The organism is Nocardia sp. NPDC020380 (genome assembly GCF_044386975.1).
GTDB lineage: Bacteria > Actinomycetota > Actinomycetes > Mycobacteriales > Mycobacteriaceae > Nocardia.
Genome location: NZ_JBIRVQ010000008.1, coordinates 228,048 through 285,718 on the forward strand (window position 1 = coordinate 228,048; position 57,671 = coordinate 285,718).

The following is a 57,671-nucleotide window of genomic DNA, read 5'->3' on the forward strand; positions in this document are numbered from 1 at the left end:
CATGGACGGGCTCGCCGCCATGACCCTGCTGGCCCGGATCGGCGAGCTGTACAGCTCCGCCCTCGAGGACCGCAAACCCGCGCCGGCCAAGAACCAAGGCCTGGCCGAACTCGTCGCCGCCGACGAGGAGTACCGGTCCTCCGCACGTTTCGAGGCCGACCGCGAGTTCTGGCAGCGGCAACTGGCCGGGCTGCCCGCTCCGGTCAGCCTCGCCGGGAAGAGCGGCCAGGCCGACGCGCACCCGATCTCCGTGCGCGGCGCGCTCGCCGCCGAATCCGTCCGCAGGCTCGACGATCTCGTCAAATCCACCTCGACGAATCCCGCCGTCCTCATCCTGGCGGGCTTCGGGGTGTTCCTGGGCCGCATGACCGACTGCGACGACATCGTGCTCAGCCTGCCGGTGTCGGCCCGCGTCACCACCGCCGCCCTGCGCTCCGGCGGCATGCTGGCCAACACGGTCCCGTTCCGGATCGCCACGAATCCGCGTGGCACCGTGGGCGAACTGATCCAGGGCACCCAGCGGCAACTGATCGAGGTGCTCCGCCGGCAGCGCTATCGGCAGGAGGACATGTTCCGCGATATCGGTCGGCTGACCCCGCAGACGCAGGTCTTCGGGCCGTACATGGACATGATGCTGTTCGCCACCGAGGTGGTGCTCGGCCCGATCGTCGGACACCTGGAGGTGCTGACCCCCGGACTGGTCTCGGACCTGTCGGTGAGCGTGTATTCCGGTGCGGGCGGGGCCATGTGCGTGGACTTCGTCGCCAACCACGACCTGTACACGCCCGCGGACCTCACCCGCCATCACGGCCGCTTCCTGCGCTGGTTCGACGAATTCCTGCGGGTGCTCGGCACCGATCCCGATACTCCCGTGCGCGATGTGGACCTGCTCGAGTCCGACGAGCGGGCCCTCGTGCTGCAGCAGTGGAACGACACCGCCACACCGATCGACCGGACCGGCACGCTCATGGGCATGTTCCGGCGGCAGGCCGCGGCGACCCCCGATGCGATCGCCGTCGTCTCCGGTTCGCGACGGGTCACCTACGCGCAACTCGATGCGGAGGCGGGACGCCTGGCGGCCGCCCTCGCCGCGCGCGGGGCGGGCCCGGAACGCATTGTGGCAGTGGCGCTTCCCAAGGGCATCGAGCTGATCACCACCATGCTCGCGGTCCTCCGCACCGGCGCCACGTACCTGCCGCTGGACCCGACCTCGCCGGCCGAGCGCATCACCTACATCCTCACGGACGCCGCCCCCACGCTCGTCATCGTCGACGACACCACCGCCGAACTGGTCGCCGCGGTGGATGTCCCCCGGCTGCACGTCGGCGAAATCCCTGATGCGCCAGTCGATCTCGACGTGCCGGATACCGGTGTGCTGCGGCCGGGCAATACCGCCTACATCATCTACACCTCCGGAACCACCGGAAACCCCAAGGGCGTGGCCATCGCCCATGCGAACGCGGTATCGCTGTTCGAGAGCACCGAGTCCTGGTGCGGATTCGGCACGGAGGACATCTGGGCCTGGTGCCATTCGCAGGCCTTCGACTTCTCCGTCTGGGAGATCTGGGGCGCGCTGCTCTACGGCGGCCGGGTGGTCGTGGTGCCGCGCGAGACGGCGTACGCGCCCGCGGAACTCTGGGACCTGGTCGTGGACCAGGGCGTGACGATCCTCAGCCAGACGCCCTCCGCCTTCTACGCGCTGCTGGAATCCCGCCGGGCGGTCGCGGCCGATTCCGCGTTGCGCATGGTGGTCTTCGGCGGTGAAGCCCTGGACCCCAGCCGTTTACAGCGCTGGCAGTCCGCCGACGACGCGGCCGGTCCGATGCTGGTGAACATGTACGGGATCACCGAGACCACCGTGCACGTCACCCAGCAGGTACTCACCCAGGAGCACCGGAACGGTGATCTCGGGCTGAGCCCCATCGGAGTGCCCCTGTCGAATCTGCGTGTGTACGTGCTGGATTCATGGTTGCGACCCGTACCGGTCGGCGTGGCCGGTGAACTGTATGTGGCCGGAAACCAGGTCGGGCGGGGCTATCACGCGCGTGCGGGCCTCACGGCCGCGCGGTTCGTGGCCGATCCGTTCGACCCGGCCGGCAGCGGCGGACGGCTGTACCGCAGTGGTGACGTGGTCCGGTGGACCGCGGCGGGCGTCCTGGAATACCTCGGTCGTGCGGACGAACAGGTCAAGATCCGTGGCTTCCGTATCGAACTCGGCGAGATCGAAGCCGTGCTCGCCGCCGAGCCGGCGGTGGCCCAGGCCGTCGTCACGACCCATATCGCCGCGCCCCTCACCCCCGATGCGGCGCCTTCCACCCAGTTGGTCGCCTACCTGGTCCCCGACGCGCGTTTCGCGCCCGCGGCGGCCAAATGCCTGGAGCTGCAACGCGACGGCGTGCTCGAACCCGACCGCCTGCACGAGATGGCCAATGGCATGCCGGTGGTGGGCCGCAACCGCTCGAATATCGAATTCCTCTACGAGGAGATCTTCGAACGCGAGGAGTACCACCAGGGCGGCCTGACCATCCCGGAGTCGGGCTACATCGTCGACGTGGGCGCCCACGTCGGCATGTTCTCCATCTACGCCAAGCGGAAATCGCCCGCGGTCAAGATCTTCGCGGTCGAGCCGATGCCCGAACTCCGCAGCATGTACGAGGCGAACTCGGCCATCCACGGTCTCGACGCGACCCTGGTGCCGTGCGGTATCGGCGCGGAGTCCACCACCGACACCTTCACCTACTACCCGGAGATGTCGGTGCTCTCCGGCCGCGGCACCGACAGCACGGTGCAGCACGAGATCCTCGAATCCTTCATCCACCACGAATATCAGGAGGAGAGCCGGGATCTGGGGGACAGCTATGTCGATCAGCTGATCGAGGACCGGCTGGAATTCGTGCGGGTCGAGGTCCCCATCCGGACCCTGTCGCACATCATCGGCGAGTACGGCATCCCACACATCGACCTGCTGAAGATCGATGTGGAAGGCAGCGAACTCGACGCCCTGCGCGGCATCGAGCCCGAGCATTGGCCGCTCATCGACCGCATGGCCATCGAGGTCCACGATGTCGACGACCGCCTGGCCTGCATCGAAAAGCTGTTGCGCGAGCACGGATTCGAGGTCGACGCCCGCGTCTCGCCGAATGTGATCGGCACGGATCTGCACATCGTCTACGCCGTCCGCCGCGCCTTCCTGGCCGATACCGAGGCGAGCGACGAGGCCGCCCGGCTGGCCCTGCTGGCCCGCGACGCGCAATGGGCCGGACCCGCCTTCCTCGGCACGCTGCTGCGGGAACGCCTCGGCGCGCGCCTGCCCGGCTACATGGTGCCGGATGTGGTGATGGCGCTGGATGCCCTGCCGCTCACGGTGAACGGCAAGGTGGACAAGGCGGCCCTGCCGGAGCCGGTACTCGCGCGCGCCTGCTATCGCGCGCCCTCGACGCCGGTCGAGGAGATCGTGGCCGGGGTGTTCGCCGAGGTGCTCGGCGTGGAACAGGTGGGCGTCGACGACGACTTCTTCGCGCTCGGCGGCAATTCGCTGTCGGCGACCCGATTGTCCGCGCGGCTCTCCGACACCGTGGCCGTCGCCGTGGCGGTGCGGGACGTCTTCGAGGCGCCGACGGTGGGGGAGCTGGCCGGACTGCTCGCCACCCGGGTATCCGAGACTCCCGTCGGGACCGCGGGTGTGCGGCTGAGTGCGTGGGAGCGGCCCGAGCAGGTGCCGTTGTCCTTTGCGCAGCAGCGCATGTGGTTCGTGAACCGGTTCGCGCCGGAGTCGGTGGCGTACAGCATTCCCATGATCCTGCGCTTGTCAGGCGCGGTGGATGTGGCCGCGTTGGCGGGCGCGGTGTGGGATCTGCTGGGCCGGCACGAGGTGCTGCGGACCAGGTATCCGGATGCGGACGGCGTGCCGTTCCAGGTGGTGGCGCCGGTGGCGGAGCTGCCCGGTCTGGTGGATGTGGAGCTCGCGCCGCGGCAGGTGGACAAGGCCGGGCTCGACGCGGCGATCGCCGCCGTCGTGGCCGTCGGTTTCGATGTGGCAGCACGGGTTCCGGTCCGGGCGCGGCTGCTGCAGGCGGGCACGGATGAGTTCGTCCTGGTGCTCGTGGTGCATCACATCGGCGCGGACGGGTTTTCGATGGCTCCGCTCGCGCGCGATCTGGGCGCGGCGTATGTGGCCAGGTGCACGGGGCGGCAACCGGAGTGGCCCGCGCTGCCCGTGCAGTACGCGGATTACGCACTGTGGCAACGGGAACTGCTCGGCTCGGTCGAAGACCCGGAGTCGATGCTGTCGCGGCAGCTCGGCTATTGGACCGGGCAATTGCGGGAACTGCCCGAGGTTTTGACCTTGCCGACCGATCGGACGCGGCCGGCTGTCGCCTCGCATCGGGGCGCGAAGCATTGCTTCGTGGTGGAACCCCGCGTGGTCGACGGATTGCAGGCGCTGGCGCAGGCGCGCGGCGTGACGGTGTTCATGCTGTTCCACGCGGCGCTGGCCGTCGTGTTGTCGCGGCTGTCGGGCAGCGCCGATATCGCGGTGGGCTCACCGGTGTCGGGTCGTGGCGTGGCCGAATTGGACGAACTGGTTGGGATGTTCGTCAATACGGTGGTACTGCGGACCCGGGTGGACGAGTCGGTGCCCTTCGCCGAGCTGCTGGCGCAGGTGCGCGGGGTGGATCTGGATGCCTTCGCGCATGCGGAGGTGCCGTTCGAGCAGGTCGTGGAGGTGCTCGATCCGCCGCGCAGTCAGGCGCACCATCCGCTGTTCCAGGTGATGCTCGCCTTCCACAATCTCGATCAGGCCACCCTCGCCCTGCCCGATGTCGCGGTGACCGCCGCCGGCGCCGAAACCGGTATCGAGCGTTTCGATCTGACCTTCACCCTGACCGACAGCCCGGACATCAGCGGTGCGATCCCGGTCGAACTCGGCTATGCCACAGACCTTTTCGACCCCGGCACGATCGCCGTCTTCGTCGAACGCCTGCAACGGGTGCTGCGGACGATCACCGCCGATCCGGCAATCCTGGTGCGCGACATCGATATCCTTTCGGAGCCCGAACGGCAGCTGCTCGTACACGAGTGGGGTCTCGCCGGTCTCGCGGCAACCGAAGGCGTCACGCTGCCGGACCTGCTGGACAGCGCGGTGGCGGGCAATCCGGACGGTCACGCGGTCGTCGACGGGCAGCGGTCCGTCACCTATCGGGAGCTCGACGAGCGTTCGAACCGGCTGGCGCGCCACCTCATCGAGCGCGGCATCGGCGCCGAATCTGTTGTCGCGGTGGGAGTTCCGCGCTCGCTCGAATGGGTGCTGGCGGTCTGGGCGATCGCCAGGACGGGCGCCGCGTTCGTCTCGGTGGATCCGGTGCATCCGTCCGAGAGGAATCGGTTCGTCTGCGCCGATTCCGGTGCGCAAGTCGGCATTACGACTGCCGAATACGCGGCGGCACTGCCACAGGAGAGCCTGTCGTGGCTGGTGCTGGACGACCCGGCCGAAGCCGAACGGATCGCGCAGCGACCGGGCTACCCGGTGACCGATGCGGACCGGTGGGGCAGGCCGCGCCTCGGCAGCACCGCCTACGTCGTCTACACGTCCGGCTCGACCGGGCGTCCGAAGGGCGTCGAGGTCGCTCACGCGGGCCTGGCGGCCCTGGTGGCCGACCACCTCCGGCGATGCGCCGTCGATGCCGATGCCCGCGTCCTCGCCGTCGCGGCGCGGACGTTCGACGCGGCGATCCTGGAACTGCTGCTGGCGCTCTCGGGCAGCGCGACCCTGGTGCTCGCCCCGCCAGATGTGTACGGCGGGCAGCCGTTGCAGGACCTGCTGCGCGATGAACGGATCAGCCACGCGTTCATGACACCGTCGGTGGCGCTGTCCCTGGACCCGGACGGTCTGGACACCCTGCGCGTGGTGCTGACCGGTGGCGATCGGTGTGGGCCGCAGCTGGTTTCGCGCTGGTCGGGTACCGACACCGCGGGCCTGCGCCGGGTACACAACCTGTACGGGCCCGCGGAGGCGACCATCTGGGTGACCGGCGCCGAACTGGCCGCCGGACGTCCGGTGGGCATCGGCGGACCTATTCCGGGTGTGGGCGTCGTGGTGCTGGACAGCGGGCTGCGGCCCGCTCCCGTGGGAGTCGTGGGCGAGCTCTGTGTCTCGGGTTCCGGTGTGGCACGCGGATACCGGGGCCGGGCGGGCCTGACGGCCACCCAGTTCGTGGCCGATCCGTTCGGTGCGCCGGGCGGCCGGTTGTATCGCACCGGCGACCTGGTGCGATGGGTTGCCGATGAGTCCGGGTCCGGCGTGCTGTCGTTCGTGGGACGGTCCGATCTGCAGGTGAAGGTGCGCGGTCAGCGCCTCGAACTGGGTGAGGTCGAGGCGGCGCTGGCCGGCCTCGACGGTATCGATCAGGCCGTGGTCGTCGTGCACTCGCACGGTGAGAGCGCCGGTCTGGCCGGGTACGTGGTGCCCCGTCCGGGATGCGTGCCGGATGCCGAAGAGGTGCGCCTGGCGGTGGCCGAGCGGCTGCCCGGATTCATGGTGCCGGACGTGGTGATGGTGGTCGGCGAACTGCCGCTGACCGTGAGCGGCAAGGTGGATCGGCGGGCACTGCCGGAACCGGTGTTCCCGGCCCGGGCGTTCCGCGCGCCGTCCACGGCCATCGAGCAGACCATCGCCGAATCCTTCGCCGCCGTACTGGGAGTGGAACAGGTCGGCGCCGACGACGACTTCTTCGCGCTCGGCGGCGATTCGATCGTGTCCATCCAGGTGGTGGCCAAGGCGCGGGCCCGGGGTGTCGTCTTCGGACCGCGCGATGTCTTCGAACAGCGGACCGCGGCGCGACTGGCGGTCCGCGCGTCGATCATCGCGGAGGGAGAATCCGCTACCGATCTGACAGAGCTCGCGGGCGGCGGTGTCGGGGAGATGCCGCTGCTGCCGGTGGCGCAGTGGATGGTGGAGTGGGGCAAGGGATTCGAGCACTTCGAACAGCATGTGGTGCTGCGCCTGCCCGCCGGTGTGCACGAGGCGGATCTGCTCGCGGCGGTGCAGGCGGTGCTGGATAGCCACGACATGCTGCGCTCCCGGCTGCGGCACCGCGACTCCGGTGAATGGGCCCTGGTGGTCGACCCTGCGGGCAGCGTCGATGCGGCGGCCGTAGTTCGCCGGTGCGCGGTCGAAGCCGGCGCCGACCGCGCGGCAGTGACGGCCGCGGAAGTGAACGAGGCGGTACGACGCCTGGATCCCTCCGCCGGGGTGATGGTGCAGTTCGTGCGGCTCGATGTCGCCGATCCCATGGACGCCGATGCGCCGGGCCGGCTGGCAGTGGTCGCGCATCACCTGGCGATCGACGGTGTCTCCTGGCGAATCCTGGTGCCGGACTTGCTGTCCGCGCTGGAACAAGCGCAATCCGGAACAGTGCCCATGCTCGATCCGGTGGGGACATCCGTGCGCCGCTGGGCGCACGGCCTCACGAACGCCGCCACGGAACCGATGCGGATGCGCGAGCTCGACCTGTGGCAGCGCATGGTGGCGGGCGCCGATCCGGTATGGGGCGGAAGGGAATTGGATCCGGCGATCGATACCGCCGCGACACTCGACCGGGTCACCGTGCAACTGCCCGAATCGGTGACACGGTCGCTGTTGTCCCGGGTTCCGGCGGCCTTCCACGGCGGCGTCGATGACGCGCTGCTGGCGGGTCTCGCGGTGGCGGTGCGGATCTGGCGGGCACGGCGCGGGCTCGACGAGACCTCGCTGCTGGTGCGCCTGGAGGGTCACGGCCGTGAGGAACAGGTGGTGCCGGGGGCGGACCTGTCGCGGACGGTGGGCTGGTTCACCTCGATGTTCCCGGTGCGGTTCGACCTGACCGGAATAGACGTCGACGCGGTGGCGGCAGCGGTGCTTTCGGTGAAGGAGACGCTGCGGTCCATCCCGGACAAGGGCATCGGATACGGCATGCTGCGATATCTCGCCGCCGAGACCACCGGGGCGCTGCCGGATCGAATGCCAGGACGCATCGGGTTCAACTACCTCGGGCAGCTGGGCGCCGCCGAGGCCGCCGCGAGCGAGGTATTCGACGAATCGGTGCTCGCGGATCCCGATATGCCGGTCACCCTTGCGGTGGATATCAGCGCGATCGTGATCGAGGACCGGCTGCGGGCGGGCTTCCGCTTCCCGCGCACCTTGCTTGACGCGGCCGAGGTGGAAGAGCTCGCCGGACTGTGGACCGATGCACTGACCACGATCGCCGAGCATGCCGAGACACCCGGCGCGGGCGGACATTCGCCGTCCGACTTCGGTTTGGTGGCCCTGCCGCAAAGCGATGTGAATGCACTAGAACTGGCGTATCCCGCACTGACCGACGTGTGGCCGCTGACCCCGCTGCAGGCCGGAATGCTCTTCCACGCCGGGCTGGCCGGAGCCGCCGAGGCGGATGCCTATGTGGCGCAACTGGTCTTGCGCTTGCAGGGCGAGCCGGATGCCGATCGTCTCCGGCGGGCCGCGGTCGCGCTACTGGACCGGCACCCCGCGCTGCGGACCGCGTTCACCGCCACCGGTAGTGGCGTGAGCGTGGCCGTGGTCTGTGGCGACATCGAACTGCCCTGGCAGACTGTCGATCTCACGAACGACCCGCACCCCGAGGCCGCGCTCGCGGCACTCGCCGCGGCGGAGAAGGCGCGCCGTTTCGATCCAGCTACTCCGCCGCTGCTGCGATTCACCCTGGCCGAGCTGGGTCCGGACAGTTGGGCGCTCATCCTCACCAACCATCACGTCATCCTCGACGGCTGGTCCTTCCCGCTGCTGATCACGGAGCTGTTCACCCACTACGCCGGTGGCGAGATCGGTGCGGCGGACGGCTCGTACCGGGACTTCCTGGCGTGGCTGGCATCCCGCGATCAGGACGCGGCGCTGGCGGCCTGGTCCGCAGCCCTCGACGGCGCGGAACCCACCTTGATCGGCGGCGCTCCGGCCACCGGACCGGGTGTCGTGGCCGAGGAGTGGATCACCGTCGACGAGTCCGGCGCCCGCGAGCTGGCGGCCGCGGCCGCCACCGGCGGGGTGACGGTGAATACCGTGCTGCAGTCGGCCTGGGCCATGCTGGTGGCACAGGCGAGCGGCCGGACCGATGTGGTGTTCGGCGCCGCGGTATCGGGCCGCCCCGCCGAATTGCCCGGCGCCGACCGCACTCTCGGACTGTTCGTCAATACGGTTCCGACCCGGGTGCGACTGGAACCGGCCGAGACCGTTGTCCAGCTGTGGGCCCGCATGCACGGCGAGCAAGCCGCCCTGCTCGAGCACCACCATGTCGGGCTGACCGATATCCACGTGCGCACCGGCAATGACAGCCTGTTCGACACCGTCATGGTGCTCGAGTCGTATCCCCTTGACGCACAGCACATCCGGCAAGTTACTGGTCGAGGCGAGCTGGAGGTCACCGGCTTCAGCGCCGACGACTCCACCCACTACCCCCTGACGTGCAGCGTCACCGTGCAGGACGGGCTGCGGATTCGACTGCAGTACCGGCCCGAGGTGTTCGACGCGGAGACGATCACGGTATTGAGCGAACGCCTGCAGCGGATTCTGCGGGCGATCACCGCCGATCCGGCCATTGCGGTGCGCGATATCGAGGCGCTGCACGCGGGTGAACGACAGCGGCTGCGTCAATGGGGCCACGGTGTCGCCGCGGACGCCCTGCCCGGCGAGGTGACATTGCCCGCCCTGCTGGCGGACGCGGTGGCGACGAATCCGGAGGGAATCGCGGTCGTCGACGGAGACCGGAGGGTCACCTACCGTGAGCTCGATGAGCGCTCGAATCGGGTGGCGCGGTACCTGATCGAGCGCGGCGTCGGTGCGGAATCGGTGGTCGCGGTGGGCGTGCCACGATCCCTGGAGTGGGTGCTGGCGGTCTGGGCGATCGCCAAGACCGGTGCGGGATTCCTGTCGCTGGATCCGGCGCATCCGCTGGACCGCAATCGGTTCATGTGCACGGATTCGGCTGTGCGGCTGGGTATTACGCTGAGCCGCTACGCCGCCGCGTTGCCGCAGGAGGGCGCGTCATGGCTGGCGCTCGATGATCCTGCTCCGGCGTCGCTGATCGACCGGAATGCCTCCGTACCGGTTACGGCCGCGGATCGGCATGCGCCGCTGCACCCCGGCGGAACCGCTTACGTCGTTTACACATCCGGTTCGACGGGACGTCCGAAGGGTGTCGAGGTCACACACACCGGTCTGGCCGGTGTCTGTGCCGGGCAGCGCGAGCGTTTCGGGCTGAGCCGGGATTCACGGGTCCTGAGCGTGGCCGCACGGACCTTCGACGCGGCGGTTTTCGAACTGCTGCTGGCGATTTCGGGCGCCTCGGCCCTCGTGTTCGCGCCGCCGGAGGTCTACGGCGGGCAACCACTGGCCGACCTCATGCGGGACGAGTCCGTCAGTCACGCGGTCCTCACCCCCAGCGTGGCGGGCGTGCTGAACCCCGAAGGACTCGACGCCCTCGAAGTACTGATCGCGGCGGGTGAGGCCTGCCCGCCCGCACTGGTGTCACGCTGGTCGCGCACCGATACCGCGGCCCGGCGCCGCGTCCACAACCTGTACGGCCCGGCAGAAGCCACCATCTGGGTGACCGGCAGCGCCGAGCTGCGTGCGGGTGACCCGGTGACCATGGGTTCGGTGGTCCCGGGTCTGGATGTGGCGGTACTGGATCCGTGGCTGCGTCCGGTCCCGGTGGGTCTGGCGGGTGAGCTGTACGTATCAGGCGCGGGTGTGGCGCGGGGATACCGGGGCCGCCCGGATCTGACCGCGTCGCGATTCGTGGCCGATCCGTTCGGCGGTGCGGGACAGCGGATGTACCGGACCGGTGACCTGGTGCGCTGGCTGGCCGATGAGTCCGATGCGGGCACCGGGGTGCTGGTCTTCGTCGGGCGCGCCGACTTCCAGGTGAAGGTGCGCGGCCAGCGACTGGAACTGGGCGAGGTCGAGGCCGCACTCTGCGAGCTGCCGGGCATCGAGCAGGCAGCCGTCATCGTGCATCGGCAGGACACCGGCGATGTGCGGCTGGTGGGCTATGTGATGGCCGAGCCGGAGTGTGCCTTGGATCCGGTCCAGGTGCGCCGGTCGCTCGGCAAACGCCTGCCGGGCTTCATGATTCCGGATGTGGTGATGGTGCTCGACGCACTGCCATTGACGGTGAACGGCAAGATCGACAAGACCGCACTGCCCGAGCCCGCTGCGGTGCGCGCCCACTACCGGGCGCCGTCGACGCCGCTCGAACGGGCCGTGGCCGAGGTGTTCGCCGAGGTGCTCGGGACCGACCGGGTGGGTGCGGACGACGACTTCTTCGTGCTGGGCGGAAACTCGTTGTCGGCCATGCGATTGTCGGCGCGGCTCGCCGAGCGCGCGGGCGTCCCGGTGACGGTGCGGGAGGTGTTCGAGGCCTCGTCGGTCGCCGAACTGGCCGGGCTGCTGGCCGCGGGCACGGCGCGCCCGGAGGGTCCGCGCCTGGGTGCGCGGGTGCGTCCGGAACGGGTGCCGTTGTCCTTCGCGCAGCAGCGCATGTGGTTCGTGAACCGCTTCGCGCCGGAGTCGGCGGCCTACAGCATTCCCATGGTGCTGGGCCTGCGTGGTGCGCTGAACGTCCCGGCTCTGACCGCCGCCGTATGGGATGTGCTGGCGCGGCACGAGGTATTGCGCACCAGGTATCCGGACGAGGACGGCGTGCCGTTCCAGGTGGTGGTGCCGGTCGCGGAGCTGGCCGGGGCGGTGGATGTCGACCTCGCGCCGCAGCAGGTGGAACCGCGCCGATCGGCCGGCGAGGTGGCCGCGCTGGTGTCGGCCGGTTTCGATGTGGCCGAGCGGGTTCCCCTGCGGGCCCGGTTGTTGTCCTCGGGCACGGATGAGTTCGTGCTCGTGATGGTGGTGCATCACATCGGCGCCGATGGATTCTCGATGGGCCCGCTCGCGCGTGATCTGGCCGCGGCGTATGCGGCGCATTGCGCGGGGCAGCAACCGGATTGGGCGCCCCTGCCGGTCCAGTACGCGGATTACGCCCTGTGGCAGCGCGAACTGCTGGGCTCGGCGGATGATCCGGAATCGCTGCTGGCTCAGCAGGTTCGCTACTGGTCCGCGCAACTGCGGGATATTCCCGAGGTTCTGGAGCTGCCCGCCGATCGGCCGCGTCCGGCGATCGCCTCGCATCGCGGATCGACCCACGGCTTCAGTGTGGAGCCCGAAGTCGTTGCCGGGCTGCAGGAGCTGGCGCAGCGCCATGGCGTGACCGTCTTCATGGTGTTCCACGCGGCCTTGGCGGTCGTATTGTCACGGTTGTCCGGCAGTGACGATATCGCCGTCGGAACGCCGGTGGCCGGGCGCGGTGCGGCCGAGCTGGACGAAGTCGTCGGCATGTTCGTCAATACCGTCGTACTGCGTGCACGCGTGGACGAGTCGGTGTCGTTCGCCGAGCTGCTGGCCCAGGTGCGCGGCGTGGATCTGGATGCCTTCGCGCAGGCGGAGATCCCGTTCGAGCAGGTCGTCGAGGCCCTGGATCCGCCGCGCAGTCAGGCACATCACCCGCTGTTCCAGGTGATGCTCGCCTTCCACAACCTCGACCCCGAGAGCATCACCCTCCCCGGTATCGAGGTGTCACCGGCGGGCGCCGAGACCGGTGTCGAACGCTTCGACCTGACCCTGACCCTGACCGACACTCCCGACGAGCACGGGGCGATCCCGGTCGACCTGAGCTACGCCACCGATCTTTTCGACCCGGACACCATCGCGGGCCTCGCCGAACGCCTGAGTCTGGTGCTGCGCACGGCTGTCGCCGATCCGGCAATCCTGGTGCGTGACATCGGCATTCTCTCGGAAGCCGAGGACCTGTTGCTCCGGGAATGGAGTGCCGAGGGCGCTCCCGATATCGCGGGCATGACCCTGCCGGTCCTGCTGGCCGCCGCCGTGGCCGTCAACCCGGCCGGCGACGCCGTGGTGGACGGTGACCGCCGCATCTCCTACCGCGAGCTCGACGAGCAGTCGAATCAACTGGCGCGCTTCCTGATCGGCTGCGGTGTCGGCCCGGAATCGGTGCTCGCCATAGCGCTCCCGCGCTCCCTGGAATGGGTGCTCGCGGTCTGGGCGATCACCAAGACCGGCGCGGGATTCCTGTCCCTGGACCCGAACCATCCGGTGGACCGCAACACCTTCATGTGCGCTGATTCCGGTGCGCGAGTGGGGATCACGGCCGATCGGTATGTGGCGGCGCTGCCGCAGCAGGACATGTCCTGGCTGGTCATCGACGATCGAGCGCTCGCCGGTCGTATTCGCCAGTTCCCGGACAACCATGTGACCGTGGGGGATCGGCGCGGGACCTTGCGGGCCGCCAATACCGCCTATGTCGTGTACACCTCGGGCTCGACCGGACGCCCCAAGGGCGTCGAGGTCACTCATGCCGGACTCGCCGCCGTCGCGGCCGCACATCACAGCCGGTATGCGATCGAGCCCGATTCCCGGGTATTGGCCGTGGCCGCACGCACTTTCGACGCGGCCATGCTGGAAATCCTGATGGCCGTCCCGGCCGGCGCCGCCCTCGTCATGGCGCCCGACGACGTCTACGGCGGTCAGCCGCTGACCGATCTGATGCGCGATCAGCGCATTACGCACGCCTTCCTCACCCCTTCGGTGGTGTCCTCCATGGACCCGGAGGGACTCGACCGGCTGCGGGTCGTGACGGTCGGCGGGGAACGCTATTCGCCACAACTGCTGGCGCGCTGGTCCCGCACCGATGCGGCGGCCGAGCGCCGGTTCTTCAATACCTACGGACCGACCGAGACCACGATCATCGCCATGATCAGCCGTGAGCTGCGCGCCGGCGAGACCCTCACCCTGGGTGCGGGTATCGACGGCATGGGCGTGCTGGTGCTGGATGGCCGGCTGCGCCCGGTGCCGGTCGGCGTGGTGGGTGAGTTGTATCTGTCGGGCGCCGGTGTGGCGCGCGGGTATCGCGGGCGGGCGGAGCTGAGCGCCGCCCGATTCGTCGCGAATCCGCTGGGTACCGCCGGGAGCCGGTTGTATCGGACCGGGGACCTGGTCCGGTGGGTGTTCGACGAATCCGGTTCGGGCGCGGGGACGCTGGAATTCGTGGGCCGCGCGGACTTCCAGGTGAAGGTGCGCGGCCAGCGCCTGGAACCGGGTGAGGTCGAGGCCGCCCTGTGCGAAATGGACGGCATAACACAGGCCGCGGTGATCACCCACGGCTCGGGCGAGAGTGCCGGTGCCGGTGTGCGATTGGTGGCCTACGTCCTCGCCGCCGCCGGGTGGTCCGTCGATCCGGCGCAGGTCAGGCGTTCGCTCGCGGACCGGCTGCCGGGATACATGGTGCCGGATGTGGTGATGGTGCTCGACGAACTGCCCTTGACCAGCAGCGGCAAGGTGGACCGGCGGGCGCTGCCGGAACCGGTGTTCGCGGCCCAGGAATACCGGGCGCCGGTGACGCCGATGGAGGAGACGGTCGCCGCGGTGTTCGCCGAGGTGCTCGGGCTCGACCGGGTCGGCGCCGACGACGACTTCTTCGCGCTCGGCGGCGATTCGATCGTGTCCATCCAGGTGGTGGCCAAGGCGCGGGCGCGGGGTGTGGCCTTCGGCCCGCGCGACGTTTTCGAACAGCGCACCGCGGCCCGCTTGGCGATGTGCGCGACGACTGTCACGGGCGAGGCCGCCGGTGGGTTGGCGGAGCTGGACGGTGGCGGAGTTGGAGCGATGCCGCTGCTGCCGGTGGCGCAGTGGATGGTGGAGTGGGGCAAGGGATTCGACCGGTTCGATCAGCATGTGGTGCTGCGCCTGCCGGCCGGTGTCGGCGAAGCGGGACTGGTCACGGCCATCGCCGCAGTGCTGGATCGCCATGACATGCTGCGCTCCCGGCTGCATCACGATGCGACGGGTGCGTGGTCGATGGTCGTCGCTCCCGAGGGCGCGGTGGATGCGTCCTCGGTGCTGCACCGCCGCAAGCTCGCCGGTGTCGATATCGGTACCGAAGCAGGTATGTCCGTAGTAGCGGATATCGCTGCCGCGGAACTTGATTCGGCCCTGGATCGGCTTGATCCGACCGGCGGCGTGATGCTGCAGTTCGCCTGGCTCGATCCGGGCAGCGAACAGCCTGCCGCCGAGGTGCCGGGCTGGCTGGTCGTGGTGGCGCATCACCTGGTGATCGACGGCGTCTCCTGGCGAATCATACTGCAGGACTTGATGTCCGCGCTCGAACAGGTGGAAACCGGTGCGCTCCCGGGGCTCGCCCCGGTGGGCACGTCGATGCGGCGCTGGTCGCACGGCCTGACGGCTGCCGCGGCCGACCGAGCCGAGGAGCTGGAATTCTGGCAGGGCATGGTGGCCGGAACCGATCCGGTCTGGGGTGGACGCGAACTCGACCCGGAGATCGATACCGCCGCCACGCTGGAACAGATCAGCATACAGCTGCCGGAATCGGTGACCCAGGCGCTGCTGTCGCAGGCGCCCGCCGCGTTCCACGGTGGTGTCGACGACGGGCTGCTGGCGGGTCTGGTTGTGGCCGTGCGGATCTGGCGTGCGCGTCGGGGTATCGACGAGCCGTCGGTGCTGGTGCGGCTCGAAGGCCACGGACGCGAGGAGCAGGTGCTCGCAGGCGCCGAGCTGTCGCGGACGGTGGGCTGGTTCACCTCCATGTTCCCGGTCCGGTTCGATCTGACCGGCATCGACCCCGCCGATGTCTCGGCCGGGGGTGCGGCTGTCGCGCAGGCGGTCTGGGCGGTCAAGGAGACGCTGCGGTCCATCCCGGACAAGGGCATCGGCTACGGCATGCTGCGCTACCTCCACGCCGACACCGCGGGGCTGCTGCCGGATCGCATGCCCGGGCGGATCGGATTCAACTACCTGGGCCGCGTCTCGGGCGCCGAACTCGGCGCTGGCGGCCTGCACGGCGGGCTCGGCGAGCTCAGTGCCGCACCGGATCCGGAAATGCCGGTCACGACCGTGGTGGATGTGAGCGCCATCGTCATCGAGGATCGATTGCAGGCCGGTTTCCGCTTCCCGCGCACACTGCTCGATGCCGCGGAGGTCGAGGAGCTGGCGGGCCTGTGGTCCGAGGTACTGACCGCGATCGCCGGTCATGTGCGCATCCCGGGCGCGGGCGGGCATTCACCGTCGGACTTCGGCTTGGTGGAGCTGACCCGATCCGAGGTCGCCGCACTGGATTCGGCCTATCCGCAATTGGCCGATGTCTGGCCGGTCACGTCGCTGCAGGCCGGGATGCTCTACCACGCCCAGCTGGCGGACGCTGACGCCGACCCGGATGCCTATGTCGCACAACTGGTTCTGCAGCTGTCCGGCGAACTGGACCTCGACCGGCTGCGCGCGGCCTCGGCCATGCTGGTGCGCCGCCACCAGAGTCTGCGGACGGCCTTCACCACCACCGGCCGCGGCGTGAGCGTGGCAGTGCTCTGCGATGATCCCGAATTGCCTTGGCGGGTCGTCGATCTCACCGGTCACGCCGATCCGGAGACCGGCCTGCGGGAACTCGCCGCATACGAGAAGGCGCAACGCTTCGAACTCGCCGCCGCGCCGCTGCTGCGATTCACGGTCGCGAGGTTGGACAGCGATCGCTGGGCATTGATCCTGACCAACCACCACGTCATCCTCGACGGCTGGTCCTACCCGCTGCTGCTCACCGAACTGTTCAGCGAGTACACCGGCGAGCAGCCGCGCATCGCGCCGGGCTCGTACCGGGAATTCCTGGCGTGGTTGGCATCCCGCGATCGCGATGCGGCACTGACGGCGTGGGCCGAGGCCCTCGACGGCGTCGAACCGACACTGATCGGCGGCAGTTCGACCGCCGGCACGGTGGCGGATCACTCCATCGCGCTCGACGGTTCCGATACCCGGGCCTTGGTCGCCGCGGCGGCTGCCGCCGGGGTCACGGCCAATACCGTGCTGCAGTCGGCCTGGGCGCTCATGGTGGCGCAGTCGACCGGCCGCACCGACGTACTGTTCGGCGCGACCGTCTCCGGGCGGCCCGGCGAACTGCCCGCCGCCCAGCGCACCATCGGCCTGTTCATCAATACGATTCCCGCCCGGGTCCGATTGGCGCCCACCGAGACCGCCGCCGAACTCTGGGCCCGCCTCCACGGCGAACAGGCCGCGCTGCTCGACCACCACCACATCGGACTGCGCGATATCCACCTGCGCACCGGCGCCGACAGCCTCTTCGACACCCTCATGGTGCTCGAGTCGTATCCGGTGGATATGCGGCACATCGAGAACGCGATCGGGCACGGCGGGCTGGCGATCACCGAGGTACAGGCCGCCGACTCCACCCACTACCCGCTGACCTGCACCGCGATGCTGCAGGACACGCTGCGCATTCGACTCCAGTACCGCACCGAGCTGTTCGATACGGCCGCCATCACGGAGTTCGGCGAACGGCTGCGGCAGGTGCTGCGCACGATCGCGCGGGATCCCGCCGTGCCGGTGCGCGAACTGGCGACGCTGCCGGCCGAGCAGCACCGGCTCGTGCACGACTGGGGTCGCGGCGAGGCGATCACCGATGCCGTGACACTGCCGCAACTGCTGGCCGCGGCGACGGCGGCGAATCCGGATGGGATCGCCGCGGTGGCAGGCGATCGGCGGCTCACCTATCGCGAGCTCGACTCGGAATCGAACCGGCTCGCGCGCTGTCTGATCGGGCGCGATGTCGGTCCGGAATCGGTGGTCGCCGTGGGTGTTTCGCGCTCGCTGGACTGGGTGCGAGCGGTATGGGCCATTGCCAAGACCGGCGCCGCCTTCGTGTCGGTCGATCCGGCGCATCCGCTGGATCGGAACCGGTTCGTGTGCGCTGATTCCGGTGCGCGAGTGGGGATCACGGTGCGACAGCACGGTGCCGAGCTGCCGGAGGGCTTGTCCTGGCTGGCGCTGGATGAGCCGGAGCTCGCGAGGCAGGTCGCGCAGGCACCGCACACTCCAGTGACCGACGCCGACCGGTGCGGAACACTGCGGCCGGCCAATACCGCGTATGTCATCTACACCTCCGGTTCCACCGGAAAGCCCAAGGGCGTCGCGGTCAGCCATGCGGGCTTGGCCGCGGCGGTGGCCGATCACCGGCGGTTCTGCGCGGCCGGATCAGATTCGCGCGTGCTTGCCGTGGCCGCCCGCACCTTCGACGCGGCGATTTTGGAGCTGTTGCTCGCCCTCTCAGGCAGTGCCACGCTGGTGATCGCGCCTGCGGATGTCTATGGCGGACAACCGCTCTGGGAGTTGCTGCGCGACGAGCGGGTGAGCCATGCGTTCCTGACCCCGTCGGTGGCCTTGTCGCTGGAGCCCATCGGGCTCGACGACTTGCTGCTGGTCCTGACCGGTGGTGATCGATGCGGCCCGCAGTTGGTGTCGCGCTGGTCGGGCACCGATACCGCGGGCCTGCGGCGCGTGCGCAATATGTACGGTCCCGCCGAGTCGACGATCTGGGTCACGGGCGCCGAACTGGCACCGGGGCGAGCGGTGGCCATCGGCGGTCCGATCGCGGGCGTCACCGCTGCGGTGCTGGATCCTTGGTTGCGTCCGGTGCCGGTCGGCGTCGTGGGTGAGCTGTATGTATCGGGTTCCGGTGTGGCCCGGGGTTATCGGGGCCGATCCGGGCTGACGGCCGCCGCGTTCGTGGCGGATCCGCACGGCGTGCCGGGATCCCGGCTGTACCGCACCGGCGACCTGGTGCGCTGGCAGGAAGACGAAACCAGCTCGGGCACAGGCGTACTGGTATTCGTGGGCCGCGCCGACTTCCAGGTGAAGGTGCGCGGGCAGCGGTTGGAGCTGGGTGAGGTCGAGACGGCGCTGGCCGGGTTGACCGGCATCGCGCAAGCCGTGGCCGTGGTGCACCACCCCGAGACCGGCGGCGGTGTGCGACTGGTGGGCTACGTGGTCCCCGAGCCGGGATATGCACCCGACCCCGAGGCGGTGCGACGATCGGCCGCCGAACACCTGCCCGGCTTCATGGTGCCGGACGTGATCATGGTGCTGGATGACCTGCCGCTGAGTACCAGCGGGAAGGTGAACCGGCGGGCCTTGCCGGAACCGGTCTTCGCCGCGCAGGAGTACCGCGCGCCCTCGACCCCGGTCGAGCAGATCATTGCCGAGGTATTCGCCGAGGTCCTCGACTTGGACAAGGTCGGCGTCGACGACGACTTCTTCACGCTGGGCGGCGATTCCATCGTCTCGATCCAGGTGGTGGCGCGGGCACGCGCGCTGGGCGTGGCGTTCGGTCCACGGGATGTCTTCGAGCAGCGGTCCGCGGCGCGGCTCGCGGTCGTGGCCGGATCGGCCGATGCCGAAAGCGCCGGTGCCATTGCAGAATTGCCCGGTGGCGGAGTCGGGGAAATGCCGCTGCTGCCGGTGGCGCAGTGGATGGTGGAGTGGGGCAAGGGATTCGACCGCTTCGACCAGCATGTCGTGCTGCGCCTCCCGGCCGGGATCGGCGCGCCGGATCTGCTCACGGCGCTGCAGGCGGTGCTGGATCGCCACGACATGCTGCGCTCACGGCTGCGGCACAGTGAGTCCGGAGCCTGGTCACTGGTGGTCGAGCCACCGGGCAGCGTCACCGCGGCGGCAGTCCTGCACCGGCGGGTGGTCGAGGCCACGGATATCGACACCGATCTCCGGGCGGTGGCCGAGATCGCCACGGCCGAACTGGATGCGGCATTGGGCCGATTGGATCCGGCCGGTGGCGTCATGGTGCAGTTCGTCTGGCTGGAACCCGGAGATGGCGTGCCGGGCCGGCTGGAAGTGGTCGCGCACCACCTGGTCGTCGACGGTGTGTCGTGGCGAATCCTGCTGCCGGACCTGCTGTCCGCGCTGGAGCAGGCGAAGTCCGGTGCGGCGCCGGTCCTGGCGCCGGTGGGGACGTCGATGCGCCGGTGGGCGCACGGCTTGGTTACCGCCGCGCCGGAGCGGAGGCACGAGCTGGCACTGTGGCAGCGCATGGTCGACGGTCCCGACCCGAGCTGGGGTGGGCGAGAACTGGATCCGGCGATCGACACCGCCGCGACCCTCGAACGCGTGGCGGTCGAGCTGCCGGAATCCGTCACCCGAGCGCTCATCTCACGAGTGCCGGCCGTCTTCCACGGTGGCGTCAATGACGGCCTGCTGGCCGGTCTGGCCATGGCGGTGCGCATCTGGCGTGCCCGCCGCGGTCTCGACGAATCGTCGGTGCTGGTGCGCCTGGAGGGCCACGGCCGCGAGGACCAGGTGATCGGCGCGGAGCTGTCGCGCACGGTGGGCTGGTTCACCTCGATGTTCCCGGTCCGCTTCGATCTGACGGGCATCGATGTCGAGGACACGGCCGCCGATGCCTGGGTATCGGCCGCGGTGCGCGCGGTGAAGGAAACCCTGCGGTCGATCCCGGACAAAGGCATCGGGTACGGCATGCTGCGCTACCTTCACGCCGAAACGGCCGCGCTGCTGCCGGATCGGATGCCTGGACGCATCGGCTTCAACTACCTGGGCCGCGTCTCGGAGGCGGCGGGTGGTCTGGACGGCGGATTGGGCGAACTGGCCGTGGCCGTCGACCCGGAAACGCCGGTGACCGTCGCCCTGGATGTCAGCGCCATCGTGATCGACGACCGGTTGCAGGCCGGATTGCGGTTCCCGCGCACGCTGCTGGACCGCGATGAGGTCGAGGAACTGGCGGCGCTCTGGTCGCAGCTGCTCACCGCGATCGCCGAATACGCCGAAACACCCGGCGCGGGTGGGCATTCCCCCTCGGACTTCGATCTGGTGCCACTGACTCAATCGGATATCACCGCCCTCGAACAGCGTCACCCGCAGCTGGTCGACGTGTGGCCGCTGACTCCGTTGCAGGCCGGTCTGCTCTTCCACGCGCGGTTGGCCACCGGGACGGACGCCGACATCGACGTGTACACCGCGCAGGTTGTCGTGCGTGTGAACGGTGACCTGGACCTGCAGCGCCTGCATCGCGCCGCCACCGCGGTGGTGGACCGGCACGAGGGGCTGCGCACCGCATTCGAAACGACCGCCGACGGCGTCAGCGTCGCCGTGCTCTGCGCATCGGTCGAATTGCCCTGGCAGGTGGTCGATCTGACCGATCGACCCGATCCCGAAGCTGCCCTGGCCGAGCTCGCCGCGGCCGAGCAGAACCGCCGGTTCGATCTGGCCGCGCCGCCGCTGTTGCGGTACACCGTCGCCGCACTGGGCGCCGGCCGGTGGGCGCTGATCCTGACCAACCATCACGTCATCCTCGACGGCTGGTCCCTGCCGCTGCTGGTGACCGACCTCTTCACCCAGTACGGCGGCGGCGTGGAGACGGCGGCCGGATCGTATCGAGACTTCTTGGCATGGCTGGCGTCTCGCGACCGGGATGCGGCACGCGCGGCATGGGCCGAGGCTTTGACCGGTGCGGAACCTACGCTGATCGCGGGCCCCGCGGGTCTGGATGCGGGCGTCGGCGCGGTCGTGGATCGGTCCCTGACCATCGAGACCGCCGAAACCCGGGCGCTACTGGCCGCGGCGGCCGCCGCCGGGGTGACGGTGAATACCGTGCTGCAGTCGGCCTGGGCGATGGTGCTGTCACAGGCGAGCGGCCGGAACGATGTGGTGTTCGGTACCACGGTCTCCGGGCGTCCGGCCGAATTGCCCGGCGCCGAACGGACTATCGGCTTGTTCGTCAATACGATCCCGACCCGCGTGCGATTCGAGCCCACCGAGTCCGTCTCCGCACTGTGGACGCGTATCCATGACGAGCAGGCTCGATTGCTGGATCACCACCACCTCGGCCTGACCGATATCCACGCGCTCACCGGCGGCGACAATCTGTTCGACACGCTCATGGTGTTCGAGTCGTATCCCGTTGACGTCCAGCACATTCGGCGGATCACCGGCGCTGGGGAGCTGGAACTCGCCGGGATCACCGGCGCCGACTCCACGCACTATCCGCTGTCCTGCACCGTCATCCTGCAGGAGTCGCTGCGCATCCGGCTGCAGTACCGGCCCGACCTCTTCGACGCCGCGACCATCGAGACGCTCGGCGAGCGGCTGCGGCTGGCGCTGGCGGCGGTCACCGCCGATATCGCTGCGCCGGTCCGGGAAATCGATGTGCTGTCCGCGCCGGAGCGGCGGTTGCTGCTCGAGGAATGGGGCGGCAACAAGCAGATCCGGTCGCTCCCCGGAGTCACGGGGACAGCGGGCACGGTCACCCTGCCGGAATTGCTGGCGGCAGCGGTCGCCAATAACCCCGACGGCAATGCGGTCGTCGAACGGGACCGGCGCATCACCTATCGAGAGCTCGACGAACACTCGAACCGGTTGGCGCGGCACCTGATCGACTGCGGCGTGGGACCGGAATCGGTGGTGGCCCTCGCACTGCCGCGGTCGCTGGAATGGGTGCTGGCGGTGTGGGCCGTCACCAAGACCGGCGCGGCCTTCCTGCCGGTCGACCCGGCGCATCCGGCGGACCGGAACCGGTTCGTGTGCACCGATTCCGGTGTGCGAGTGGGCATCACCATGGACCGGTACACGGCGGACCTGCCGGAGCGGGACGTGTCGTGGGTGCTGCTGGACGACCCCGAAGTGGGTGCGCAGGTCCGGCAACAGCCGCACACCGCCCTCACCGATGCCGACCGGCGTGGCGCACTGCGCGCGAGCAATACCGCCTATGTCATCTACACCTCCGGGTCGACCGGCCTCCCGAAAGGCGTGGAAGTACCGCACGCCGGACTCGTCGCGGTGGCGGCCGAACAGTCGTATCGCTATGCGATGACGGCGGATTCACGAGTGCTCGGCGTCACCGCACGAACCTTCGACCTCGCGGTGCTCGAACTCCTGCTGGTCATCCCCGCCGGTGCGGTGCTGATCCTGGCCCCCGAGGACGTGTACGGCGGACCGCGCCTGGCCGAGCTCATCCGGGACCGGCACATCACCCATGCGAGCATGACGCCGAGCGTGGCGGCCATGCTGGATCCCGCCGGGCTCGACGAACTGACCGTACTGATCGTGGCGGGCGAGGCCTGCCCGCCCGCGCAGGTCGCGCGCTGGTCGCACACCGACGCCGCGGGCATACGCGGTTTCTTCAACAGCTACGGGCCGACCGAGATCACCATCATCATGTCGATCAGTCCCGAACTGCGCGTGGGCGATCCGGTCTCGATGGGCGCACCCATCCCGGGCATGGGCGCCCTGGTGCTCGATGCCTGGCTGCGGCCGGTACGCGCCGGAGTGGTGGGCGAACTGTACGTATCGGGTCCCGGCGTGACCCGCGGATACCGGGGCCGGGCGGGACTGACCGCCTCCCGGTTCGTGGCCGATCCGTACGGGGCGCCCGGCAGCCGGCTGTATCGCACCGGCGACCTGGTGCGGTGGATCCTCGACGCATCCGGGAACGGAATCCTGCTGTTCGTGGGCCGTTCGGACTTCCAGGTGAAGGTGCGCGGGCAGCGACTGGAACTCGGCGAGGTGGAGACCGCGCTCACCGATCTGGACGGGATCGAGCACGCCGTGGTCGTCGTGCACCACGGGGACGCCGACGACGCGGCCGGCGGCGGCGCGCGCCTGGTGGGCTACGTGGTGGCCGGGGCCGGGCACGTGCTGGAACCGGCGCAGGTGCGGCGGTCGGTGGGCGAACGCCTGCCGGGCTTCATGGTGCCGGATGTGGTCATGGTGCTCGACGAACTGCCATTGACGAGCAGCGGCAAGGTGAACCGGGCCGCACTGCCCGAGCCGGTGACAGCGCGCGCGAGCTACCGCGCGCCCTCGACGCCGGCCGAACAGCTGGTGGCCGGTGTCTTCGCCGAACTGCTGGGCGTGGAAAGGGTCGGCGTCGACGACGACTTCTTCGGGCTCGGCGGCAATTCGCTGTCGGCGACCCGGCTTTCGGCACGAGTGGCCGAGGGTGCGGGCGTCTCCGTGGGCGTGCGCGACGTATTCGAAGCCTCGTCGGTCGGTGCGCTCGCGGGGTTGATCGCTACTCGCACCGGGGAATCGGCCGGGGTGCCAGCAGTTCCGGCTCCGCGGCTGGTCGCGCGGGAACGTCCGGAGCGGGTGCCGCTCTCGTTCGCGCAACAGCGGATGTGGTTCGTGAACCGGCTCGCACCGCAATCGGTGGCGTACAGCATCCCGCTGGTGCTGCGCCTGCGCGGTCGCGTCGACACCGCCGCACTCGCGGTGGCGATGTGGGATGTGCTGGCCCGGCACGAGGTGCTGCGGACCCGGTATCCGGATGTGGACGGCGTGCCGTTCCAGCTGGTGGTGCCGGTCTCGGCGCCGGCGGGCGCGGTGGATGTCGATCTGATGCCGCAGCCGGTGCCGGAAGCCGAACTGGCCGCGGCGATCGCCGCCGTGGTGGCCGTGGGATTCGATGTGGCCGCGCGAGTGCCGTTGCGCGCCAGGCTGTTGTCGGTGCGGCGGGATGAGTTCGTGCTGGTGCTCGTGGTGCACCACATCGGCGCGGACGGGTTCTCGATGGGCCCGCTGGCACGGGATCTCGCCACCGCCTATGCCGCCAGGTGTGCCGGGCAGCAGCTGGATCGGCCGCCGCTGCCGGTGCAGTATGCGGACTACGCGCTGTGGCAGCGGGAACTGCTCGGGTCCGCCGATGATCCGGCGTCCCTGCTGTCGCGTCAGCTCGGTTACTGGACCGGGCAATTGCGGGAACTGCCCGAGGTGCTGGAGCTGCCGGTCGATCGGCCGCGTCCGGCGATCGCCTCGCATCGCGGGGCAATGCTCGGCTGCACGGTGGACGCGGCCACGGTCAGCGGACTGCAGGCCATTGCCCGTGCGCAGGGCGTGACCGTGTTCATGGTCTTCCATGCCGCTTTGGCGATCGTGTTGTCGCGCTTGTCCGGCAGCACGGATATCGCGGTCGGGACACCGGTGGCCGGGCGCGGATCGGCGCTGCTGGACGAGCTGGTCGGCATGTTCGTGAATACGGTCGTGCTGCGGACATGGATCGACGAGTCGGTGTCCTTCACCGAATTCCTCGCCGGCGTGCGCAGCGTGGACCTGGAAGCGTTCGCGCAGGCGGAGATTCCGTTCGAGCAGGTCGTCGAGGTGCTGGATCCGCCGCGCAGTCAGGCGCATCATCCGTTGTTCCAGGTGATGCTCGCCTTCCACAATCTCGATGCGGCCGGACTGACACTGCCCGGCATCGAGGTGACCGCGGCGGGCGCCGATACCGGCGTCGAGCGCTTCGATCTCACCCTCACCCTGACCGACGAACCCGATGAGAACGGCGCCATGCCGGTCGGAATCAGCTACGCCACCGAACTTTTCGACGAGGCCACGATCGAGGGCTTCGCCGGGCGTCTGTGCGCCGTGCTGGGTGCCGTGGCGGCCGATCCCGGCGTCCCGGTACGGCAGATCGATGTGGTGCCGGAGCGGCAGCGACTGCTCACCGAATGGGGTCGGTACGGCGAAGCGACTGTCCCCGAAGGCGTGACACTGCCGGGGCTGCTGGCCGCCGCGGTCGCGGCGAATCCCGATGGGAATGCGGTGGCCGACGGGCAGCGGCGGGTCTCGTACCGCGAACTGGATGCCGATTCGAATCGGTTGGCGCGCATGCTGATCGAGCACGGTGTCATGCCGGAGTCGGTGGCGGCGGTGGGTGTACCGCAGTCGTTGGAATGGGTGCTGTCTGTCTGGGCCGTCGCCAAGACCGGTGCTGCCTTCGTCTCGGTGGATCCCGCGCATCCGCTGGATCGCAACAGCTTCGTGTGCACCGATTCCGGTGCGCGAGTGGGGATCACCTCGGCACGACATCGTGACGCGCTGCCGGAGGGCACGTCGTGGCTGGTGCTCGACGACCCGGCCGTTGCCGCGCGGATCGAGCAGTACTCGCCGGACCCGGTGACCGATGCCGACCGCGGTGCACCTGTGCGCGTGGGCAATACGGCGTACGTCGTCTACACCTCGGGTTCGACCGGACGTCCGAAGGGCGTCGAGGTCACGCACGCGGGATTGGCGGCGGTGGCCTCCGATCACGCGTACCGCTGTGCGGCGGAACCGGATTCACGGGTACTGGCGGTCGCGGCACGCACCTTCGATGCCGCGATTCTGGAACTGCTGCTGGCCACCCAGGCCGGGTCCGCGCTGGTGATCGCTCCTTCCGAGGTCTACGGCGGGCAGCCGCTGTGGGAGTTGTTGCGGGCGGAACGGATCAGCCATGCCTTCCTCACCCCGTCGGTGGCCTCGTCGCTCGAGCCGGACGGCCTGGACGCATTGCAGGTGGTGCTGACCGGTGGCGATCGGTGTGGGGCGCAGCTGGTTTCGCGCTGGTCGGGCACTGACGCCGCGGGAAGCCGCCGGGTGCACAACCTGTACGGCCCGGCGGAGGCGACGATCTGGTTGACGGGTGCGGAACTGGTGCCCGGCCGGCCGGTGGGGATCGGCGCTCCCATCGCGGGCGCGCGCGTCGCGGTACTGGACGCGTGGCTGCGCCCGGTGCCCATGGGTGCGGTGGGCGAGCTGTATGTGTCGGGTTCCGGTGTGGCACGCGGGTATCGGGAGCAGGCGGGACTGACCGCGGCCCGGTTCATCGCGAATCCGTTCGGGTCCGCGGGGGAGCGGTTGTACCGCACCGGAGACCTGGTGCGGTGGACGGCCGATGGTCCGGAGTCCGGCACCCTGATGTTCGTGGGCCGCGCGGACTTCCAGGTGAAGGTGCGCGGGCAGCGACTGGAGCTGGGTGAGATCGAGGCCGTGCTGGCCGATCTCGAAGGAGTCGAGCAGGCCGTCGTTGTCGTGCACCAGGCAGGCGGTGATACGCAGGAGACCGCCGGCGTGCGGTTGGCGGCGTATGTCGTGGCTGCTCAGGGCTGCTCGGTGGATCCGGTGCAGCTCAGGCGAGCTGTCGCGGAACGCTTGCCAGGGTACATGGTTCCGGATGCGGTGACGGTGCTCGGCGAACTGCCGTTGACCGCAACGGGAAAGGTGGATCGACGGGCGCTGCCGGAACCGGTGTACCCGGCACGGGTGTACCGCGCTCCCGAGACGTCGCGCGAGCAGCTCGTCGCCACGGTGTTCGCCGAGGTGCTGGGCGTGGACCGGGTCGGCGCCGACGACGACTTCTTCGCGCTGGGCGGAAACTCGCTCAGCGCAGTGCAGGTCGTCTCCCTGATCCGATCCCGGACCGGCAGCCAACTGCCGCCCAGCCGATTGTTCTCGGACGCGACACCGGCGGCGCTGGCGCAGACCCTGGACGAGGGGCCGGATGCCATGAACATTTCGCTCGGCGTGCTGACGCCGCTGCGTTCCGCGGGCAGCCGGCCGCCGGTGTTCTGCATTCATCCCGGTGGCGGTCTGGCCTGGGTGTACGGCTCGCTGGTCGGTCATCTGGATCCGGATCGCCCGGTCTACGGTCTGCAGGATCCGTACATCGTGGCCGACGAGGCCCGGCTGGAATCGGTCGGCGCGTATGCCGATCGGTATGTCCGCGAGATCCTGGAGCAGTTCCCGGACACCACCTACCACCTGGTGGGCTGGTCGCTGGGTGGTCAGATCGCGCATGCGATGGCGGTGCGTCTCCAGGAGCTGGGACACGCGGTCGGCCTGCTGGCCCTCGTCGACGCCACTCCCGAAACCGGTTCGGTGGATACCGCCGAACCCGGGCAGCGGGACGTCCTCGAGGCCGTCGGCCGCATACTCGGCGGTTGGCGGAATGTCCTGGACGGGGACGAGATGCCCGACGTCCAGAATCTGGACGACTTCTACGCCGTGCTCTCGGATCGGCTCGCGCGGGCGGGAGTGCTTGCCCCGCAACAGGTCGAGCGGGTGCTCGAAAGCTTCTCGCACCCGCTGCCGTACGAGCCCGGTCGCTTCGACGGCGACGCGGTGCTGTTCACGTCCGCCCGGGAAGCGGGCCGGGATCGATTCGCGGAGAGCTGGCGTGCCCACATCACCGGCCGGGTCGAGGAGGTCCCGATCGACGAATGGCACACCGGAATGCTGAACGCGGACAAGGCCGCCGAGATCGGGCCGATCCTGGAGGGTTACCTCCGGAACGGGCGGTCCGGCTCAGCGCACGAGCTCGAGTAGGGCGGTCGCGTCGGCGAGGGAGGACTTGTCCCACGCGCCGGGCGGGGTGATGAGGGCGTGCTGGATCCCGAGCTCCCCGAGCGCGTGCAGGTGCTCGGCGACGGGTGCGACGCCGTCGGTGAAGTCGACCGTGGTGACCACGGTCTTCTCGATCTCGGCGGGGTCGCGCCCGATGTCCTCGCAATGGCCGCGCAGGACATCGATTTTGCGAGCGAGGTTGTCCGCGTAGCCGGCGCCGGGCAGATCGAACAGATTGCAGGCGTCGGCGTAGCGGGCGACCAGGCGCAGCGTCACCTTCTCGCCGCTGCCGCCGATGAGGATCGGCGGGTGCGGGCGGCGCACCGAGTTCGGGGAGTTCAGCAGGCGTTCCAGCCGGTAGTGCTTGCCGTGGAACGGTGATTCGTCACCGGCCCACATCCGGTGCGCGATCTGCAGGGTCTCCTCCAGTCGCTCGAAGCGTTCGGCCAAGCGCGGGAACGGAATTCCCAGCCCTTCGGCCTCGAAGACGGGACCCGGTGCACCCGGTACCGGGTCGAACGGCGCGCCCGCCCCGATGCCGAAATACATGCGCCCGCCGCTGAGTACGTCGAGGGTGGTGACGGTCTTGATCAGCACACCCGGATGCCGGTAGGCGACCGAGCCGACCATGGCCCCCAGTGCGATCCGGCGCGTGATGCCCGCGAGGTATCCGAGCGTCGAATAGGCCTCGGGCATAGGCGATTCCTGCGGCGCGCCGGAGACCCGGATCTGGAAGAAGTGGTCCATCACCCACAGGCTGTCGAAGCCGGTCTCATCGGCGGTGCGCGCGATGTCGGTGATGGTGGCGCCCAGTTCCCCGGTGGGGACGGGCCAGGAGAAGTTGGTGAGTCCGATTCCGAGCTTCATCGGGTCCTCCGCAGAGTTCATAGATTCATTAGCCGAACAACGATCGTATCGTTACCCGGCTAATGACTGTCAAGCCCTTACGCTGTACTGGCTATGCCCGAATCCGACGATGACTTCCAAACCGCCTTCTGGGCCGCCAAGCACGCCCTGGCCACCGCCAACGCGGCCGCCTTCGCGCACCACGGCATCCACGAGGGCCAGCAGTTCGTCCTGCGCCAACTCTGGGCCGAGGACGGACTCGCACCGGGGGAAATCGCCCGCCGCTTGGGCCTCGCCACCCCCACCATCACCCGCGCCGCGACCCGCATGGAAGCCGCCGGCCTGCTCCGTCGCGAACCCCACCCCACCGACCGCCGCCTGGTCCGCCTCCTCCTCACCCCCCGAGGCCGCGATCTGGAACAACGCATAGAAGCCGAAACGGCCGCCATAGCCGACCGCGCCATGGCCACCATCACCCCCGCGGATCGCCGGTCCTTCGTGCGCATACTCCGCGAACTGAAGCGCAACCTCGAAACCGGCTGACCGGCGCCGGTTCACGCGGCGCACATTGTCTTATTGAGCCAAGCTCCAAACCGACCGGCCATCCTTCTCCGCCCTCGCAACGAATAGAAAATCACCGCGCCTGTCGATCCGTTCCCCGGACCGCCAAGCGAATCAAGTTGATCTATAAGCATCTTTCGCGAAGGAGGAAAGGCATGATCCCGCACTTCATCGGTGACGTAATCTCGGCAATCTCCGACCTCCTCGGCAGGTTGCTGATTCCGTAGCACCGGAGGCCCGGAGTCGCTCGTCGGCTCCGGGCCGCTTGCTGTCCCGGGTCAGCGGCGCAAAGCGTCGATGGCGCGAGCGCGGGCACTGTCGATACCGCGATCGAAGTCCGCGTCGGGGAAGATCGGGATGGGGATGTCGGGCGGGATGCCGGTGATGTCGTAGGTAGTGCCCGCGGGAGTCAGGTATTTCTCGTCGGGGAGGATGAAGGTCCAGCCGTTGGGGAGGCGGCGGGTCATCACGTCGGAGAAGACGCCTTGGGTGTTTTCGCCGAGGATGGTGGGGCGGGGAGTGCGCTGGAGCAGGGCCTGGGCGAAGGTTTCGCCGGCGCTGATGGTGGATTCGCTTGTCAGGAGGGCGATTTTGCCCAAGTATGGGGCGGATCCATAGGGCTGCACCGTGATTGGTTGCGGGGAGGTGAAGTCGGCGGGGTCGAGGGGGTTGTTGCGGGTCTCCTTGGCGTAGGCGAAGAAGGGGCGGTCGGTCAGTCTCGCGGCTATTGCCAGGCCCAGTGGGTCGTCTCCACCGCCATCGATGCGGGTGTCGATTATCAAGCCGGTCAGGCGATTCGGTCCGGTGGTCCGGGCGGGGGTGAAGATCGCGGTGAGGGCTCGGTCGAGTTCGGCCGCGTCGGCGGCGTAGGTGGCCGAGTCGGAATCGACGTAGTCGGTGAAACCGCTGATCCAGAGGTAGCCGATGTGGTCGGGGAGATCCGCGTAGCCGATGTGGTTATCGGCCCACATCGTCATCGGGCTGTTCGGGTCGGTCTTCTGGATCAGGGCGAGGGCCTTTTGGATGTATTGCGGGGTAGGGGGTTTGGTTCCTGAGCGGGGAGTTCCGATCGCCTGACCGTTCGCCATGATCCCGAGGTGCGCGTCCTGTAGGGGCGCGATCATTTCGCCGAGGATCTTCGCGAGGTCGTCGTCGCTGGTGGTGGCGGTGACCTGGGGGCGGTAGCGCGCGTAGGTCTGGGGCCAGTCCACGTTGTGTGCGGCGAAGAAAGGGTAGTTCTCGTCGAGGGTGTGCCAGAAGACATCGAACGTGCGCTGCGGATCCTTGTCGATCGCGGTGGTGGAATCCACACAGTCGGAAGGCTTTTCGGGCAGGCGATGCAGGTGGCGGGCGCCCTCGTTCGCGTCGATCCGCCACTCGGCCGTATCGGGGTCACGGGTCAGGGTGATCGTCGAGACGGTGCCGTCATTGCCGTCGAAGGTGCGGGCTCCGTCCGTGCCGGTTTTCGCGGTGGCCTCGAAGAGGCCCGGCAGGCAGCTGATAGCGGTGCGGTCGTAGGTGTGCAGGCCGTGCGCGTCGATGACCATGACGGTGCTGTAACCGTCGGTCTGCCACACTCCGTCGATAACCATGGGCCACATGGTGCGGCCCGGCGATCGGTGCGCACATCACACCGGAGTATGCGCACCTCATACCGCAGTATCAGCGCGTGGCCCGCGGCGCTCCGATACCGGGATCGATGCGGATCGGGCCACCCGCGGCCGGCGCGATCGGGAAATCGAAGATGGCGGTCGGGATGTAGACGGTGGCGCAGGAATTCGGGATATCGACCACGCCCGAGAACCGTCCCTCGATAGGCGCGGCGCCCAGCAGCAGATACGCCTGCTCACGGCTGTAACCGAACTTCGTCAAGTAGTCGATGGCGTGCAGGCAGGCGCGCTCGAACGCCAATTGCGAATCCAGGTACCGCTGTTCACCATCGAGGGTGACCGAGGTACCGGAGAACGCCAGGAATTCCGTGTAGACCGGACCCTCGTTGCCCGGCTGGAAGATGGCGTTCTCGGTGACGCCGTAGAGTTCCATGCCCTTCTTGATCAGATCCACTCGCAGGTCGATGAATCCGCCCATTTCGATTGCGCCGCAGAAGGTTATCTCACCATCACCCTGCGAGAAGTGCAGATCGCCCACGGATAGATTCGCGCCGGGCACGAACACGGGATAGAAGACCCGGCTGCCGCGCGTCAGATTCTTGATGTCCTGATTACCGCCGTTCTCGCGCGGCGGGGCAGTGCGAGCGGCCTCGGCGGCGGCGCGCTCGTAGTCGGAGCCGACGAGCCCACCCAGAATCGCATCGCGCGGTTCGGGCGGCAGCGCCAGCGGCGGCACCCGCTCGGGATCGGTGGCGATCAGTGCGGCTTCTCGCGTATTCCAAGTGCCGAGCAGCCCGGCCGATGGCGCGGTGCCCATGAGCCCGGGATGCATGATGCCGGTGAACTTCACCCGCGGCACATGCCGGGACGTGGTGGTGTGGCCGCTGAAATCCCAGATCGCCTTGTACGCATCCGGAAAGTGCTCGGTCAGGAAGCCGCCGCCATTGTCGGTGGGGAAGATGCCGGTGTAACCCCAGCCCTGACCCGCCAGCGGACCCGAATCCTCCTGCGGGATCGGCCCGATATCGAGAATGTCGACGATCAGCAGGTCACCCGGCTCGGCGCCCTCGACCGCGAAGGGCCCGGACAGGCAGTGCACGGTGGTGAGCGGCGCATCGCGCACATCCTCGGCGGAATCGTCATTGCGGATCGCGCCGTCGAACCATTCCCGCACATGCACCCGGAACTCGGTGCCCGGCGCGACGGTCGCGACCGCCGGAATGTCCGGATGCCAGCGATTGTGGCCCACGAACTTCTGATCGGCGAACTTCTTGGTGGAATCGAGCGGGAAGATCAGCTCGGGCATCGGTGCCTCCTCGGGGAGCGGGTACGCGGGATATCAGGGACGGGGGAGCTTGCGGTGCAGTGGATTCCGGGAGATCCGGGTGGTGGTCCGGGCCGGTGGCGCGGTCACCACGGCCGGCTGCTCGGCGGTCCGCGCGGTGGCGTCGAGCAGCCGGCTCGCGGTCGAACCGGTGTGCAGCAGCGCGCCACCCGTCATGCGCCGCGGCGCGGGATCGGCGCACACCGGGCAGGGGGAGACATCGGGGACCGCCGCCATCGGATGGGGACTGTCGAAACTGCCGCAGCTGCGGCAGCGGAACTCGTAGTACGGCACACGGCACCTCCGCTACCTGGGATGACGACCCAGAAGTATTTTCATTTGAAGATATTTCAGATGCCTACGATACAAATCGACCCGCGTCTCGACGGCGAAACCGCCGGATTAAGGGGGAGTTACAAGATCCGCGTACGCGAGTGGGCGTCAGCTGCTCAGCTCGGCCTGCACATCGAAGCGCAGCAGATCGGCTCCGGCGACATAGACCGGCTGGGTGGTGTGCGCGCCGCGCACCCGCACCTCACCGCGCGGACCGTGATAGGTGACCCGGGACGCGGTCGACTCGATGGCTCGCAGATCCAGGCTGCGGGCCTGCTCGGCCAGCGAGGCGAACAGCAGCAGACCCTCGTAACAGGATTCGCCGATATTGTTCAAGGCCGGCGCCAGTGTGCCGAAACGAGCCTCGTACCGGCTGCCGAAGGCCATGCTCTCCGCGGATACCACGCTCTCGAAATAGCCTGAGGCGGTGAACAATCCGTGCGCACTGTCGGCGCCGCCCGCGTAGAGCACATCCTCGCCGATCATCATGCTCAACCGGATGCGACGCTCATCGAGACCCGCCGCGGCGAACGCCCGATTGAAGGCCGCGCAATCCGATCCCACCATGAACAACAGCACGCCCTGCGCCGGCGAGGCGGCGATGAGGCCGAGCGCCGCGGTGAAATCACGACCGCCGAGCGGAACGAACGAACACCCGACCACATCGATATCGGTGGTCTTCGTGAATTCCACTGTGGCCCGGGCGGTTTCCCGAGGCCAGACATAATCGTTGCCGATCACGCACCACCGGCGGATCCCCTGCTCCCGCCGCAGCCAGCGCAGCGCCGGAAACAGTTGCTGCTCAGGCGTTTCCCCCACCATGTACACGCCGTCGGAACTCTCGCCACCCTCATAGAACGTGGTGTAGACATACGGCACCCGCCCCGCCGTATACGGCGTGATCACCTTGCGCGCGTTGGACAGATGCCAGCCCACCACCCCGTCCACGAGCCCCCGGCCGACCATCTCGTCGATCTGCGCGGCCAGTAAGGGCAGTGGGAGCCCCGCGTCGACCGGATGCAGCCGCACCCGGCGATCCAGAATGCCGCCCGCCGCATTGATGTCCTCCAGCGCGAGCTCGGCACACGCCTCCGCCGAGGGGCCGAACATTCCGGCGGGCCCGCTCAGCGGCACCACCAGGGCAAGATCCACCGTGCTCCGTGCCCGATGATCACGAGCGCGATAATCCCGGATCGCCACGGGGAACCACCACCGTAGTTCTTGCAACTGAAACTGATTCGAACGGCGCTGTACAGTGCTTTTGTGGACGATAGCACCGCCCTGGCCGCCCTGGACGATCTGGCCCGACTCGTGCGGCGGGCGTCACAGGAACTGGACCGGGCGATCGCCGTCTGCCTCGGCGAATCCTCCGTCGGCCGCTGGCATGTGCTGAATGCGGTGACCGGCGCCGAGGGCCTGTCCATGTCGCAACTGGCCGATGCGACGCTGCTCAACTCGGCCACGCTCACCCGGCTGATCGACGCGATGATCGCCGACAATCTGGTGCACCGCAAGGTCGATGCCACCGACCGTCGTCGTGTGCTCGTATTCCCCACGCGCCGAGGTCAATCCACGCGCGCCGCGATGTCGGAGGCGCTCACCGCGAGCGGTCTCACCCAGCTCGCCGGCGGCGCCGCGGCCACGAAATCCCTTACCGCGCTGGTCGATCGGATAGCAACGACAGAACCGGCGGCACTGTAGACAATGCCGCCGGTCCCGGGCGTATCGATCACCGTGCGAGTTGGAGAATCAGCGTGGCGGCGGCGGGAGCCAGGTACAGCAGCGGGAACGGCGTGGTCTTGTACGAGTGAGCGCGAATGGTGGTCGCCGCCGCACCCAGGAAATAGAGGATCAAGCCGATGGCCGCTGCCACTCCGATCGCCGGGATGAAGAAGCCGACGATCAGCCCCAGCGCGCCCGCCGATTTGGCCAGCGCCAGCGGGTTCCACCAGGTCTGCGGCACTCCGTACTCCCGCAGCGGTTCCACCACGAACTGCTGCTTGGTGAACAGCGAATAACCCGAGAATCCGACCCACAGGGCGGCGACGATTCCGACTACGTGATAGGCGATGTTCATGAGAGTTCGTTCCTTTCGAGGCTGCGCGCACCGGGTGGTGATGCGCGATTGCCTGGATGACGAACTCCGGCGCCCGAGTGTGACATGCCCTCCGGAACCGGCTATTCGATGAGCCGCCGCAGCAGCGTCAGCGCCGCCGAAACCTGCTGCTGCTCGGCCGGATCCAGCCGATCGGCCAGCAGTTCGGCGATATGCCCGGAACCCGCCTCGCGGCGTTCGGCCAGCAGGGTGCGACCGGCCTCGGTGAGGCTGAGTAGCTTGCGGCGCAGATCGGCGGTATCGGCGGTCTTGTCCACCAGGCCCCGCTCGATCAGGGCCGCGACCGCGACATTGACCGACTGATGGCGGATCTTGTCGGCGCGGGCCAGCTCGGCCACGGTCGCCGTGCCCTCCCGGTCCAGCCGCTTCAGGATCGACACCTGCGTCAACGAGATCTCCCGGCTCGGCGAGGCCGACCGCATCCGGCGTACCAGGGCCCCGACCACGTCCTGTAGTTCGTCGGCGAGATCCGCTGGGTCGCTTGTCCGATTGCTCACAACTCATTAAAGTACAGCAAGACTGCGCAGTTGGACTGCATGTATCGCGGAGGGAGCACCGGCTGATGGCAGGCGAGAACTTGATCACCGGCGAAATGACGATCGACGGACAGCGACGCACCTACGGAGTGCGGGCGGCGGACCGTCCGGGCACACCGCTCGTGCTCGTACTACACGGCAACCAGACGGAGCTGGACGAACCCAACCCGACCGACTGGAGCGGCTTCGCCGAGCGGGCCGCCGGCTGGGGCATCACCGTCGTCTATCCGCACGGGCAGGGCGGCTGCTGGGCCGACGGCCGCCGCAGCACCGCCGCCGACCTGGCGGGCGTGGACGATGTGGGCTACCTGCGCGCGCTGATCGGGCACTGCGCCGAGCACTACGGGACCGATCCCGAACGCACCCTGGTAGCGGGAATCTCCAACGGCGCGTTCATGGCTCACCGCATCGCGCTGGAGGCGAGCGATCGGGTGCCGGTGTTCGCGGCGGTCGCGGGCGGCCTGCCCGCCGATCTGTCCGGATTGCGGCCCACCCACGCCGTGTCGGCCATGCTCATCAACGGCGACTCCGACCCCACCGTCCCGATCGAGGGCGGCTACTCGCGCCGTCGCGGTCCGCACGGCGAACTCCGCGGGCGCACCTTGGGTTTGGCGGAATCGGCCGCGCAATGGCGAGCATTCGACGACTGCGCCGAGACCGGCGAGACGGTGACCACCGAACAGTCGCGCCGCTACACTTCCGGCCCCGGCGCCGGCGGAACCCGGGTCGTCGACTGGACGGTGTTCGGCGGCGGCCACACCTGGCCCGGCATTCCGATCCCCGGCGAGTGGGCCAACTATCCGGGCGCCGCCGTATCGATGGAATTCCATGCGACCGAGGAGATCTGGCGTTTCGCCGAGCCCCTGCTGATCCCGGCCGACGCCCGCAAGCTCTGACCACCGACTCCCGACAGCTGAACAAGACACGCAGACAGGAAGATTCACATGGCATTGCTCGGCAAGGTGCTCCGTAACCGGCGCGCGGGCGAGACGCAGATGGCCTGGAACCTGCCGGACCTGGCGGCCGCCGACGATATCGAGGTCACCAGCGCCGACTTCACCCACGAGACCACACTGGCCCTGATCCACGCCGGCAAGCGGGCCGGCGGCCGGGACGAGTCGCCCGCGCTGGCCTGGTCCACCCCGCCGGCCGGCACCGCCCAGCTGCTCCTGGTGGTGGAGGATCCCGACGCCCCGACCGCACAACCCTTCGTGCACTGCGTCGCTCTCCTCGACCCGGCCGTCACCGAACTGCCGCGCGGCGCACTGCGTGCCGAGGCCGCGCCGGCCGGCGTCCGGTTGCTGCGCTCGGGCTGGGGCCGCGAGTACATGGGCCCGTCCCCGGTCAAGGGCCACGGCCCGCACCGATACGCCTTCCAGCTCTTCGCCCTCACCACCCCGATCACCGAAGTGGGCGGTAAGAGCCCGGAAGAGGCGAAACCCCGCGACGTGCTCGCCGCCGCCCGTGCCCACGCCCGCGGCCGCATCGACGGCTTCTACGAGCGCTCCTGAATCGGCGACCCCCGGCCGCGACGGTTGACGCGGCCGGGGATCCGGCGCATGGTGGGCCGATGAGCGAAGCTGGTGGGCCGACTGATGCCGGGGCCCGGGCCGGGGTGAAGCTGACCAGTCTCGACAGCCCGCTGTTCGACGGGGCGGAGGCGACCAAAGGTGACCTCATCGACTATCTGGAAGCGGTGGGGGAGCGGCTGGTACGGCAGCTGCGCGACCGGCCACTGTCCGTGGTGCGGGTACGGCCGGGCCAGGAACCCTTCATGCAGAAGAACCTGCCCAAGTACACGCCGGAATGGGTGCAGCGCAAGACGATCTGGGCCGAGAGCTCGAAACGCGAAGTGACATACGCACTCTGCGACGACGTGCGCACCCTGCTCTGGTTCGGCAACCAGCGCGCCGTGGAATACCACGTCACGCTGCTGCTGGCCGAGGGCCTGGCCGACTACTCCGGCAGTCCCACCCATCTGGTGCTGGATATCGACCCCGCACCCGACCAGCCGTTTCGTCAGGTGGTGGACGCCGCCGAACTGATCCGCCGGGCGCTGGACGCCGACGGCCTCGCCGGTGCGGTGAAGACCAGCGGCTCGAAGGGCGTGCACATCTTCGTCCCCGTCGTCCCGGGGATCAACCTCGAGGACGCCGCGGCCGCCACCCGTGCCATCGCCGCGCGCGCCGAACGCCTCGATCCGGCCCTCGCGACCACCGCCTTCATCCGGGAAGACCGCGGCGGCAAGGTATTCCTGGATTCGACGCGGGCAGGCGGCGCCACCGTGGTGGCCGCCTACAGCCCTCGTATCCGCCCCGGCGCGACGGTGTCGTTCCCGGTCAGCTGGGCCGACCTACCCGCCATCGACCCGCACGACTTCACAATCCGCACGGCCGCAAAGGAACTCGGCGACCGCGACCCCTGGGCCGAGCACATGCCCGCGCCTCAGACGCTTCCTGAAGACCTGATCGCCGAGGGCCATACCATCCCTGTCGCCCGCGTCCAGGCCATGCACGAGGGCAAGCGCCGTGCCAAGGCCCGTCGCGAACCCTGAACCGCCGCAGGCGAACCGCAGCGCCTGGACGGTCAGCCGTGCACCGGGTGCCGGGTCAACAGCCGCTCCGCCGCGTCGTATTCGTACAGCTCCGCGTAGCGGCCCCAGTCGATGGCGATCCGGAGTTGTTGCCGCGCTGCGTCTTCGGTGAAGCCTCGCCGTAGCAGATCGAGGAACAAGCCGTCGCGGACCTGTTCGCCCGGGGCGCTGTTGAGTGCATGATCGATGGCGCCGACCAGTGGGGCCTTCGCGCGGGCCAGGCGCGCGAAAATGGCCTTGGCGGTATCGATGTCGGCCTCGGTGAAGAGCCTGCCGTCGAGGGTCAGATCGAGATCGCCGTCGGCGGCGGTGGCCAGGCCGAGCAGGGTCGCCGCATCGACCAAGGGCATGAGGTCGTCGAGCTCGAAGCGCAGTCCGGCGGCCAGGTCCGGGAGGTCGGCGCGACCGCCGGTGGCGGCCACCAGATCCAGCATGCCGCCGATGCCGTCCACACTCGCATCCGGCAGCGGGCGGGTGGTGGGGGTCGGCGTGATGGACGCGTGGTCACCGTCGAAGGGGGAGTCGGTGAGCATGCGGTAGGCCTGATCCACCAGCTGCTGGAAGTGCGCGCCGCGGGGATCCCGCGGGTGTTCGAGACCGATCCGGATCTCACCCTTGATGCGGCCGGGATTGTTGTCCAGCACCAGGATTCGGTCCGCCAGCAGCACGGCTTCCTCGATATTGTGGGTGACCATCAGCATGGTCTTGGTGGGGAAGGCGGTCTCGCCCCACAGGCGCATGAGCTCGCCGCGCAGGTTCTCGGCGGTGAGCACGTCCAGTGCCGAGAACGGCTCGTCCATGAGCAGTACCTCCGGTTGCACCACCAGGGCACGCGCGAAGCCGACCCGCTGCCGCATACCGCCGGAAAGCTCCTTGGGATAAGCGTTCTCGAAACCGTCGAGTCCGATCATGTCGATGGCGTCGGTGACGCGTTCACCGCGCTCGTACGCCGGCATCCCCTGTGCGCGCAGCCCGAGTTCGACATTCTCCCGCACCGTCAGCCAGGGCAGCAGCGCGAAGGTCTGGAAGACCATGGCGGTACCGGCGGACGGTTCGGTGATCTCGGCGCTGCGCAGCCGCGCGGTACCCGCCGAGGGCCGCACCAGACCGGCGATGATCCGCAACAGCGTGGACTTCCCGGAGCCGGATTTGCCCAGCAGCGCAACGATTTCCCCCTCTCGCAACTCCAGGCAGACATCGGACAGTACCGGCAGTTGCTCGCCGGAGGGGTTGGTGAAGTTCTTGGTGACACGATCCACGGTGATGACCGGAGCGGACATGGTTGTTCTCCCTACAAAGATTGCTGAATTACACGAGCGCGAAGCGCTTTTCGGCTTTCACCTGCAGCCGCCGCCACACCAGGCGGTTGATGGCGACGGTGACGACGCTCATGACGAAGGTGCCCAGCAGCACCTTGGCGAAGTCGCCGGCCGCGGTGGCATTGGTGATGTACGCGCCCAGGCCGAACGCCTCCAGATGGGTGTGCCCCGATTCGACGACCTCACCGACCAGCGTCGCGTTCCACGCCCCGCCGAAGGCGGTGATGGCGCCGACCACATACCCGGGCGCGATCGCGGGCAGTATCAACGACTTCCAGCGCTGCACGCCCTGCACGCCCAGATCGTCCATGGCCTCCCGCAGATCCGTGGGGATCTGCCCGGCCGCGGCGATCACATTGAACAGCACGTACCACTGCGCGCCCAGCGCCATCAGCACCGTGCCGCCGATATTCAGCGAGATACCCGTGTAGGTGAGCGCGGCGATCACGAAGATGTACAGGAACTGCGCCGGGAAACTGGCCAGCACCTGCACCACCGGCTGCGCGAACCGGCACACCCGCGGATTCATGCCGATCCACACGCCGATCGGCACCCACACCACCGTGGATACCACCAGCAGCACCATCACGCGGAGCAGACTGGCCAGGCCCATGAGCGTGGTCGGCCCGAATTCCGCGAAGCCGACGGTCCTTTCGAAGTAGGCGGCCAGCGTCCAGGTGCCCCAGGCCAGCGCCGCGAACAGCAGCCCGAAGAAGATCGCGTCGCCGGTGCGGCTGTCGCGCCGGTCGTCGTACGCGGAGCGCGTGCTGTGCCCGAACACCCGCATGACCCGGTCGAGACCCTCACCGACCGGCCGCAGCAGGCGCGCGGTCCGGCCCGGCAGCGTGGAGCGCCGCAGCAGGTCCAGCACCAGACTCCGTGGCGCCAGCGCGCTTTCGGTGTTCTCCACCCGGAAGCGCTCCGACCAGGCCGTGAACGGCCGCCAGAACAGCACGTTCACCAGCGCGATGGTGATCACCATGACCGCCGCGCCCAGCATGAGATTCCCGACCTGCGCGTCCACGGTGGCGGCGGCGATGAAACTGCCCATGCCGGGCAGCGCCTGATCATTGCCCGCGACCGTGATCACCTCGGACGAGGCGAGCATGAACCACGCGCCCCCGAAGCTCATCATCCCGTTCCAGATCATCGGCACCATGGCGGTCGGCACCTCCAGCCGCCACAGCCGCTGCCAGCGGGTCAGCCGCATCATGCGCGCCGCGTCGTCGAGCTCGCGCGGCATATTGCGCAGCGCCTGGTAGTAGGCGAAGGTCATGTTCCACGCCTGCGCGGTGAAGATGGCGAAGATGCACGCCGCCTCCGCACCCAGGTAGGAGCCGCGGAACAGGGCCACGAACGCGGTCACCGTGATCGACACCAGCGCCAGCACCGGCACCGACTGCAGCACGTCGAGCATGGGCACGAGCACCTTCTCGGCCCGCCGCGACCGTGCCGCCCACTGCCCCACGACCAGCGTGAACACAATGGACGCGAGCAGCCCGAGGAACATGCGCAGCGTGGTCCGCGCCGCGTAGTACGGCAGGTTCGACGGATCGGTGGAAACGGTGTCCTGCCCGGTGTCCGGCGTCCAGGGCACCGTCATATCGCGGAAGAGCCTGAGCACCACGATGATCAGCACGGCGGCCGCGCCGATCAGCAGATAATCCGTCCCGCGCAGCCGGTTGCGGACGACCGGGACATCCGGAGCCGTCTTGGGGGCGTTGGGGATTGCGAGTTCGAGAGTCATCAGTCGTTCGCCTCCGGTGCGGGCGGGGCGGTCATGACGTTGTAGTAGTGGACGGCCGACGCGATCAGCGCGGGCACGCCGATGATCAGGTTGAACACCACCACGCCCATCCCGGCGCCGACGACCGCGCCGGCGAGACAGCCGACGATCGTGCCGAGCGGCCCGGCGGCCGCGGTGCCGAGGGCGCCGGTGAATACACACCCCAGCGGCCCGCCGACGATCGCGCCCAGCAGCGTGCCCACCGCGAGCGCGACGGTCAGCTCGTTGTTCACATTGGCCATGGCGGTGTTCATCCGATCCTCGGGGGTATCGGAAATGTGCTGCGCCAGCAGGATCGGCTCGGTGGTGCGGGCCTCGGCATCGAGTTGCGCCGTCCGGGTGCGCTCGGCCGCGGTGGCGGGCCGGGCCAGGTCGGCGCGCGGGGTGAGGGTCGCGGTGGTGCCGTCCACCTGCGCGTCGACCGGGAAGACGGTGTCCTGCCGGATGACCGTCAGCGGGATCGCCGTGAGCGCCACGCCGTTCGAATCGGTGATCCGGAGCTGATTCCCGTCGACCTGGAGCGACCCGGCATCGGTGTGCAGCACGACCGAGCGGTCTTCGATCCGCGCCTGCCCGCCGATCGCAGCGGCCGGGGTGCCGGCCTCGGCGGGTCCGGTGTGTTCCGGCGGCTCGGCCAGGCCGACGGCATGGCCGGCCAGTGCGGTGGTGGTGATCGCGGCGGTGGCGAGCGCGAGCATACGAATTCTCATCTTTTATGCCTCGTGTGATCGCTGCCCGAATTGTATTCAGGGCAGCACAAATTTACCGATCGGCACTGTGGCGCCTACGGTGATGAATTTTTCTCGCGAAATTCCGCTGTGGTTCCGGAATTGCGCATGCGTGTATTCCGATGAGCACGCTTGGGAGGAAGGCCCGTGGATCATGAGATGGGCAGACACCCCTCTCGTCAGAGCTTCGGCACTGTACGACGTATCGCTATGAACGGAAGCCACCTTGGATAACCCCTTAATCCGGGGAAATCTGTCCTAACCTTGGGCGTCTCTCGACGTCGTCAGATCAGTGGCCTGTGTTCGTACAGGAGCCTCGCCTATCGAGGTGCAATGCCCAACGTAGTAAAGGCTCCGTAAAAAGTCAAAAGGCTTCTTTTCGACGCATCTTCGATACGTCGCCTACTCTGGTCGGCGTGGTGAGAGCAGTATCGGCAGCGGCGGGGATCGCCCTGATCGGGGTGGCGGTAGCGGGCTGCGGGCATGCGGATCGGCCGGCGGCGGCGCCGACGACCACGAGTGCCGGGCCGATCGCGCCCTCCCCGAACACCATCGGGCTCTGCGGTGGGGTCGCCGACTCCGACGTCGAACAGGCGACGGGAGTGCCAGGCCTGCAGCGCGTGGCGATCAATCCGTTCAGCTGCGGCTGGCAGTCGGCCGCCAGCGGCGACTACACCGTGATCTTCCATTGGTTCCGTGGCGCCGGACTCGACGCGCGCCGCGATCAGATCACCGACAGCACACCGGCCACGGTGACGGTGGCCGGCCGCTCCGGCCTGAGCTGGACCTCCGCGCAGTCCTGCGAGGTGGGCGTGCCCTTCGGCGGCACCGATTTCATCGATTGGTCCATCAAGGCGGGTACCTCCGAAAACGGCCGCCCGCAGCCGTGTTCGGCGCTCGAGCAGCTGGCCGCGGAGACCCTGGCGAAGGCGGGGCAGGGGTAATGCGCAGAGTCTGGACGGGTGTGGCGCTGGCCGCGGCCGCCGTGGCCACCATGGCGACACTGACGGGATGCACGCAGCATTCCGGGGATTCGGCGGTGCGGCAGTCGGTCGACCCCAATCTGCTGGCCGGGTGCGGTCCGATCGAGGATCAGAAGATCGCGCAGATCGTCGGCCTGACCGGTCTGCAGCAGCAGAGCCGGCCCACCATCTGCAATTGGACCGGCCGGAATTCGGCCGGCGCCCCCGTCGATGTCACCTACGCCTGGCTGCAGAACGACACCATGGGCCGCGAGGCCGAGGTGGCCGGGCAGTCCGGTTATCAGATCGAACGTGTGGTCGTGAAGCACTTCTCGGGGATGTACTGGCACGCCTCCGGCGATCCGGGCAGCTGCGCGGTGACGGTGGCCGACACCGGGACCGTCACCTGGTGGGTGCAGAACCGCGACCGGTCCGCGCAACCGGATCCGTGTGCCGCGGCAATGACTCTGGCCGAGGCCACCCTCGCGGTGGACGGCGTCTGACTTTCTGCTGCAACCTGTTTCAGTGTTTTCCGGGCCGTCTCAGTGCTTGAGAAACGTTGCGGCGATGTTCCAGAACATGTTCTGGTCCACTTTATGGAAATCCCAGGTCTCCGTGAGACTGTGCGTGGCGGTCACGATCGCCGGAATATCGAAGTCGTGACGGCTGGCCGTGCCCTTGGCCTCGACGGCGGTGATGACGAAGGCGGTGGCGGTTTCTGCTGTGTGGGGCATGTGCGAGCTCCAATCGAGTACCGGGCCGGGTAGGTCGTGCGGGCAGTGCGGGGCGATGCGTGGCCGCGGACATCGTCGGCCGCGCCACGCATCTGAACGCCGTGACGCGCATCGCGGCCGGCGCGTCACTGGCGTTTCCGTCCAGTTTTGTTTCGGCGAGTGACGCAGGGGAGTTCCGAAAACGCCAACTCGCTCGATGGGGCGCCAAACTCTTGCTGGGGAGTTGCCCAAATACCGTACGGTAGGTGCCTTTTCGGGGTGCATCCGGGGTCGGATCCACTCAGGAAACGTCGCGTCCACGCCATCGGTGCACCGCCCGGCGGAGGCTCGCGGGATCCGCGTAACCGAGGAATTCCGCCTGCTGAGCGCGTGGAAGATGTTCCGCCCGGCGCAATCTCCGCTGCCGCGCCAGATCGAGTTCCCGGCGCCAGCTGGTGCCGTGCTCGGTGAGTCGCCGTTGCAACGATCTAGGTGAGGTCAGCAACCGTCTTGCCACCACCTCCAGCGTTGCCGAACCCTCCGTCAGCGTCGCATCGAGCACCGCGCCCAACCGGTCCAGCCACGTCACCTCGGACTCTGGGGTCGCGGGCAGAGTTGCCGCGTAGGACAGCAGAATTGCCGTCAACTCCGGATCCGCGGACTTCATCGGCAGCGCCAGATCCGCTGCCCGCAAGGTGATGCTGTCCGAGCCCGACCCGAAATCGATTGCGGCGGCCCCGAACAGCTCCGTGAAGGCGGCCGGCGACGCCGGGGCCGGTTGGCGGAACGAAACCCGGACCGGCGCCAGCGGATACCGCGTGGCGCCCCGCGCCCGGCCGATAATGAGCGCGAATGCGGCCTGTACCAGCAACTCTCGCCCGCGGCTGTCCTCGGTGAAGCTGACTACCTCATAGCAGACCTCATGCTCGGTCCGCTCGGCAATCCGCAAACTGTAACTCGTTGTCAGGCAGCCGGAATGGCGTACGCACGCGTCGAGCGCGCCGCCCAGCGTCTCACCGGACAGGAACAGGTACTCCAGCAGCCCGAATTCGCCGACGGTGCTCTCCTCCGCGGCTCGCAGCGCGATATCCGGATTACCGGTCTGCTGTTCGATCAGCTCCCACACGCGGGTGCAGTACCGGTGCGATACCCGGGCGGACTCACCGCCCTCCCGCCAATTCGGCACGCCCGCAAGCCGGGCCAGCCGATCCGGGTCCAGGCCCAGCCGGGCCGCGCGCTCCAGCGCGAAGCGCGCCATGAGAATGCTGTCGGTCGATTCCGATCGAGTGTTCACGACCGGTGCATCACCGAACGGGCCGGTGCAGTGGTGCGGGAATCTGGGACTGCGTGCGCCGCCGGGCATCCGCGAGCTCCCGGCTCCAGCTGGTGCCCGCGGCCGCCAGCCGGCGTTGCAGCGTACGCGAACTGGTGTGCAGTCGCTTGGCCATCTCGTCGATGGTGCACCCCGTGCCCGCCGAATCCAGCTCGGCCGCAACCAGATCCGACCATGCGCGCGCGGGCGGAGTACACCGCGGCACGGCGTCCGCGCCCCGCTGCAGCACGGCCGCCAGCCGCGGATCGGCGGTCTGCATCGGCCGCCGTAAATCCTCCGACCGTAATGTCAAGGTATTGGCATCGGCCTCGAAATCGACTGCCGCGGTGCCGAAGAACTCGGTGAACGGCGTGTGCCGGCGCGGCGGCGCCTGCCGGAACGACACCCGGGCCGCCGCGATCGGCGCCTCGCTGCCGTGCCGCACCCGCGACAGCAGGAACGCGAAACTCGCCTGTGCCGCCAGCTCCGCGCCCCGCGTCTGCTCACCGAAACTTCGCACCGCGAAGGTGGTCTCGCGATCGCTCTCCGCCAGCACCGTCAACTGCCGCGAATCGCTCAGCCGGCCACCGAATTCCCCCGCGGCCCGGAACCCCTCGCCGACGGTGTGCGCGGTGGCGACCAGATAGTCGATCATGCCCAATTCCCCCGTCCCATATCGCTCGGCCGCGCGCAACCCCACGTGCGGCGCGCCGATGCGATGCTCGAACAACTCCCACAGCCGTTGATAGACGCGGCCCGGCACGCTCGCGTGCGGCCCGTCCAACGCCCAATGGCCGACACCCGCCGCCCGGGCCAGCTCCACCGGATCCAGACCGGCGGCCCGGATCCGGGTCAGCACGAAGCGCGGTAACAGCACGCTATCCGACGTCGACATGGTCGTCTCCGCTTCGTAGTCGGCCGGGCTCCGCGTCCAGCAGTTCGAGATGCCGTTTGCGGGCGCGATCCACTTCGAGCCGCCAGGTGGTGCCGGATTCGGCCAGCCGGCGCTGCAGCGTGCGCGGACTGGTGAAGAGCCGGCGCGCCACCTGATCCAGGGCCGGCTCGGAATCACGGTCCTGCAGCACGGCCAGCACCCCGGCCACCCGATCGGGCCATTCGGTGGTGCGCGGCGGCGCCGGCGGCATATTGGCCGCATGCCGCCGCAATACCCGGGCCAGCATGGGATCGGCCGTCACCTGCGGCAGCTCGAAATCGTCCGGCCGGAAGGCGATCCCGTCCGCCGGGGCGCCGAAATCGATGCGGGCCGAGCCGAAGAAGTCGGTGAAGGCCTGATGGGTGCGCGGTGCGGGCTGGCGGAAGGCCACCCGCAGCGGATCGATGGGCCGTCCCGTCATCTGCCGGATCCGGGCGATCAGCACGCCCAGCACGGCCTGCGCGCCGAGATCGCGGCCCCGCCCTTCCCCATTGATCGTGTAGAGCTCGAAGTTTGCTTCCGCCGCGGTCACCGCGCCGGCCTCGAAGCGATAGTTGGTGGTCGCCGTCCCGACGTAGGGACCCACCACCTCGAGCCCGGCGCCGAGCGTGTCGGCGGTGGAGACCAGATAGTCGACCAGGCCGAACTCGCCGACCCGATAGCCGGCGACCACCCGCAATGTCGTATCCGGATCTCCGGCTTCATGTTCCAGCAGTTCCCACAACCGCAGGAAATACTCGCTGGGGACGCGGGCCTCGGTATCGGCGAGCAGCCAGGACGGCATCCCGGCCGCGCGCGCCAGGCGGATCGGATCGATCCCCGCCGAGGCCGCGCGAGACAGGATGAACCTGGGCATCAGAACGGTGTCGGAGGTGTGCACAAGAGAATGTTGCGGCGAATTCCCGCCGGAAAACCGGGAATTCGCCGAAGTGTGAGACCCGCTACCTCGCCCGACCGGCGCGGCGAGCGGCCCGCGCGTTCTTCCGCGTCAACGCGCAGGCATTCTCCGGGCCGTCAGTGCCGCAGGAATGTTGCTGCGATACCCCAGAATCTGCCCCGGTCCACCACGTGAAAATCCCATGTCCCCGAGAGACTGTGGGTCGCGGTGACGATGCCGGGCACGTCGAAGTCCTCGTGCGAGGCAGTGCCCTTGGCTTCCAGGGCTTCGATGACGTAGGCGGTGGCGGTTTCCACGGTGTGGACCACGCTGGGGCTCCGTTCGGTCGTAGGGACTCGCTGATTACGGCTGTTTTTCGGGTATGACTTCCTCGTAGCGGTACTCGGTGGGAATGGGGGTGCCGGCCGCATGCGCCTGCTCTTCGCGCCGGCGTAGGTCGACCCGGCGGATCTTGCCGGAGATGGTCTTGGGTAGCTCCGCGAACTCCAGCCGCCGCACCCGCAGGTACGGGGCCAGGTGATCGCGCGCGTATTCCAGGATGGCGCGGGCCGTTTCGTGGTCCGGCTCCCAGCCCGCGGCGAGCGAGACGTACGCCTTGGGCACGCTGAGCCGGGTGGCGTCGGGCTGCGGCACCACCGCCGCCTCCACCACGGCCGGATGCTCGATGAGCACGCTCTCCAGCTCGAACGGCGACACCTTGTAATCCGAGGACTTGAACACGTCGTCGGTCCGGCCGATATAGGTGATGTAGCCGTCCGCGTCGCGGCTCGCCACATCACCGGTGTGGTAGAAACCGCCGTCCATGACCGCGGCATTGCGCTCCGGATCGCCGAGATAACCGGTCATCAGATTCACCGGCGCCGCGGCCAGATCCAGGCAGATCTCGCCCTCCTCGGCGAGCTCCCCGGTGATCGGATCCACCAGCACCACCGGCACGCCCGGCGCGGGCCGGCCCATGGAACCCGGCTTGAGCGGCTGACCGGGCGAATTGCCCACCTGCAGCGTGGTTTCCGTCTGGCCGAAACCGTCCCGGATGGTGAGGCCCCACGCCTTCTCCACCTGCGTGATCACATCCGGATTGAGCGGCTCACCGGCGCCGAGGATCTCACGCAGGCCGGCCGGACGCGCGCCCAGATCGGCCTGGATCAGCATGCGCCACACCGTCGGCGGCGCGCAGAACGTGTTCACCTCGGCCCGGCGTAGCTGATGCAGCAGCGCCGCGGCGTCGAAACGCGTGTAGTTGTAGATGAATATGGTGGCCTCGGCCAGCCACGGCGCGAAGAAGCAACTCCACGCGTGCTTGGCCCAGCCCGGCGCGCTGATCGCCAGATGCACGTCACCGGGCCGCCCGCCGATCCAGTACATGGTGGTCAAATGTCCGACCGGATAACTGATCTGGGAGTGCTCCACCATCTTCGGTCTGCTGGTGGTGCCGGAAGTGAAATACACCAGCAGCGGATCGGTGACCTCGGTGACCGCCGGGAACGGGCCCGCCGACTCCACCTCCGCGGCCGCGTGATAGTCGTGCCAGCCGGAAACCGGCCCGCCCACCACTATTCGCGTGTACTCGCCCGGCACCTCGTCGAACTTCGCGGTGTCCGCGGCATTGGCGATCACGAAACGCGCTCCGCCACGCCCGATCCGGTCGGTCAGATCCGCAGCGCCCAGCGCGCCGGTGGTCGGCATGATGACCGCACCCAGCTTCGCCACCGCCAGCATGGACTCCCATAGCTCGGCCTGATTGCCGAGCATCAGCACGACCCGATCACCCTTGCCGACACCCAGCCCGGATAGCCAGGTCGCCACCCGATCCGAACGGGATGCCATGTCGGCGAAGCTGATCCGCTGCTCGCGGCCGTCCTCCTCGACGATCCACAGCGCCGGGCGGTCATTGCCGCGGGCGATCACATCGAACCAGTCGGTGGCCCAGTTGAATCGGCCCGTCAGCCGCGGCCAGGCGAACTCGCGCAGCGCGGCCTCGTAATCGGTGGCGACCGCGATCAGCTGATCGCGCGCGGCGCGATAGGCGGCGGTATTGCTGCTGGTCATGCTTCCTCCCCGGGCAGGCCGAGCAACTGCGCCGCGAGCTCGCGCATCTCGACCTTGCGGATCTTGCCGGTCACCGTCATCGGGAATTCGTCCACTAGATGCACATAGCGGGGAATCTTGAAACGTGCGAGTTTGCCGGTGCAGAACTCGCGCAGGGCCTCGGCGGTGAGCTCGGGCGCGCCCTCGCGCAGGCGGATCCACGCCATCAGCTCTTCACCGTATTTCGCATCCGGCACCCCGATCACCTGGGCATCCAGAATGTCCGGATGGGTGTAGAGGAATTCCTCGATCTCCCGCGGATAGATGTTCTCGCCGCCGCGGATCACCATGTCCTTGATGCGGCCGGTGATGGCGATATAGCCGTCCTCGTCCATGGTGGCCAGGTCACCCGTGTGCATCCAGCGCGCGGCATCGATGGCCTCCGCCGTCTTGGCCGGCTCCTGCCAATAGCCGAGCATCACCGAATAGCCGCGGGTGCACAGCTCACCGGGCTCGCCGCGCGGCACCGTCAGGCCGGTCACCGGATCCACGATCTTGATCTCGATATGCGGCCCGGCGCGGCCGACCGTGGCGGTGCGCTGCGCCAGGGTGTCGTCGGCGCGGGTCTGCGTGGAAACCGGGCTGGTCTCGGTCATTCCGTAGCAGATGCTCACCTCGCGCATGCCCATGCGCTCGATAACCTGCTTCATCACCTCGACCGGGCACGGCGACCCGGCCATGATCCCGGTCCGTAGAGACGACAGGTCATAGGACTCGAAATCCGGGTCGGCCAGCTCGGCGATGAACATGGTCGGCACACCATACAGCGAGGTGCAGCGTTCCGCGGCAACGGCTTCCAGCGTGGCGCGCGGATCGAAGGCCGGGGCCGGAATGATCATGGCGGCCCCGTGACTGGTGGCGGCCAAATTGCCCATGACCATGCCGAAACAATGGTAAAAGGGGACCGGAATACAGATCCGGTCCTGCTCGGTGTACCCGCACAGCTCACCCACGAAGAAGCCGTTGTTCAAGATATTGTGGTGACTGAGCGTGGCGCCCTTCGGGAAACCCGTTGTGCCCGAAGTGTATTGGATATTGATCGGATCGTCGGGGGACAGGCCCGCCTGTGCCAGCGCCAGCTGTTCGATATCGCCGCGCCGGCCCGTCTCGAACAAGGCCCGCCATTCGGGACTGTTCAGCAGCACCACCTGCTCGAGATCCGGGCACTCCGGCCGCACCTCCGCGATCATGCCCGCGTAATCCGAGGTCTTGAAAACCGGCGCCGACACCAGCAGCCGAATTCCGGCCTGCCGCAGCACATACCGCAACTCATGCGACCGATAGGCCGGATTGATATTCACCAGGATCGCGCCGATCTTCGCCGTCGCGTACTGGGTCAGCGTCCACTCCGGGCAATTGGGCGCCCAGATCCCCACCCGATCGTCCTTGCCGATACCCGCCGCCAGCAGACCCAGCGCCAGCGCGTCCACCTCCGCCACGAACTCGCGATAGGTCCACCGCGTCCCGGTCCCGTAATCGATCAAGGCGTCCCGATCCGGGAACGCGGCCGCCGTGCGATCCAGATTCGCGCCGATGGTGTCGCCGAGCAGCGGTGCGTTCCAGACCCCGAAGGTATAGCTCGCCGACCGGAGCCGGCCCGTACGTGTGCTCACATGGATAGGATCTACATCACACTTCGATCCCGACTACCCCCGGAAAGGGGTAACCCGATGTCCCCCGATGGCCTGCTGCGCCCGCGTGACGGCGACGCACTGCGGGCCGAACTGCGCAAGATGGCCGCCCTCTCCAAACTGCCCGTCGTCTTCGGCGGCGAAGTGCACGCGGGGACGCTGGTACTGAGCGAATTCGTCGGCACCCGCACCAACGGCATGCGCGGCCTCGCCGTCGCACCCAGCTCCGGCCTCGGCGGCGCCGCCGTCGCGACCGGCACCCCGCGCTCGGTGGCCGACTACCGCTCGGCCTCGACCATCACCCACCACTACGACGCACCCGTCCTCGGCGAAGGACTGCGCGCGGTGGTGGCGGTGCCGGTGGTGGTGGAAGGACAGGCGCGGGCCGTGCTGTACGTGGCCAATCGCGAGAGCGCGCCCATCGGGGATCGCATTGCCGAGGCCATGGTGGAGGCCGGGAAACGGCTCAGCGTCGAACTCGCCATTCGCGACGAGGTCGACCGGCGGGTGCGGCTGCAGACCGCGCGCGACGCCGCGCTGGGAGCGGACCTGCTGACCGTCGCGGATAGCATTGCGACGGAACAACTTCGGGATCTGCACGCCGAACTGCGCGGCATCACCCAGGAGGTATCGGACGCCCACGCCCGGGCCCGCCTGCGCGAGGTCTCCGACAAACTGGCCCGCGTGGTCTCCGGCGTGAATGCCCCTGACAGCGCAGTGAATCTCGCGCCACGAGAACTCGACGTGCTGGCGCAGGTGGCCCTGGGCTGCACCAATGGCGAAGCGGCAGTGAGACTTTCGCTCCGTATCGAAACAGTGAAGAGCTACCTGCGCAGCGCCATGATCAAACTAGGGGCCCACACCCGCCACGAAGCCGTGGTGCGGGCCCGCCGTTTGGGTTTGCTGCCTTGAGTTCCCAACTCAACGAAGGGGTTTCAGGGGCTTGCCCCGGCGCAGGGAGGTGGAGCCGCGAGCTACGAGAGTTGTTTAATCCGCATGTAAATAGCGGATGGACTCGCCGCCCTTGGCGTGGTGCAGTTTGCCGAAGCGGCTGTCGAGTAAGTGCGCCATGCTCTCCGCGGCGCCGAGATATGCCTCTTCCGCGGTAGAGGCCTTGAAATTGGTTGCCACGGGCGGCTGGCCTTTCGGCCGTGCTTCCAGGCTGCAGCGCTTGTCCTCGGATCCGCCCTTGTGGCCGTTCACATCGGTGATGTGAGCTTCTACGCGGGTGAGTTGATCGGAGAACCTGTCCAGGACCGAGGCGATGTCGTCCTGTGCCTTCTCGATGAGCGGCGCACCGCCACCGATGTGCTTGTCGGCGAAGACCTGGATTTGCATGGCGTCTCCAATCTCTCTCGGGATTGCCGAGAACTTGCTGACACCACTGACACTACCTGTTTTCCGACATTTCGGTAGGTCGTAAACCTCACTCCTACAAGGCGTAGTTGGCCGGTAATGTGGTGATCAGGAGTGCTTGCCCGCCAGATCCAGCACGGCCAGCGCGAGCTGCTCCGCCGCATCCGGATGACCCATGGCGCGCGCCGCGGTGGAAACCGCTGCGCGCGTATCTGTTTCGGTGAGCAGTTCGAACAGCGCGGTGCGCAGATTGTCCACAGTCGCGTCCGCGCCCACCAGTGCGCGAGCCGCATCGGCCTCGGCCAGGATGCGGGCATTGCGAATCTGCTCGCCGCCCGCCGAATGCGGGTAGGGGATGAGCACCGCGGGCTTACCGAGCGTGGTCAGTTCCGCGAGAGTGCCTGCGCCGGAACGGGATATCACCACATCCGCCAGCGCCAGCACATCGGGCAGCTCGGCGCCGAGGAAGGCGCGCACCAGATACCGGCCGCGCAGTTCGGCGGGCAGTGCCGCGGCCTGCTCCGCGACCTGATCGTAAGAACGCGGCCCGCACTGGTGAATCACATTCGCGGCGCGCAGCAATTCCGGCAGCAGTTCGTGCACCAGTTCATTGATCTGCGCCGCGCCCTGCGCGCCACCGGTGACATAGACCGTGGGCAGTTCCGCGCTGTAGCCGTCCCACTCGAGCGCCTTGACCGCGGCGGCCGGATCGCCGTTCGCGAGCGCCGGGCGAATGGGGTTGCCGGTGACCAGCGCCCGATCGCGCACCTTGGCCGGCAGCAGATCCACCGAGGCGTCCGAACTCAGCGCGATGCGATCGGCCATCCGGGCCAGCAGCAGATTGGCCTTCCCGAGCCCGGTGGTCTGCTCGTGGATGACCAGCGGCCGGCGCCGCAGCGCCGCGGCCATGCCGATGGGCGCGCACACATACCCGCCGGTGCACAGCACCGCATCCGGCCGGAACCGCCGCACCACACCCTGCGCCACCAGCACGCTGATCGGCACCCGCAGCGCGTCCCGCGCATTGTCGGCATTGAGCATCTTCAGCGGATTGCGATCCCGCCGCAGCTTCCCCGCCTTGATCCCGGTGAAGGCGATGTCGTTTTCGCCCGCGACCCGCTGCTCCAGACTGTCCGGCACGCCGACCCACAGGATCTCCGCCTCGGCCCCCGCCGCGGCCGCCAGATCGCGCACCGTGCGCGCGGCCGCGACCGCCGGATAGGTGTGGCCGCCGGTGCCGCCGCCGGCGACGATCACGCGGACCCGGCCGCGCGCGCCGATGCGCTGCAGGATCGAGTCGCGGTCGAGGGCGGAATCGGGCATGGGTCGGCCTCCTGGAAACGGTCGGTGCGCCGGTCGGCGCCATGGCACAGGCTAACCCGGAACGCCGCGGCCCGTCCCGCCCGGCCTCATCGGAAATGAGGAGTTATGTGTGATTTGTCGGTATTTATGAAAATCCTTCCGCTGCAAGGAAATTCGGCCACGGTTTTAGACCGCTCGGTACTGGTAGGGACTTAGGTAACCGATTCAGCGGAATTCATTGCTCCAAAATCCGGTGGCTGACAGGATGATTTTCGCGTGACGAGCCCGGGCTCGAGGGGCCGCCATTCGTCTGCCATTTCAGGAGTTCGAGCATGTCGACTGGGCCCATTGCGGATCTGGTGCGATTGCCGGCATTCGCCGGCGAATCCGCCCGGGAATTCGTCCGTGAATTGGCCCGGGCGGCGGCCACCTCGTGCACCGGCGTACTGCGCGTCACCGGGGAACCCGGCGGCACAGTGCATTTGGTGGACGGTTTGATCGTCATGGTCGAATCACCCGGCGCTCCCGGTGTGCGAGAACTGCTTTCGCGCCCCGGCCGCACCCTGCACGGCGCCGCGGAATTGCGCGTCGTCACCATGATGGCCGCCCTGGACAGCGCCTTCGCCATCGGCGCGGGCTGGATCGAAGGCTGTCAGCGCTACGACCAGGTACCGGAACCGGTCGCCCCGCTGCCCGGCATCGACCCCGGCTGGCTCCTGCTCGAAACCGACCGGCGACTCCGCGCCATCGACCACGGCGGAGTCTCCCCGCACCGAAGCCACCTGATCCTCACCGACACCGGCCGCGCCCTGCTGAGCGGTCGGGGCATCGGTGAGCGGCAGCAGATCCTGCTCTGGGTGAACGGCCGCCGCAGCTGTCGCGATATCGCAATGCTGTTGTGCCGCAGCCTGTATGCGGTGACCGTCGAGGTCTCCCGGATGCTCGGCCAGGATCTGGTCCGGATCGCGCCAGTGGTGCGCGAGCCGCCGCGCGAGTCCGAACCCTCGCGCGGCGGCACGGTCCGGTCACTACTGCCGCGCCGGCGGCGCGGAGCCAGCGGCATCAACGACGCGCTCCCCCCGCGTCCGCCGCAGCCTCCGCCCGCCGAGATTCCTTCCGTCGCCCCCCTGCGGAAATCAGAAAGGACACAATGAATCCCACTACCGGAACGTCGCCCGGAAATCTCAGCGACCGCATCAACTCGCTCGTGAAATACCTGCGCTCCGAAGTACCCGAATGCATCGCGGCCGGCGCCATCGATATGGCCACCGGCATGCTGCTCGCGGTCGAAACCATCGACAATCATCCGCAGGAAGTATTGGACCTGCTCGCCGCCGCCACCCTCGAACTCTTCCAGGGCCGCACCGTGACGATGATCGAGGAGATCTGGAAGGAACGCCGCGGCGTCCACACCGACCGGCATTACTTCCAGGAGATTCTCGTCAACAGCGACAATCTCACCCACTTGTTCATTCGCACCGAGAGCCGCGACGATGTGGTCGCGGTGGTCGTCTGCCGCAAATCCGTCAATGTCGGAATGCTTTTCGCACAGGCCCGGCGCGTGCTGAAAGATATCGGCCCGCTCTGAAGCTCGTTCCCGATCAGGGAACGCGCGCCACCGCGCCGAGCATTGCAACCGCCTCGGCGCGGGGGTGCGGGCGATATTCCTCCGGCCGCCACGCCGTCACCGATGTGATGCCGGGCGCGACCATGGTGCAGCCGGTGAAGAACCGCGCGAACTCCGCCGTGGAACGCAATTGGAACGGCACGCCGCTGCGCTCGTTGGCCTCATCGGTGCGGGCCACGTCCATCTCGTCCATGTAGTCGTTGGTCGCGTGCGACATGACCAGGTAACTGCCGGACGGCAAGCCCTCGACCAGCTGCCGGACCAGATCGAACGGCTGCTGATCGTCGGGGAAGAAATGCAGCACGGCCACCAGCATGAGCGCCACCGGCTGTGTCATGTCCAGGGTGGCGAGCAGGTCCGGGTGGGTGAGGATGCGCTGCGGATCGCGGAGGTCGGCATCCATGTAGGCGGTGGCGCCCTCGGGGGAGCTGTTGAGCAGATCGCGCGAGTGGACCAGCACGATGGGGTCGTTGTCCACGTAGACGATGCGCGATTCGGGGGCGATGTCCTGCGCGATCTCGTGCACATTGCCCGCCGTGGGCAGGCCGCTGCCGATATCCAGGAACTGCCGGATCCCGGCCTCGGCGGTCAGATACCGCGTCACCCGGCGCAGGAAATTGCGGTTCTCGACCGCGGCCATCCGGATCGTGGGAAAGGCCTCGGCGACGGCGTCCGCCGATTCCCGATCGGCCGGGAAGTTGTCCTTGCCACCGAGCCAGTAGTCGTATCGACGGGCCGGATGCGGCTTACCGGTATCCACCCGCTCCGCCGCGGACTCCGAGTTCACAACGCCCCCAATCCCTTTCGACTATTGTCGGTTGCTGTCAGCTAGAGTTGCGAGCGGATAGCGGCCGGTGTGCCGCGACTGCTCGCATCGTCCCGGAAGGCGTGTCATGCAGTTGCGCTATAGCCCATACGATTTCGATGTCCATGCCGATCCGTATCCCTACTATGCCAGGCTGCGCGATGAGGCCCCGGTCTACCGGAACGACACCGACGACTTCTGGGCGCTCTCGCGACACGCCGACGTGCTCGCCGCGCTCCGCGATTCCGACCGTTTCTCCAGCGTAAACGGGTTGCGCATGGAACCGGCGTTCTGGGGCCCGCAGGCCGAGCGTTTCTTCTCCTTCGTGGCCATGGACCCGCCCAAGCACACCCGCCTGCGGGGACTCGTCACCCGCGCCTTCACCGCCCATCGGGTGCAGGGGCTGGAGCCCCGGCTGCGCGATATTGCCCGCGGGCTGCTGGAGCCACTGCTGGCGCGTGGCAGCTTCGATCTCATGGCCGAGTTCGCCGGGCCCTTCCCGACCGATGTGATCTCCGAACTGGTCGGCGTGCCCGAGAGCGACCGCGAGATGATCCGCAAACTCGGCATGGAGATCATGTACACCGAGGAGGAATCCACCGATCTGCGGCCCGAGGCCATGCAGGCCATCGGCGCCCTGGTCGGCTACTACACCGAACTCACCATCGCCCGCGCGCAGAGCCCGCAGGAGGATCTGCTCTCCGGACTGCTCGGCGCGGCCGACGGCGACGACCGCCTCACCCCCGAGGAGATCGTCGGCGTGCTCATCCTGCTGGTCGGCGCCGGCATCGAGACCGCCATGCTGACCTTCGGCAATGCCTGGAACGCCGCCGCGCAGCACCCGGACGCGCGCCGGCAGGCCCTCGGCGGGCGCATCGACGACTGGATCGCCGAGGCCATGCGCTGGGATCCGTCCACCCAGTCCGCGCTGCGCACCACCACCGGCGAGCTCGAACTGCACGGCACCACGATTCCGGCCGGGGCGCGCATGCTGCTGCTCACCGGCTCGGCCAATCGCGATCCGGAGGTGTTCGCGAATCCCGAGAGCTTCGACCTGGACCGGGACACCTCGGCCTCGCTGGTCTTCGGCAGCGGGCGGCATCACTGCCTGGGCTCGAACCTGGCGCTGCTGGAACTGCGGGTCGCGCTGCAGGAAATCGCCGGGGCCGTGGCCGATTTCGAGGTCGACGCGGCGGCGGCCAAGCGGATCCACTCCTCCAACAACCGCGGCTTCGCAAGCTTGCCGACCACGGTCACGCTGCGCTGACGAGCTGAACCCGCGCCCGCTCGCTCGCAGACCGTCTCCACGCGCCGCTCGTGGACGGTGGCCACAGTGCGCCAGCGGCATGGATCCGGTTGCTGCCCCGGCGATTACCGGGGCGGCAATCCGGGGCCTGAACTGTCCTTTCCCGAATTGCCCGGCTGCCCGGACTTTCCGGGGCTTGACCGAACCCCTCGCGGGAGTGACTCCGCTCTCCTTTCTCCGGTCGCGGAATTGCCAACCCGTTGCTACGGTGTGCGCGATCGTCGTCCGCAGCGCTGCCGGATCCATTGGGGCGGCGTGGTGTCGGGTGGCAGCTGAAAGGACGCGCCATGGTCGTGCCCATTGCCGCCTGGACCGCTCCGATCGAGCGGCGAAAGCCCGCTGACCAGACGGATTTCCTGCAGATAGTCACCGAGCCGGCACCTTTGCGGCGCATGTCCAGGCGACCCCGTATACCCCTCGCGCCCGCCCAGGAGCGCGTGTGGCATGCGGCGGCCGGCGGCTACTCCGCTGACTGGAATGTTGCTCGCGCGTTTCGAATTCGCGGCACGGTGGTGAACATTGCGGCGCTCACGGCCGCCATCGACGATGTGGTACGGCGGCACGCGCCACTGCGCACTTGCTATCCGGCCACCCCCGACGGGCCCATCCAGGTGGTCGTGGACGCCGATTTCGCGCGCGCCGACGTGCGCGTGGTGGACAGCTTCGCGGGCGAACTCGGCGAGCGCATCGCCGAATTCAGCGGCCGCGCCTTCGATCTCGCCACCGATCTGCCGCTGCGCGCCCGCGTCTACCGACTCGGCACCCGGGACGTGGTGCTGGCCCTGGTCGTCCACCACATCTCGCTGGACGGTCAATCCATCCGGCCGTTCATGCGCGATCTCATGACCGCCTACCTGGCCCGCGCCCAGCGGCAGGCGCCCGCCTTCGCCCCGCTGCCGGTCGACTACATCGACTACACGCTGTGGAAACACGAGTT

33 protein-coding genes and 1 riboswitch (2 of these 34 cut by a window edge) are annotated in these 57,671 nt (G+C 68.5%); of the genes, 13 read left to right on the forward strand and 20 right to left on the reverse strand.

What is annotated here, in order from left to right; all coding sequences use genetic code 11:
- Positions 1 to 28,030, forward strand: partial view of a non-ribosomal peptide synthase/polyketide synthase gene (locus ACH438_RS23630; RefSeq protein ID WP_397008653.1) — the 3' portion only. Its footprint begins 422 nt before the window's first position; the window shows 28,030 of its 28,452 coding nt (coding positions 423–28,452); the start codon falls outside the window, past its left edge; it ends in the stop codon at positions 28,028 to 28,030.
- Here ACH438_RS23630 and ACH438_RS23635 read toward each other — a convergent pair.
- A complete protein-coding gene (locus ACH438_RS23635) occupies positions 28,010 to 28,915 on the reverse strand; it encodes an LLM class F420-dependent oxidoreductase (protein WP_397008655.1) in 906 nt (301 codons plus the stop codon). The genes ACH438_RS23630 and ACH438_RS23635 overlap by 21 nt on opposite strands.
- Before the next feature lie 93 nt (positions 28,916 to 29,008).
- Between ACH438_RS23635 and ACH438_RS23640 the strand changes: the two genes are divergently transcribed.
- Positions 29,009 to 29,437: a MarR family winged helix-turn-helix transcriptional regulator gene (locus ACH438_RS23640; protein ID WP_397008657.1), complete on the forward strand. Its 429-nt coding sequence runs from the start codon at positions 29,009 to 29,011 to the stop codon at positions 29,435 to 29,437.
- A 296-nt stretch (positions 29,438 to 29,733) separates the two neighbouring features.
- On the opposite strand, the gene ACH438_RS23645 is transcribed toward ACH438_RS23640, so the two are convergent.
- The 4 genes from ACH438_RS23645 to ACH438_RS23660 form a co-directional block, all read right to left on the reverse strand.
- Positions 29,734 to 31,047 (reverse strand): S41 family peptidase, encoded by a 1,314-nt coding sequence (locus ACH438_RS23645; protein ID WP_397008659.1) that lies wholly within the window; start codon positions 31,045 to 31,047, stop codon positions 29,734 to 29,736.
- A 70-nt stretch (positions 31,048 to 31,117) separates the two neighbouring features.
- Complete coding sequence (fmdA, locus tag ACH438_RS23650) at positions 31,118 to 32,371, reverse strand: formamidase (protein ID WP_397008661.1); 1,254 nt, start codon at positions 32,369 to 32,371, stop codon at positions 31,118 to 31,120.
- A 33-nt stretch (positions 32,372 to 32,404) separates the two neighbouring features.
- Complete coding sequence (locus tag ACH438_RS23655) at positions 32,405 to 32,683, reverse strand: FmdB family zinc ribbon protein (protein ID WP_397008663.1); 279 nt, start codon at positions 32,681 to 32,683, stop codon at positions 32,405 to 32,407.
- A 147-nt stretch (positions 32,684 to 32,830) separates the two neighbouring features.
- Positions 32,831 to 33,874, reverse strand: a complete 1,044-nt coding sequence (locus ACH438_RS23660) for a substrate-binding domain-containing protein (protein ID WP_397008665.1) — start codon at positions 33,872 to 33,874, stop codon at positions 32,831 to 32,833.
- Between the two features lie 111 nt (positions 33,875 to 33,985).
- Between ACH438_RS23660 and ACH438_RS23665 the strand changes: the two genes are divergently transcribed.
- The gene (locus tag ACH438_RS23665; RefSeq protein WP_397008667.1) at positions 33,986 to 34,423 is read left to right on the forward strand and encodes a MarR family winged helix-turn-helix transcriptional regulator; all 438 of its coding nucleotides are present in this window, start codon (positions 33,986 to 33,988) and stop codon (positions 34,421 to 34,423) included.
- Between the two features lie 28 nt (positions 34,424 to 34,451).
- On the opposite strand, the gene ACH438_RS23670 is transcribed toward ACH438_RS23665, so the two are convergent.
- Both ACH438_RS23670 and ACH438_RS23675 read right to left on the reverse strand, forming a co-directional pair.
- A complete protein-coding gene (locus ACH438_RS23670; RefSeq protein WP_397008669.1) occupies positions 34,452 to 34,799 on the reverse strand; it encodes a DoxX family protein in 348 nt (115 codons plus the stop codon).
- Between the two features lie 101 nt (positions 34,800 to 34,900).
- Positions 34,901 to 35,335 carry a MarR family winged helix-turn-helix transcriptional regulator gene (locus ACH438_RS23675; protein ID WP_397008671.1) on the reverse strand — a complete coding sequence of 145 codons (435 nt, stop codon included), beginning with the start codon at positions 35,333 to 35,335 and terminating at the stop codon, positions 34,901 to 34,903.
- 65 nt (positions 35,336 to 35,400) lie between these two features.
- Between ACH438_RS23675 and ACH438_RS23680 the strand changes: the two genes are divergently transcribed.
- The 3 genes from ACH438_RS23680 to ACH438_RS23690 are packed head-to-tail and all read left to right on the forward strand — an operon-like array spanning position 35,401 to position 37,928.
- On the forward strand, positions 35,401 to 36,270 hold the full coding sequence (locus ACH438_RS23680; RefSeq protein WP_397008673.1) for an alpha/beta hydrolase family esterase: 870 nt from the start codon (positions 35,401 to 35,403) through the stop codon (positions 36,268 to 36,270).
- 48 nt (positions 36,271 to 36,318) lie between these two features.
- The gene (locus tag ACH438_RS23685; RefSeq protein WP_397008675.1) at positions 36,319 to 36,885 is read left to right on the forward strand and encodes a YbhB/YbcL family Raf kinase inhibitor-like protein; all 567 of its coding nucleotides are present in this window, start codon (positions 36,319 to 36,321) and stop codon (positions 36,883 to 36,885) included.
- A gap of 59 nt (positions 36,886 to 36,944) precedes the next feature.
- The gene (locus ACH438_RS23690) at positions 36,945 to 37,928 is read left to right on the forward strand and encodes a DNA polymerase domain-containing protein (protein ID WP_397008677.1); all 984 of its coding nucleotides are present in this window, start codon (positions 36,945 to 36,947) and stop codon (positions 37,926 to 37,928) included.
- Between the two features lie 32 nt (positions 37,929 to 37,960).
- On the opposite strand, the gene ACH438_RS23695 is transcribed toward ACH438_RS23690, so the two are convergent.
- Genes ACH438_RS23695 through ACH438_RS23705 form a run of 3 tightly spaced genes read right to left on the reverse strand, consistent with a single transcriptional unit; the run spans position 37,961 to position 41,782 of the window.
- The gene (locus tag ACH438_RS23695) at positions 37,961 to 39,247 is read right to left on the reverse strand and encodes a nitrate/sulfonate/bicarbonate ABC transporter ATP-binding protein (protein WP_397008679.1); all 1,287 of its coding nucleotides are present in this window, start codon (positions 39,245 to 39,247) and stop codon (positions 37,961 to 37,963) included.
- Positions 39,248 to 39,275: 28 nt separating this feature from the next.
- Positions 39,276 to 41,033, reverse strand: coding sequence for an ABC transporter permease (locus tag ACH438_RS23700; protein WP_397008681.1), 1,758 nt, complete (start codon positions 41,031 to 41,033; stop codon positions 39,276 to 39,278).
- Positions 41,033 to 41,782, reverse strand: a complete 750-nt coding sequence (locus tag ACH438_RS23705) for a hypothetical protein (RefSeq protein ID WP_397008683.1) — start codon at positions 41,780 to 41,782, stop codon at positions 41,033 to 41,035. Before ACH438_RS23705 ends, ACH438_RS23700 begins: the two co-directional genes overlap by 1 nt.
- 182 nt (positions 41,783 to 41,964) lie before the next feature.
- Positions 41,965 to 42,135, reverse strand: a riboswitch (M-box (ykoK) riboswitch).
- 81 nt (positions 42,136 to 42,216) lie between these two features.
- Between ACH438_RS23705 and ACH438_RS23710 the strand changes: the two genes are divergently transcribed.
- Both ACH438_RS23710 and ACH438_RS23715 read left to right on the forward strand, forming a co-directional pair.
- Positions 42,217 to 42,744, forward strand: coding sequence for a DUF3558 domain-containing protein (locus ACH438_RS23710; protein ID WP_397008685.1), 528 nt, complete (start codon positions 42,217 to 42,219; stop codon positions 42,742 to 42,744).
- Positions 42,744 to 43,265, forward strand: a complete 522-nt coding sequence (locus ACH438_RS23715) for a DUF3558 domain-containing protein (RefSeq protein WP_397008687.1) — start codon at positions 42,744 to 42,746, stop codon at positions 43,263 to 43,265. The genes ACH438_RS23710 and ACH438_RS23715 overlap by 1 nt, the downstream gene beginning before the upstream one ends.
- A gap of 39 nt (positions 43,266 to 43,304) precedes the next feature.
- On the opposite strand, the gene ACH438_RS23720 is transcribed toward ACH438_RS23715, so the two are convergent.
- From ACH438_RS23720 to ACH438_RS23750, 7 genes are all read right to left on the reverse strand, one after another.
- A complete protein-coding gene (locus ACH438_RS23720; protein ID WP_397008689.1) occupies positions 43,305 to 43,496 on the reverse strand; it encodes a hypothetical protein in 192 nt (63 codons plus the stop codon).
- A gap of 280 nt (positions 43,497 to 43,776) precedes the next feature.
- A complete protein-coding gene (locus ACH438_RS23725) occupies positions 43,777 to 44,769 on the reverse strand; it encodes an AraC family transcriptional regulator ligand-binding domain-containing protein (RefSeq protein ID WP_397008691.1) in 993 nt (330 codons plus the stop codon).
- A gap of 10 nt (positions 44,770 to 44,779) precedes the next feature.
- A complete protein-coding gene (locus tag ACH438_RS23730) occupies positions 44,780 to 45,682 on the reverse strand; it encodes an AraC family transcriptional regulator ligand-binding domain-containing protein (RefSeq protein WP_397008693.1) in 903 nt (300 codons plus the stop codon).
- Positions 45,666 to 46,577, reverse strand: coding sequence for an AraC family transcriptional regulator ligand-binding domain-containing protein (locus ACH438_RS23735; RefSeq protein WP_397008695.1), 912 nt, complete (start codon positions 46,575 to 46,577; stop codon positions 45,666 to 45,668). The genes ACH438_RS23730 and ACH438_RS23735 overlap by 17 nt, the downstream gene beginning before the upstream one ends.
- Before the next feature lie 158 nt (positions 46,578 to 46,735).
- Positions 46,736 to 46,927: a hypothetical protein gene (locus ACH438_RS23740; RefSeq protein ID WP_397008697.1), complete on the reverse strand. Its 192-nt coding sequence runs from the start codon at positions 46,925 to 46,927 to the stop codon at positions 46,736 to 46,738.
- A 34-nt stretch (positions 46,928 to 46,961) separates the two neighbouring features.
- Entirely contained in the window at positions 46,962 to 48,668 is a 1,707-nt protein-coding gene (locus ACH438_RS23745) for an AMP-binding protein (protein ID WP_397008699.1), read from the reverse strand.
- Positions 48,665 to 50,320 (reverse strand): AMP-binding protein, encoded by a 1,656-nt coding sequence (locus ACH438_RS23750; protein WP_397008701.1) that lies wholly within the window; start codon positions 50,318 to 50,320, stop codon positions 48,665 to 48,667. Before ACH438_RS23750 ends, ACH438_RS23745 begins: the two co-directional genes overlap by 4 nt.
- Before the next feature lie 57 nt (positions 50,321 to 50,377).
- Between ACH438_RS23750 and ACH438_RS23755 the strand changes: the two genes are divergently transcribed.
- A complete protein-coding gene (locus ACH438_RS23755; protein ID WP_397008703.1) occupies positions 50,378 to 51,250 on the forward strand; it encodes a response regulator transcription factor in 873 nt (290 codons plus the stop codon).
- Positions 51,251 to 51,325: 75 nt separating this feature from the next.
- Here ACH438_RS23755 and ACH438_RS23760 read toward each other — a convergent pair whose 3' ends face one another.
- Positions 51,326 to 51,676: a ribosomal subunit interface protein gene (locus ACH438_RS23760; protein ID WP_397008705.1), complete on the reverse strand. Its 351-nt coding sequence runs from the start codon at positions 51,674 to 51,676 to the stop codon at positions 51,326 to 51,328.
- Positions 51,677 to 51,802: 126 nt separating this feature from the next.
- Positions 51,803 to 53,017 (reverse strand): UDP-N-acetylglucosamine--N-acetylmuramyl-(pentapeptide) pyrophosphoryl-undecaprenol N-acetylglucosamine transferase, encoded by a 1,215-nt coding sequence (locus ACH438_RS23765; RefSeq protein ID WP_397008707.1) that lies wholly within the window; start codon positions 53,015 to 53,017, stop codon positions 51,803 to 51,805.
- Positions 53,018 to 53,328: 311 nt separating this feature from the next.
- Between ACH438_RS23765 and ACH438_RS23770 the strand changes: the two genes are divergently transcribed.
- Together ACH438_RS23770 and ACH438_RS23775 are read left to right on the forward strand one after the other, a co-directional pair.
- Positions 53,329 to 54,150, forward strand: coding sequence for a hypothetical protein (locus ACH438_RS23770; protein WP_397008709.1), 822 nt, complete (start codon positions 53,329 to 53,331; stop codon positions 54,148 to 54,150).
- The gene (locus ACH438_RS23775; RefSeq protein ID WP_397008711.1) at positions 54,147 to 54,584 is read left to right on the forward strand and encodes a hypothetical protein; all 438 of its coding nucleotides are present in this window, start codon (positions 54,147 to 54,149) and stop codon (positions 54,582 to 54,584) included. Before ACH438_RS23770 ends, ACH438_RS23775 begins: the two co-directional genes overlap by 4 nt.
- A 13-nt stretch (positions 54,585 to 54,597) precedes the next feature.
- On the opposite strand, the gene ACH438_RS23780 is transcribed toward ACH438_RS23775, so the two are convergent.
- On the reverse strand, positions 54,598 to 55,410 hold the full coding sequence (locus tag ACH438_RS23780) for an SAM-dependent methyltransferase (RefSeq protein WP_397008713.1): 813 nt from the start codon (positions 55,408 to 55,410) through the stop codon (positions 54,598 to 54,600).
- Between the two features lie 106 nt (positions 55,411 to 55,516).
- On the opposite strand from ACH438_RS23780, the gene ACH438_RS23785 reads away from it, so the two are divergent.
- Positions 55,517 to 56,695: a cytochrome P450 gene (locus ACH438_RS23785; RefSeq protein WP_397008715.1), complete on the forward strand. Its 1,179-nt coding sequence runs from the start codon at positions 55,517 to 55,519 to the stop codon at positions 56,693 to 56,695.
- A 326-nt stretch (positions 56,696 to 57,021) separates the two neighbouring features.
- A protein-coding gene (locus ACH438_RS23790; protein ID WP_397008717.1) for a condensation domain-containing protein crosses the window boundary here: on the forward strand, positions 57,022 to 57,671 show its beginning. 859 nt of this gene lie beyond the right edge of the window; 650 of the gene's 1,509 nt are visible here — the first part of the coding sequence; its start codon is at positions 57,022 to 57,024; the stop codon falls past the right edge of the window.

What these genes read in the sequence shown, in the direction of transcription:
- fmdA (WP_397008661.1), bottom strand. Translation starts at nt 32,371, where the DNA reads ATGCCCGAGCTGATCTTCCCGCTCGATTCCACCAAGAAGTTCGCCGAT.
- ACH438_RS23730 (WP_397008693.1), bottom strand. Translation starts at nt 45,682, where the DNA reads ATGTCGACGTCGGATAGCGTGCTGTTACCGCGCTTCGTGCTGACCCGG.
- ACH438_RS23705 (WP_397008683.1), bottom strand. Translation starts at nt 41,782, where the DNA reads ATGAGAATTCGTATGCTCGCGCTCGCCACCGCCGCGATCACCACCACC.
- ACH438_RS23755 (WP_397008703.1), top strand. Translation starts at nt 50,378, where the DNA reads ATGTCCCCCGATGGCCTGCTGCGCCCGCGTGACGGCGACGCACTGCGG.
- ACH438_RS23760 (WP_397008705.1), bottom strand. Translation starts at nt 51,676, where the DNA reads ATGCAAATCCAGGTCTTCGCCGACAAGCACATCGGTGGCGGTGCGCCG.
- ACH438_RS23635 (WP_397008655.1), bottom strand. Translation starts at nt 28,915, where the DNA reads ATGAAGCTCGGAATCGGACTCACCAACTTCTCCTGGCCCGTCCCCACC.
- ACH438_RS23690 (WP_397008677.1), top strand. Translation starts at nt 36,945, where the DNA reads ATGAGCGAAGCTGGTGGGCCGACTGATGCCGGGGCCCGGGCCGGGGTG.
- ACH438_RS23745 (WP_397008699.1), bottom strand. Translation starts at nt 48,668, where the DNA reads ATGACCAGCAGCAATACCGCCGCCTATCGCGCCGCGCGCGATCAGCTG.
- ACH438_RS23770 (WP_397008709.1), top strand. Translation starts at nt 53,329, where the DNA reads ATGTCGACTGGGCCCATTGCGGATCTGGTGCGATTGCCGGCATTCGCC.
- ACH438_RS23700 (WP_397008681.1), bottom strand. Translation starts at nt 41,033, where the DNA reads ATGACTCTCGAACTCGCAATCCCCAACGCCCCCAAGACGGCTCCGGAT.
- ACH438_RS23640 (WP_397008657.1), top strand. Translation starts at nt 29,009, where the DNA reads ATGCCCGAATCCGACGATGACTTCCAAACCGCCTTCTGGGCCGCCAAG.
- ACH438_RS23680 (WP_397008673.1), top strand. Translation starts at nt 35,401, where the DNA reads ATGGCAGGCGAGAACTTGATCACCGGCGAAATGACGATCGACGGACAG.
- ACH438_RS23735 (WP_397008695.1), bottom strand. Translation starts at nt 46,577, where the DNA reads ATGCCCAGGTTCATCCTGTCTCGCGCGGCCTCGGCGGGGATCGATCCG.
- ACH438_RS23645 (WP_397008659.1), bottom strand. Translation starts at nt 31,047, where the DNA reads ATGGTTATCGACGGAGTGTGGCAGACCGACGGTTACAGCACCGTCATG.
- ACH438_RS23765 (WP_397008707.1), bottom strand. Translation starts at nt 53,017, where the DNA reads ATGCCCGATTCCGCCCTCGACCGCGACTCGATCCTGCAGCGCATCGGC.
- ACH438_RS23695 (WP_397008679.1), bottom strand. Translation starts at nt 39,247, where the DNA reads ATGTCCGCTCCGGTCATCACCGTGGATCGTGTCACCAAGAACTTCACC.
- ACH438_RS23720 (WP_397008689.1), bottom strand. Translation starts at nt 43,496, where the DNA reads ATGCCCCACACAGCAGAAACCGCCACCGCCTTCGTCATCACCGCCGTC.
- ACH438_RS23775 (WP_397008711.1), top strand. Translation starts at nt 54,147, where the DNA reads ATGAATCCCACTACCGGAACGTCGCCCGGAAATCTCAGCGACCGCATC.
- ACH438_RS23670 (WP_397008669.1), bottom strand. Translation starts at nt 34,799, where the DNA reads ATGAACATCGCCTATCACGTAGTCGGAATCGTCGCCGCCCTGTGGGTC.
- ACH438_RS23715 (WP_397008687.1), top strand. Translation starts at nt 42,744, where the DNA reads ATGCGCAGAGTCTGGACGGGTGTGGCGCTGGCCGCGGCCGCCGTGGCC.
- ACH438_RS23685 (WP_397008675.1), top strand. Translation starts at nt 36,319, where the DNA reads ATGGCATTGCTCGGCAAGGTGCTCCGTAACCGGCGCGCGGGCGAGACG.
- ACH438_RS23785 (WP_397008715.1), top strand. Translation starts at nt 55,517, where the DNA reads ATGCAGTTGCGCTATAGCCCATACGATTTCGATGTCCATGCCGATCCG.